This is a genomic window from Peptoniphilus ovalis (assembly GCF_018919265.1).
Classification (GTDB): Bacteria; Bacillota; Clostridia; order Tissierellales; family Peptoniphilaceae; genus Peptoniphilus_A; species Peptoniphilus_A ovalis.
Window position 1 is genome coordinate 1 of the sequence record NZ_JAHLQO010000007.1, and the last position, 42,994, is coordinate 42,994.

At 30.9% G+C, this 42,994-nt stretch carries 43 protein-coding genes, 1 other RNA gene and 1 other annotated feature; of the genes, 36 read left to right on the forward strand and 8 right to left on the reverse strand.

The features are described 5' to 3' along the window. The 3 genes from KQI68_RS09915 to KQI68_RS09925 all read left to right on the forward strand — a co-directional run. Positions 1-626 (forward strand): IS30 family transposase (locus KQI68_RS09915; RefSeq protein WP_216549969.1); only part of this gene is annotated, 626 nt, incomplete at its 5' end. A gap of 426 nt (positions 627-1,052) precedes the next feature. Then, positions 1,053-1,358, forward strand: a complete 306-nt coding sequence (locus tag KQI68_RS09920) for a type II toxin-antitoxin system RelB/DinJ family antitoxin (RefSeq protein ID WP_216549970.1) — start codon at positions 1,053-1,055, stop codon at positions 1,356-1,358. Then, on the forward strand, positions 1,345-1,653 hold the full coding sequence (locus KQI68_RS09925; RefSeq protein ID WP_216549971.1) for a type II toxin-antitoxin system RelE/ParE family toxin: 309 nt from the start codon (positions 1,345-1,347) through the stop codon (positions 1,651-1,653). Before KQI68_RS09920 ends, KQI68_RS09925 begins: the two co-directional genes overlap by 14 nt. Before the next feature lie 217 nt (positions 1,654-1,870). On the opposite strand, the gene KQI68_RS09930 is transcribed toward KQI68_RS09925, so the two are convergent. Beyond that, positions 1,871-2,467 carry a TlpA family protein disulfide reductase gene (locus tag KQI68_RS09930; protein ID WP_216549972.1) on the reverse strand — a complete coding sequence of 199 codons (597 nt, stop codon included), beginning with the start codon at positions 2,465-2,467 and terminating at the stop codon, positions 1,871-1,873. A gap of 154 nt (positions 2,468-2,621) precedes the next feature. Here KQI68_RS09930 and KQI68_RS09935 point away from each other — a divergent pair, with 154 nt between their 5' ends. Together KQI68_RS09935 and KQI68_RS09940 are read left to right on the forward strand one after the other, a co-directional pair. Beyond that, positions 2,622-3,563, forward strand: coding sequence for a nucleoside hydrolase (locus KQI68_RS09935; RefSeq protein WP_216549973.1), 942 nt, complete (start codon positions 2,622-2,624; stop codon positions 3,561-3,563). Continuing rightward, the gene (locus KQI68_RS09940) at positions 3,560-4,105 is read left to right on the forward strand and encodes an ECF transporter S component (protein WP_216549974.1); all 546 of its coding nucleotides are present in this window, start codon (positions 3,560-3,562) and stop codon (positions 4,103-4,105) included. Before KQI68_RS09935 ends, KQI68_RS09940 begins: the two co-directional genes overlap by 4 nt. 10 nt (positions 4,106-4,115) lie before the next feature. On the opposite strand, the gene KQI68_RS09945 is transcribed toward KQI68_RS09940, so the two are convergent. Next, complete coding sequence (locus KQI68_RS09945) at positions 4,116-4,763, reverse strand: hypothetical protein (protein WP_216549975.1); 648 nt, start codon at positions 4,761-4,763, stop codon at positions 4,116-4,118. A 351-nt stretch (positions 4,764-5,114) separates the two neighbouring features. On the opposite strand from KQI68_RS09945, the gene KQI68_RS09950 reads away from it, so the two are divergent. From KQI68_RS09950 to gloA, 10 genes are all read left to right on the forward strand, one after another. Further along, positions 5,115-5,435, forward strand: coding sequence for a hypothetical protein (locus KQI68_RS09950; protein ID WP_216549976.1), 321 nt, complete (start codon positions 5,115-5,117; stop codon positions 5,433-5,435). Next, positions 5,422-7,362: a V-type ATP synthase subunit I gene (locus KQI68_RS09955; protein ID WP_216549977.1), complete on the forward strand. Its 1,941-nt coding sequence runs from the start codon at positions 5,422-5,424 to the stop codon at positions 7,360-7,362. Before KQI68_RS09950 ends, KQI68_RS09955 begins: the two co-directional genes overlap by 14 nt. 12 nt (positions 7,363-7,374) lie before the next feature. Continuing rightward, positions 7,375-7,845, forward strand: coding sequence for a V-type ATP synthase subunit K (locus tag KQI68_RS09960; RefSeq protein ID WP_216549978.1), 471 nt, complete (start codon positions 7,375-7,377; stop codon positions 7,843-7,845). An 8-nt stretch (positions 7,846-7,853) separates the two neighbouring features. After that, a complete protein-coding gene (locus KQI68_RS09965) occupies positions 7,854-8,402 on the forward strand; it encodes a V-type ATP synthase subunit E (protein WP_216549979.1) in 549 nt (182 codons plus the stop codon). A 12-nt stretch (positions 8,403-8,414) separates the two neighbouring features. Next, on the forward strand, positions 8,415-9,407 hold the full coding sequence (locus tag KQI68_RS09970) for a V-type ATP synthase subunit C (RefSeq protein WP_216549980.1): 993 nt from the start codon (positions 8,415-8,417) through the stop codon (positions 9,405-9,407). Beyond that, positions 9,400-9,714 (forward strand): V-type ATP synthase subunit F, encoded by a 315-nt coding sequence (locus tag KQI68_RS09975; RefSeq protein ID WP_216549981.1) that lies wholly within the window; start codon positions 9,400-9,402, stop codon positions 9,712-9,714. The genes KQI68_RS09970 and KQI68_RS09975 overlap by 8 nt, the downstream gene beginning before the upstream one ends. 18 nt (positions 9,715-9,732) lie before the next feature. Further along, complete coding sequence (locus tag KQI68_RS09980) at positions 9,733-11,502, forward strand: V-type ATP synthase subunit A (protein ID WP_216549982.1); 1,770 nt, start codon at positions 9,733-9,735, stop codon at positions 11,500-11,502. Further along, a complete protein-coding gene (locus tag KQI68_RS09985) occupies positions 11,495-12,910 on the forward strand; it encodes a V-type ATP synthase subunit B (protein WP_216550011.1) in 1,416 nt (471 codons plus the stop codon). Before KQI68_RS09980 ends, KQI68_RS09985 begins: the two co-directional genes overlap by 8 nt. 1 nt (position 12,911) lies before the next feature. Continuing rightward, positions 12,912-13,595: a V-type ATP synthase subunit D gene (locus KQI68_RS09990; RefSeq protein ID WP_216549983.1), complete on the forward strand. Its 684-nt coding sequence runs from the start codon at positions 12,912-12,914 to the stop codon at positions 13,593-13,595. Between the two features lie 189 nt (positions 13,596-13,784). After that, positions 13,785-14,159 carry a lactoylglutathione lyase gene (gene gloA, locus KQI68_RS09995; RefSeq protein ID WP_216549984.1) on the forward strand — a complete coding sequence of 125 codons (375 nt, stop codon included), beginning with the start codon at positions 13,785-13,787 and terminating at the stop codon, positions 14,157-14,159. 262 nt (positions 14,160-14,421) lie between these two features. Here the strand turns inward: gloA and KQI68_RS10000 are convergent, their stop codons facing one another. Further along, a complete protein-coding gene (locus tag KQI68_RS10000) occupies positions 14,422-14,802 on the reverse strand; it encodes a hotdog family protein (protein ID WP_216549985.1) in 381 nt (126 codons plus the stop codon). Between the two features lie 68 nt (positions 14,803-14,870). Here KQI68_RS10000 and KQI68_RS10385 point away from each other — a divergent pair, with 68 nt between their 5' ends. Further along, the gene (locus tag KQI68_RS10385; protein ID WP_216549986.1) at positions 14,871-15,389 is read left to right on the forward strand and encodes a DUF3783 domain-containing protein; all 519 of its coding nucleotides are present in this window, start codon (positions 14,871-14,873) and stop codon (positions 15,387-15,389) included. A 189-nt stretch (positions 15,390-15,578) separates the two neighbouring features. Here the strand turns inward: KQI68_RS10385 and KQI68_RS10010 are convergent, their stop codons facing one another. From KQI68_RS10010 to wrbA, 3 genes are all read right to left on the reverse strand, one after another. Further along, on the reverse strand, positions 15,579-15,803 hold the full coding sequence (locus KQI68_RS10010; protein ID WP_216549987.1) for a helix-turn-helix domain-containing protein: 225 nt from the start codon (positions 15,801-15,803) through the stop codon (positions 15,579-15,581). A 269-nt stretch (positions 15,804-16,072) separates the two neighbouring features. Then, a complete protein-coding gene (gene carB / locus KQI68_RS10015; protein WP_216549988.1) occupies positions 16,073-19,276 on the reverse strand; it encodes a carbamoyl-phosphate synthase large subunit in 3,204 nt (1,067 codons plus the stop codon). 213 nt (positions 19,277-19,489) lie between these two features. After that, positions 19,490-20,080, reverse strand: a complete 591-nt coding sequence (wrbA, locus tag KQI68_RS10020; RefSeq protein WP_216549989.1) for an NAD(P)H:quinone oxidoreductase — start codon at positions 20,078-20,080, stop codon at positions 19,490-19,492. 145 nt (positions 20,081-20,225) lie between these two features. On the opposite strand from wrbA, the gene KQI68_RS10025 reads away from it, so the two are divergent. The 6 genes from KQI68_RS10025 to KQI68_RS10050 all read left to right on the forward strand — a co-directional run bounded on the left by KQI68_RS10025 (position 20,226) and on the right by KQI68_RS10050 (position 25,763). Continuing rightward, on the forward strand, positions 20,226-21,362 hold the full coding sequence (locus tag KQI68_RS10025; protein ID WP_216549990.1) for a glycosyltransferase family 4 protein: 1,137 nt from the start codon (positions 20,226-20,228) through the stop codon (positions 21,360-21,362). Next, the gene (locus KQI68_RS10030) at positions 21,349-21,831 is read left to right on the forward strand and encodes a DUF4330 family protein (RefSeq protein ID WP_216549991.1); all 483 of its coding nucleotides are present in this window, start codon (positions 21,349-21,351) and stop codon (positions 21,829-21,831) included. The genes KQI68_RS10025 and KQI68_RS10030 overlap by 14 nt, the downstream gene beginning before the upstream one ends. Before the next feature lie 7 nt (positions 21,832-21,838). Further along, positions 21,839-22,381 (forward strand): hypothetical protein, encoded by a 543-nt coding sequence (locus KQI68_RS10035; RefSeq protein ID WP_216549992.1) that lies wholly within the window; start codon positions 21,839-21,841, stop codon positions 22,379-22,381. Then, positions 22,372-23,709, forward strand: coding sequence for an O-antigen ligase family protein (locus tag KQI68_RS10040; RefSeq protein WP_216549993.1), 1,338 nt, complete (start codon positions 22,372-22,374; stop codon positions 23,707-23,709). Before KQI68_RS10035 ends, KQI68_RS10040 begins: the two co-directional genes overlap by 10 nt. Before the next feature lie 4 nt (positions 23,710-23,713). Then, the gene (csaB, locus tag KQI68_RS10045) at positions 23,714-24,808 is read left to right on the forward strand and encodes a polysaccharide pyruvyl transferase CsaB (RefSeq protein ID WP_216549994.1); all 1,095 of its coding nucleotides are present in this window, start codon (positions 23,714-23,716) and stop codon (positions 24,806-24,808) included. A 93-nt stretch (positions 24,809-24,901) separates the two neighbouring features. Then, positions 24,902-25,133 (forward strand) — a binding site (T-box leader). Between the two features lie 72 nt (positions 25,134-25,205). Then, positions 25,206-25,763, forward strand: a complete 558-nt coding sequence (locus KQI68_RS10050; protein WP_216549995.1) for a tryptophan transporter — start codon at positions 25,206-25,208, stop codon at positions 25,761-25,763. 39 nt (positions 25,764-25,802) lie between these two features. Here the strand turns inward: KQI68_RS10050 and KQI68_RS10055 are convergent, their stop codons facing one another. Further along, positions 25,803-26,375 (reverse strand): xanthine phosphoribosyltransferase, encoded by a 573-nt coding sequence (locus KQI68_RS10055; protein WP_216549996.1) that lies wholly within the window; start codon positions 26,373-26,375, stop codon positions 25,803-25,805. A 106-nt stretch (positions 26,376-26,481) separates the two neighbouring features. Here KQI68_RS10055 and KQI68_RS10060 point away from each other — a divergent pair, with 106 nt between their 5' ends. The 7 genes from KQI68_RS10060 to hydF all read left to right on the forward strand — a co-directional run bounded on the left by KQI68_RS10060 (position 26,482) and on the right by hydF (position 36,830). Beyond that, on the forward strand, positions 26,482-27,084 hold the full coding sequence (locus KQI68_RS10060) for a hypothetical protein (RefSeq protein ID WP_216549997.1): 603 nt from the start codon (positions 26,482-26,484) through the stop codon (positions 27,082-27,084). After that, positions 27,066-29,267: a DUF3160 domain-containing protein gene (locus tag KQI68_RS10065; RefSeq protein WP_216549998.1), complete on the forward strand. Its 2,202-nt coding sequence runs from the start codon at positions 27,066-27,068 to the stop codon at positions 29,265-29,267. The genes KQI68_RS10060 and KQI68_RS10065 overlap by 19 nt, the downstream gene beginning before the upstream one ends. Positions 29,268-29,378: 111 nt before the next feature. Then, positions 29,379-32,804 carry a pyruvate carboxylase gene (locus tag KQI68_RS10070; protein WP_216549999.1) on the forward strand — a complete coding sequence of 1,142 codons (3,426 nt, stop codon included), beginning with the start codon at positions 29,379-29,381 and terminating at the stop codon, positions 32,802-32,804. Between the two features lie 10 nt (positions 32,805-32,814). Next, complete coding sequence (locus tag KQI68_RS10075) at positions 32,815-33,099, forward strand: PspC domain-containing protein (protein WP_216550000.1); 285 nt, start codon at positions 32,815-32,817, stop codon at positions 33,097-33,099. 86 nt (positions 33,100-33,185) lie between these two features. After that, positions 33,186-34,241, forward strand: a complete 1,056-nt coding sequence (gene hydE, locus KQI68_RS10080) for a [FeFe] hydrogenase H-cluster radical SAM maturase HydE (RefSeq protein WP_216550001.1) — start codon at positions 33,186-33,188, stop codon at positions 34,239-34,241. Continuing rightward, a complete protein-coding gene (hydG, locus tag KQI68_RS10085) occupies positions 34,234-35,655 on the forward strand; it encodes a [FeFe] hydrogenase H-cluster radical SAM maturase HydG (RefSeq protein WP_216550002.1) in 1,422 nt (473 codons plus the stop codon). Before hydE ends, hydG begins: the two co-directional genes overlap by 8 nt. After that, on the forward strand, positions 35,655-36,830 hold the full coding sequence (gene hydF, locus KQI68_RS10090; RefSeq protein ID WP_216550003.1) for a [FeFe] hydrogenase H-cluster maturation GTPase HydF: 1,176 nt from the start codon (positions 35,655-35,657) through the stop codon (positions 36,828-36,830). Before hydG ends, hydF begins: the two co-directional genes overlap by 1 nt. Before the next feature lie 122 nt (positions 36,831-36,952). Here hydF and KQI68_RS10095 read toward each other — a convergent pair whose 3' ends face one another. Then, on the reverse strand, positions 36,953-37,756 hold the full coding sequence (locus KQI68_RS10095; RefSeq protein WP_216550004.1) for an NAD(+)/NADH kinase: 804 nt from the start codon (positions 37,754-37,756) through the stop codon (positions 36,953-36,955). 74 nt (positions 37,757-37,830) lie between these two features. Between KQI68_RS10095 and KQI68_RS10100 the strand changes: the two genes are divergently transcribed. From KQI68_RS10100 to KQI68_RS10130, 7 genes are all read left to right on the forward strand, one after another. Beyond that, complete coding sequence (locus KQI68_RS10100; RefSeq protein WP_216550005.1) at positions 37,831-38,721, forward strand: RluA family pseudouridine synthase; 891 nt, start codon at positions 37,831-37,833, stop codon at positions 38,719-38,721. A 29-nt stretch (positions 38,722-38,750) separates the two neighbouring features. Then, a non-coding RNA gene (gene ssrS, locus KQI68_RS10105) (6S RNA) lies at positions 38,751-38,936 on the forward strand. A gap of 94 nt (positions 38,937-39,030) precedes the next feature. After that, complete coding sequence (locus tag KQI68_RS10110) at positions 39,031-39,585, forward strand: YtxH domain-containing protein (protein WP_216550006.1); 555 nt, start codon at positions 39,031-39,033, stop codon at positions 39,583-39,585. Between the two features lie 24 nt (positions 39,586-39,609). Beyond that, on the forward strand, positions 39,610-40,104 hold the full coding sequence (locus KQI68_RS10115; protein WP_216550007.1) for a hypothetical protein: 495 nt from the start codon (positions 39,610-39,612) through the stop codon (positions 40,102-40,104). A gap of 86 nt (positions 40,105-40,190) precedes the next feature. Continuing rightward, on the forward strand, positions 40,191-41,111 hold the full coding sequence (locus tag KQI68_RS10120; protein ID WP_216550008.1) for a diacylglycerol/lipid kinase family protein: 921 nt from the start codon (positions 40,191-40,193) through the stop codon (positions 41,109-41,111). Continuing rightward, entirely contained in the window at positions 41,095-42,108 is a 1,014-nt protein-coding gene (locus KQI68_RS10125; protein ID WP_216550009.1) for a LacI family DNA-binding transcriptional regulator, read from the forward strand. Before KQI68_RS10120 ends, KQI68_RS10125 begins: the two co-directional genes overlap by 17 nt. Next, positions 42,101-42,649 carry a LuxR C-terminal-related transcriptional regulator gene (locus KQI68_RS10130; RefSeq protein ID WP_216550010.1) on the forward strand — a complete coding sequence of 183 codons (549 nt, stop codon included), beginning with the start codon at positions 42,101-42,103 and terminating at the stop codon, positions 42,647-42,649. Before KQI68_RS10125 ends, KQI68_RS10130 begins: the two co-directional genes overlap by 8 nt. The last annotated feature ends 345 nt before the right edge of the window (positions 42,650-42,994 follow it).

Sequence of the window (42,994 nt, forward strand, 5' to 3'; positions counted from 1 at the left end):
TTAAAACTATATATAATTGGCTTTATTCTGGTATTATAAATTTTAATATTACAAAGCTTAGAAGAAAAGCTAAGTCAAGGAAAGTAAAAGAAACAAGAGGAAGATTTAATATTGGAACTCCAATAAGAAAAAGACCTAAGCTGATAAAGAAAAGAGAAGAATTTGGTCATTGGGAATTAGATACGGTTGTATCATCGAGAGGTAAAAGTAAAGGTTGTTTAGCTACTTTTGTTGAAATGAAATCTAGGTTTTATATAGCAATACCTATGAAAGATAGAAGCAAGGATTCAATGTTAGAAGCAATTAAGAAATTGATATATCCACTCCCAAAACAAGCCTTAAAAAGCTTCACATCTGATAGAGGGAAAGAATTTGCCTGCTATAAAGACATAGAAAACATGGGGATAGAATTCTATTTTGCAGATCCATACTCAGCTTGGCAAAGAGGAACTAATGAGAACTCAAATGGACTTTTAAGAGAATACTATCCAAAGAAAACAGATTTAGCAAAAATATCAGTTAATGAACTAATTAAAAATTTAATGGAGCTTAATAGTAGACCTAGGAAGTGTTTAAATTATCAAACTCCATTTGATGTATTTATGCACGAACTTAGTTTGCTCTAAGTGTCGCATTATTATTTGCAATTCATCATTTTAAAAAAATTTTTAGAATCAAAGATAACGAAGTATTGGATTAATAGAGACAAAAAGTGAAGACATTGGAAATAAAAAAGATTAATCCTATATTGGATGAGTAGGTAGGTAAAGGGCTGCCCTTTAGGGCTGTCCTTTACTATGGAATAGAGAGGGTTTTGAGGCAGATGCAGACAGCCCCAGAGGGACAGCCTGCTAAGGTTGGAATTAAGAAGAGTTTAGGTTTAGATAAAAATAATTGATTTTCAAAAAGTGTTACTCTGGTGGTAGCACTTTTTTATATGATAATTTGTAAAGAATATATCCTTGTTCAATAATTATAAAACAAGGTTTTTATAAATTTGTATTGACATTGTTACCACAAAAATATAATATTAAAAGAAAAAGGAGCTTATTATGTCTAAAACATGTAATTTGAATATTAGAATGAATCCTGAAATAAAAGAGAAGGCCGAGAGTATTTTAAATAATTTAGGTCTTACATCTTCTAATGCAATAGATTTATATTACAGGCAAATTATTTTGAATAATGGTCTTCCCTTTGAAATAAAGTTTCCAAAGAAAAGATTATTTGATATTTCTGATGTTTCAGAAGATGATTTAAAAGAAATGCTCGAATTGGGATTACAAGATTTTGAAAATGGGAAATTTAAATCTTTTGAGGATGCTTTTTTGGAAATAGATAACTATGGAAAGTTATAATATTTTATTATCAGACCTAGCAATACAAGATATTATTGATATTAAAACTTATATTAGCATTGAATTAGGCGAACTTGAAGTTTCTGAAGGTATAGTGCAATCAATTTATGATTCAATATACAACTTAAGTTATATGCCTGAAAGATTTAGAAAATATGATGGAATTAAGGAAAAGAATATTAAAATTTGCCCTGTAAAAAAATATCTTATATTTTATGAGGTTGATAATATTGTAAAAAATATTAATGTTATTAGAGTTCTATATTCTTCAAGAAATTTTAAAAATCTTCTTTGAATTTTTTAAAGAATTAACTAATCAAGGTTATGTTCAACAATCTTCGTAAAATACTAAAAGATATAGAAATGATAGTTTTAAAAATGTATTTTCTTAATAATTATTACAAAGATAAATACGCACGTTCATCAGACGTAAAACAGACGTAAAAATTTGCGTTTGTTTTTACGTCTGTTTTTTCTGATTATAATTTTTGAATAAATAGTAAGTGATATTTTTATTTCAATAGCTCGTCAATTGTTGCTGCTACTCTATCGTATTCATAAGCTCCAAGGTATCCTCCCACGACATTTCCTTTATCGTCTACAAATATTGTTGTAGGGAAGGCTGTTATTTTACTCATATCTTCTTCCATTGTTGGGTTTGGCATTATATTTACATATTCAACGCCTGCATCTTTCATTATTGCAAGGGCTTCTTCGACATTTGTTGTCATATTTGCATTTGTATCTGCCACTATTCCCAAGATGTTTATTTTATCTCCATAATTTTCATATAATTTTTGTAAATCAGGTAGTTCTTTTTTACAAGGTCCGCAATATGTTGCCCATATATTAATCATTGTGTAGGGTTTATTGTAGACATCTTCTGATTTTACGATTTCTCCAGTTTTTATATCTATTGTTTGAAAATTAAATGTTTCAAATGGTCTTTCAATTAAATCAATTGTATTTGCTTTATTTGTAACATTTGTTGATTCTTGTGAATTTTTAGTTGTATTTGTTCCAGCAATTTCTGTTGGTTCTTTTTTACTACAAGCAAATAAAGTCATGGAAATCATAAGTATACTCATTATTTTAGTAAATTTTTTCATTTGTATCACTCCATTCTATTTTTATTATATCATTCTTTGCTAAAATTTTATTCACTAACTTGAGGGATTTCTAAAATTAGGTTATAATAGAAAGCACTTGTTCGGGAACTCCAAGTATAAAAAACTATGTTCTCCAAAGAATTGGAGGTTAAAAATGAAAAAAATTATTATTGATGCGGATCCCGGAATTGATGATTCTATTGCTATTATGCTTGCGAGCATGGCAAAGGAATATAAAATTCTCGGGATTTCTTTAGTTTCTGGAAATGTTGATGTTAATAAAGGATACATCAATGTTTGCAGACTTTCAAAATTCTTGGGAAGAGGTTTTGATATTCATCTTGGCAAAATTAATCCTCTTAAAAAGGAATTAATTAATGCAGAGGACACTCATGGCACCGATGGTCTCGGCGAAACTTTTTTAGATTATGAAAAGAAAAATTATGCTGAAGATGCCGAAGATTTTCTAATTAGAGAGGCAAAAAAAGGCGGTCTTACAATTTTTGCATTGGGACCACTAACTAATATTGCTAGGGCATTAGAGAAAGATAAAGAAGCTTTTAAAGACACTAGAATTATTGTCATGGGTGGAAATTACAAAAGTTATGGCAATATGAGCCCGGTTTCTGAATTCAATTTTTATGTGGATCCAGATGCTGCAGATTATGTAATTAAAAATGCAAATATCGAAATCATTCCACTTGATGTTACACGCAAATTCGTGCTAACTCCAAATATTTTATCTTATATTAAAAGACTTAATAAGAACAGAGGAGATTTCCTCGAAAAGATAACAAATTTCTACATGGATTTTCATTGGGAATATGAAAAAATTATTGGTTCTGTAATTAACGACCCGCTCGTTGTGCTTGCAGAACTTCGAGAAGATTTATTTACTAAAAATTCCTATCACGCATCTGTTATTACTGATGGTGATGCAAGGGGAATGCTAATGGTAGATGGAATGGATTTTCTAAAGCAAGATAAAAACATTATTCTCTATGAAGATTTAAAAATACTCGAAGTTTGGACTGAATTTATAGAAATTTTCACTGGTGAAAAAGTAGATAAGGAAATTTTGGAGATATTAATATGAAAATTAACACAAAAACTTTAACTATGCTTGCACTTTGCGTTGCAATTAACATGGCGGGATCAATGATTGGAGTACTTGTAAAGATTCCAGTTTATCTTGATTCCATAGGAACTATAATGGCAGGTTTTACATTTGGACCAATTTTTGGTCTGCTAACAGGTGTGATTACTGCATTTGTAAACACAATAGGAGACCCTGTTGCACTTTACTTTATGCCGACACAACTTATAGTTGGATTTACTGCAGGATACTTTACATTTTTAAAGAAAGACGATGTGAAGTCAAAATTTTATTTGACTCCTGTAATGTCAATTCCTGCTGCAATATCATCAGCACTTATAGCAACGTATCTTTTTGGCACAGTTACAACTGCAGGATCAAGCTACATAGTTCAGGCAATTAGAGCCGTAGTAGACTTTCCAGACTTTTTAGTTGTACTTGTAATTCAAATAATTACAGACTATGCAGATAAGCTTATTTCAATACTTTTAGTGTCAAAAGTTTACAATATGAATGCATTTCAAAATTTGATAAAGAATTAAAAAATTCCCTTCAGCAAGATACTGAAGGGATTATTTTATTTACTGGGAAACTTTCAGTTATTTCTTTTAACTTTTCTAAATCTTTTTCATCCTTTATAAAATATGTCATGTCATTGTACTTAAAAATAGAAGAATAAAAAACTTTATCTCCTCTTGTTTCCTTAATAATAGAAACAGTTGTATCTACAATATTATAAGTTTCTATTAATTCACTTCCGCCTAGAATTGCTACAGAATATGGATCTTGTGCGGGGTTATCTATCCAAGAAATAATTAAATGAAGTATTCCATCTCTTGATAAGGATTCAACACCATAATAATATGGATTTGTATCTTTGAAGAAAACATTTATAGTTGAATTAAATCCGTCAGTAGAATAAATATAATCGTAATTAATGTCATCAAAATATGGTGAATTAAGAAATTCGAGTTTTAAATCATTTTTAAGTTCTTCATAAGTATCATAAATTTTTGAAACTTTTTCGCTATGGTTTTCATTAGTTACAAAAGAAATAGATGATATATCGGTGCTTATTGGTTTAGTGTTATAAAATTCATCTAAATCAACTTTCATCAAATCATTTTTTAAATCCTTATTATTAGAGCAACTTGTAATAAATAGTAAGATAATAGGGATTACAAATAATCTTTTTTTCATAATTACCTCCAATATCACTTGAACTTCTAATAATAATAATAATAATAATAATAATAATATAATGCTTTATAAAAGTAAATAGATATAAAAGAATTAAATCGAAAGGTTGAGGATTTTTCTTTTAGTTATAGAAAGTTCTAAATTTTATATTTTTATAAAGGTTTAGGAGTAAATTTTTACGATTTTTTTACATTTCTTTGTTTTTCTTTCATAAATAATTTATTTTTTTAATTAAATTCAGCTTTAACAGGGTATAGTTATATTAAATGTTAAAAATTTTGTAAATGATTTTTAACAGTTCTTATTTAGTGATATAATATAAGAAAATGATTTCACAGTGGGGGTGATTTAGTGTCAGTTGATGCAGTTAAAATAGTAACAGATTCTGAAAAAGAGGCTAAAAAGATAATTGAAGATGCAAAGTTAAAAGCAAAAGAAATTATCGAAAAAGCCAAAGAAGAAGCTGATTTGTCATATAAAAAGACAATTGATGATGCTGAAACTAAAAAGACTCTTCTATTAGATAAGGCTAAAGAAGAGGGTGAAAGATTAGGCGAGCCTATAATAGGTGATGCTGAAAATTTTGTGAAAGAGATTTCACAGAAATCAGATGACAAAGATATAGTCAAATTAGTCGTAGAGAGGATTGTGAATAATTATGGCAATAGTTAATATGAGTAAATTTAACCTCTTTACCTTTGATAATGATAGAAAGAAAATTCTTGATAGATTTCAAAAATTTGAGTATGTGCACATTGTTGAGAGCAAAAGTGAAGATGAAGATTTAAATGAGATAAAATCTTCTGATGAACTGGTCCATATTGATTCGGTTATAAAAAGAGCAAAAGATGATATTGAACTTCTTGAAGCTTTTGAGGAGAAAAAAAGCTCTTTACAATCTTTAAAAGAGGGAAATGAAAATTTAACTCTTGAAGAATTAAGAGAAAGGGCTCTTGATTTTAACTTTGAAAAAATAGATGGTGAAATTAAAGCTATATTAGAGAAAAAAGAAAAGCTCAAGAACAAAATTCAAAATATAGATGCTAAAATTCAAGAATTAAATCCTTGGAAGTCACTTGATTCTCCAATTTCAGATTTAGATAACTTAGAATTTGTACTGACTAGAACTGGAATGATACCAAATAGGTATGCTCCAGATTTTGAAAAGGCTCTAGATGAGTTTGATTTGACATATGAAGAAAAATTATCACAAGACAAAAATTATTCTTACTACTTAGTAGTTTATGACGACTCATTGGAAAATGATGTTGATGAAATTTTTAAAACTTCAGGCTTTACTCCAATAAATATAAAAACTAAAAATGTGGTTTCTGATGAGATTGATTCACTTAAATCTCAGAAAGAAAAAATTATAAGTGAAATAAAAGCTACAGAAGAAAGTTTAAAAGATTATGTAAAGTACACTCAAGGTTTTAAAGTAACTCACGATTATTATTCCAATGAAAAGATTAAAATCTTAAGTCAAGATAAATTTTTAAAGACAAATTCTGTCGATTTAATCGAAGGATATGTTCCTTTTGACAGAATTAAAGATTTTGAAAATGAAATTGAAAAAGTTGTCGGAGATAATTACTACATTCAGGTCAAGGAAGCTGACAGGGATTCGCCAGAAGTTCCAATAATGCTTAAAAATAATTCCTTTGTAAGACCTTTTGAAATGATGACAGAAATGTATGCAATGCCAAAGTACAATGAAATTGACCCAACTCCATTCTTTGCACCATTTTATTTCATATTTGCAGGAATTATGGTTGGCGACTTTGGTTATGGATTATTAGTATTTTTAGGAACACTAATAGCCCTTAAGAGTTTTAACTTATCAGATAGCAAGAAAAGATTTATTAAATTTTTCAATTATTTATCCATTTCAACAATGATTTTTGGTTTGATATTTGGTTCTTTCTTTGGAGGAGCAATTGAAATTCCGGGAATTATCGATCCAGCAGAAGATTCTACAATTCTTGTAATGATTTCACTAATAATCGGTGGAATTCACATCTTCTTTGCACTTGGAATCAAAGCATACATGGATATAAGAGATGGAAAGCCAAAGGATGCACTTTTTGATGTAGGATTTTGGTATATGGCTTTAATTGGAATTATTGGATTACTTCTTCAAATGGCAATAGATAGTCTATCTCCATTTAAAAATATATTTCTTGGAGTAATGATAATTGGAATGATTGGAATTGTCTTAACTGGCGGTAGAGATGAAAAATCAACAGCTGGTAAAATAGGTTGGGGAATTTATTCTCTTTATGGAATTACATCATATCTTGGTGATTTCGTTTCTTATCTAAGACTTATGGCACTTGTATTATCAGGTTCATTTTTAGGTCTTGCCATAAATATTATTTCTGGAATGCTTTTTGGCTCAGGAATTTTTGGAAAAGTTGGAGCAATTATAATTTTTGTTGTATTCCAATTATTTAACGCATTTTTATCATATCTATCAGCCTATGTTCACACAGCAAGGCTAACTTATGTAGAGATGTTTAACAAATTCTACGAAGGTGGAGGAGTACCTTTTAGAAAGATGATAGAAGAATCAGATTATTTTAACATAGAAAATAATTAGTAGGAGGTTTATATGTTTAGCGAATTAATATCACAATATTTAGGTTTAATACTTGGAGCCACAGGCATATTTTTAGCAGTTGCATTATCAGGCTCAGGTTCAGCAAAGGGAGTAGGTATGGCAGGTGAAGCTGCAGCAGGAGTAATTATTGATGAACCAGATAAGTTTGGTAAATCACTTGTACTTCAACTTCTACCAGGTACACAAGGTCTTTATGGATTCGTAATAGGACTATTTATATTATTTAGATTAACTCCAGATATGGCAGTTAATTCAGGATTTATGTATCTTGCAAGTGGTGCAACAATTGGTCTTGCAGGCATGATTTCTGCAATCGCACAAGGTAAAGTTGCCGTTGCAGGTATTAATATTTTAGCAAAAAATGAAGAACAACAAGTTAAGGGTATTATCTTTGCAGTAATGGTTGAGCTTTATGCAATCCTTGCCTTTGCAATTTCATTCTTTATTCTATTTAGAGCATAGGTGATACTATGAAGGGTTTAGAAAATATAATTGATAAAATAAAAGGAGAGGCAAAGGAAGAAGCTGAAAAAATAATAAATAAGGCAGAAGAAGAGAAAAGAGAAATTTTAGAAAATTCTAATGCTAAGGCAAAAGCAGAAGCAGAAAGAATTATAAATAGAGCAGAAGTAGATAGCGAAGGTATATTAAAAAGAGCAAAGTCTTCAAAAGAACTTCAAGCAAGAGATAAAATCTTAAAAGCTAAGCAAGATATAATTGATGTGGTTTTAAAGAAAGTTTTAGAAGAACTTAAAAACTTATCCAATGAAGATTTCATAAATTATGTAAAAAATAGCATCAAGGGAATTGATATAAGTAAAGATGCAGTGCTTAAAGTTCCTGCAAGATACAAAGATGCTATAGAAAAAGCAAATTTAGGCTTTAAAATTTCTGATGAAAATGTAGATGAGGGATTTACTTTAAATTATAAAAACCTTCAATACAATGGAGATTTTAAATCAATTTTAAGTTCTAAAAGAGAAGATTTAGAATTATTTTTAGCAGAAAAGCTCTTTTAAAAGGAGGTTATTATGGATAGAAGTAAATTTATCCAAAGTTCAGCAAGAGTCAGAGTTCTTGAAAAGAAACTTCTATCAAAGGAAGTTTTTAATAGACTTGCAGAAGCTGAAACTTTGGAAGATGCACTAAGGTCTCTATCTGATACAGTTTACAATGAATATATAAATAAACTTGAATCTCCTACAGAATACGAAAAAATTTTGACAGCAGAAATTGAAAGATTTTACAAAGAAATATATGAAATTTCGCCTTCTGATTTGCCCGTAGATTTAGTGACTTTGAAGTATTTTTTCCACAATTTGAGAGTTGTCTTAAAGGAAGATGTGTTAAATAGTGATTTAAGTCATCTTATTATGAATATAAAAGACTTTGATCTTAAAAAATACAGAGAGGGATATTCAGATTCAACTATTACTCATGGGTATTTTGGAATTTTAGACCAGGCAGCAAAACTATATGAAGAAGAAAAGAATCCACCAATAATAGACATATATCTTGACAATAAATATCTTGAAGAGTTATCAATCATAGCAAATGAAACAGATTCTGACTTATTTAAAGGATATGTAAAGGATTTAATTGACTTTACAAATATTAGAACTCTTTTAAGAGCTAAAAATCAGGAAAGAGATCACGATTTTCTTGAAAGAATAATAATTGATGGAGGAAATATTTCTGTTTCAACTTTTTTGGAATTATTTACTATAGAAATTAATCCCGACATGAAAGTCTTCAAGAAGCTAAATATTTATAAATATATTAGAGAAGGACTTGAGAGATATAAAAAAGTTGGACGAGTTTCTGACTTTGAAAGGGATTTAGATAATTATTTCTTAGATTTAATAGAAGATGTAAAGTACATGACCTATGGTCCTGAAGTTATTTTTGCATATTGTCTGAGAAAAGAAATGGAAATTAAAAACTTAAGAATAATTTTTGTTTCTAAATTAAATGGACTTGACAGCGAATTTATAAGAGGAAAGTTGCGTGGTAATTATGTATAAAATTGCAGTTATAGGAGATAAGGACTCCATACTTTCCTTTAAAGCAATAGGAATAGATGTGTATATAGCCTATGAAGGAAAAGAAGCGAGAAAAATTGTAGACAGTCTTGCAAAAGATGATTATGGAGTAATTTATATTACAGAACAATTGGCAGCAAAAATACCAAAAACAATTGACAGATACCAAGATAAATTAATACCAGCAATTATAGTTATTCCATCTAATAAGGGAACTCTTGGTATTGGAATGAAGAATTTAAATAAAAATGTAGAAAAAGCTATTGGAGCGAATATATTAGGTGACTAAAAAGAAGGAGGGGCTTTTTTGAAATCAGGAAAAATAATAAAAGTATCCGGGCCACTTGTTGTAGCCAGCGGCATGGAAGATGCCAATGTCTATGACGTTGTGGAGGTTTCTAAAGACAAGCTCATTGGAGAGGTTATAGAAATGAGGGGCGATGAAGCTTCCATCCAAGTATATGAAGAAACTACAGGCATTGGTCCTGGAGATGATGTGTATACTACTGGTGCTCCACTTTCTGTTGAACTTGGACCAGGCATGATTGAAAAAATGTTTGATGGAATTCAAAGACCTCTTGTTGGTTTACAAGAAAAGGCAGGAGATTTTCTAGTTAGAGGAGTTACTGTAAATCCTCTAGATAGAGAAAAAAAGTGGGAATTTAAAAAAGTTGCAAATGTAGGAGATGAACTACAACCAGGAGATATCCTTGGTACAGTTGAAGAAACTCCAGTTGTGACTCATAAAATTATGGTCCCAAATGGTGTTAAGGGAAAGCTTAAAGATATTAAAGAAGGAAGCTTTACTGTTGTAGACACTATTGCAATTATAGAAACAAAAGATGGCGACAAAGAACTTAACATGATACAAAAGTGGCCAGTAAGACGTGGTAGACCTTATAAGAAAAAGGTCGACCCTAAGGAACCACTTGTTACTGGACAAAGAGTTATAGATACATTCTTCCCAATTACTAAGGGTGGAACTGCTGCGATACCAGGACCTTTTGGTTCAGGTAAGACAGTTGTTCAACATCAACTTGCTAAATGGGCAGATGCACAAATTGTAGTTTATGTAGGTTGTGGCGAACGTGGTAACGAGATGACAGATGTACTTATGGAGTTTCCTGAACTTATCGACCCAAATACAAATGAGTCAATAATGAAGAGAACTGTATTAATTGCAAATACATCAAATATGCCAGTTGCTGCTCGTGAAGCTTCAATTTATACTGGAATTACAATTTCTGAATACTTTAGAGACATGGGATATTCTGTAGCTATGATGGCGGACTCTACTTCTCGTTGGGCTGAGGCACTTCGTGAAATGAGTGGACGTCTTGAAGAAATGCCAGGGGATGAAGGTTATCCTGCATATTTATCTTCTAGAATTGCAGAATTCTATGAAAGAGCAGGTCGTGTAATGGTAAATGGAACTGAAGAAAGAGAAGGAGCACTTTCAGTAATAGGTGCAGTTTCTCCTCCAGGTGGAGATATTTCTGAGCCAGTTACTCAAAATACACTACGTATTGTAAAAATTTTCTGGAAACTTGACTACGATTTATCTTATCAACGTCACTTCCCAGCAATTAACTGGATAGATTCCTATTCTCTATACCAAACAAAAATTGATAAATATCTAGATGAAAATGTAAATGAAGAATTTTCTAAACATAGAAAAAGAGCAATGGCACTTTTACAAGAAGAACAAGGACTTCTTGAAGTTGTAAGACTTGTTGGTAGAGATACTCTATCAGATGAAGATCAACTTAAAATTGACATCACAAAGTCAATAAGAGAGGACTTCTTGCAACAAAATGCCTTCCACGATGTCGACACTTATTGTCCACTTGAAAAGCAATATAAAATGCTAGATACAATTCTTTATTTCTACGATAAATCTCTTGAAGCTCTTGAAGCTGGAGTTTATTTTTCAGAAATTGAAGAAATGGATGTAAAAGAAGACATTGCAAGAATGAAATACATTGACAATGAAAGTCTAGAAAAGATAGATGCTATTAAAGAAAAAATTGATGGCGAACTTAAAAAATTAGAAGAGGTCGGTGATGAAGATGCTTAAAGAATATAAATCTGTAACAGAAGTTGTTGGACCTCTACTTGCAGTTGAAGGAGTTGAAGGAGCTACCTATGAGGAGCTTGTAGATATTGAACTTCAAACTGGAGAAAGAAGACGTGGACGTGTAATTGAAATTGATGGCAACAAGGCCATGGTTCAAATTTTTGAAGGCTCTAGTGGAATTAATTTAGTTGATACCACTGTAAGATTTTTGGGAAAGCCACTTGAACTTGGAGTTTCTCCTGATATGATTGGAAGAGTTTTCGATGGACTTGGAGAGCCAATTGATGGCGGTCCAAAGATTATTCCGAAAGAAAAAATCGATATAAATGGTACAGCAATAAATCCAGTATCAAGAGATTATCCATCTGAATTTATTCAAACAGGAGTTTCTGTAATTGATGGGCTTAATACTCTAGTAAGAGGTCAAAAGCTTCCTATTTTCTCGGCAGCAGGACTTCCTCACAATGAACTTGCAGCGCAAATTGCAAGACAAGCCACTGTACTTTCAGGAGGAGACTTCGCTGTAGTATTTGCTGCAATGGGAATTACTTTCGAAGAAGCTCAATACTTCATTGATGACTTAACTGAAACTGGAGCAATCGACAGGGCAGTTTTATTTATGAATCTTGCAGATGACCCTGCAATCGAAAGACTTGCAACTCCAAAAATGGCTCTAACTGCAGCTGAATACTTGGCATTTGAAATGGGCATGCATGTTCTTGTACTATTAACAGATATGACAAATTATGCTGAAGCATTAAGAGAAGTATCGGCAGCAAGAAAGGAAGTACCAGGTAGACGTGGTTATCCTGGATATCTATATACTGATCTTGCAGGAATTTATGAAAGGGCAGGAAGAATAAAAGGTAGAGAAGGATCAATTACTCAAATTCCAATTCTAACAATGCCTGAAGGGGACATCACTCACCCAATCCCCGATCTTACTGGATATATCACAGAAGGACAAATTATCCTATCAACTGAACTATATAAACAAGGTCTCGAACCACCAATTAATGCAATTCCTTCACTTTCAAGACTTAAAGATAAGGGTATAGGCGAAGGAAAAACTCGTGAAGACCATGCAGATACAATGAATCAAATTTATGCAGCTTATACAGCAGGTAAGGAAGCAAAAGAACTTTCTGCTATCTTAGGTGAAACAGCACTTTCAAAATCTGACAAGGCCTTTGCAGAATTTGCAGATAGATTTGAAAAGGAATATGTATCACAGGGTTTTAAAACTAATAGAACAATTGAAGATACATTAAATTTAGGTTGGGAACTACTTTCAATTATCCCAAGAACTGAACTTAAGAGAATTGACGATGAGTTAATAGATAAATATTTGGGAGATAATAAAAAGGAAGTAGAGGAAGAATCTGAAGACCTTGGAAACGAGGAATAATATGGCAGTTTTAAATGTTAATCCAACGAGAATGAATTTATCTCTACTAAAGGATAAGCTTGAAACTTCAACTCGTGGTCACAAACTTTTAAAAGACAAGCAAGATGAACTTATGAGGCAGTTCATTAATCTTATTAAAGAAAATAAAAAACTAAGACTAGAAGTTGAAGAAAAGTTACAAGAGTCCTTTAAGTCGTTTTTAATGGCATCTGCAACAATGAGTCCACAAGTTTTGGAAGAGGCAATATCACTTCCAACAATGAATACAATGGTGGATATTAAAAAGAAAAATATCATGTCAGTAGATGTTCCAGAGATGGAATTTAAGACTGAAAGAACAACAGACAATGCGTCAAATTATCCTTATGGATATGCAACAACGAATTCTGATTTGGATCTTGCAATTGACGAACTAACAGAAGTTATGGAAGAGCTTTTGACTTTAACTCAAAAAGAAAAAGCATCGCAACTTCTTGCAGATGAAATAGAAAAGACTAGAAGAAGAGTAAACGCCTTGGAATACAAAACTATACCTGATTTAAAAGATACTGTAAAATATATTCGCTCAAAGCTTGATGAAAGTGAAAGGGCAAATATTACAAGACTTATGAAGGTAAAGGATATAATTTCCAAGGATGAAATGAAAATGGAAAAAAGTGATAGAATTAATAAGGAATTAGTATAATATTTAAAAAGTAATCATATTATGATAGTGCTTGGAACAAACCCACTATAGCGACCAGCAAATTTCGCTTTTATAGTGGGTTTTATTTTGCAAAAAGTTTTTATCAGCTTTAGTGGATTTGTTTGTTGAGTATTAAAATGAACTTAATGGTATAAATATAATGAAGGTAAAATAAATAGGAGGGGTTAGATGAAATTTTTACACACAATGATTAGAGTTAAAGATTTGGAAAAATCTGAAGAATTTTATAGAGAACTTGGATTTAAAGAAAGCAGAAGAAAAGATTTCCCAGAAGATAAGTTTACACTAGTTTATTTAAAATTAGATGAAAGTGAATATGAACTTGAATTAACTTATAATTATGACAGAGAAGAAGATTATGAGCTTGGAAATGGATATGGCCATATTGCAATTTCTCACAAAGACATTGAAAAGTTTAGAGATGAATTAAAATCTAAAGGATATGAAGTTACAAATCTTTCAGGACTTTCTGATGGATCAGCAAGTTACTTTTTCGTAGTAGATCCAGATGGATATAAAATTGAAATAATTGAAGAAAAATAAGAAACTTCAGGTTTATGCCTGAAGTGAGCCTGTATACAAACCCACTATAACGCTCACCGGATTTCGCTTTCGACTAATTCTAATTCTCTATTCGCTGAAAAACGCAAACTCGCTGTCGCTCAAACAGTGCGTTTTTCGGACGCTTGTTTTCGAATTGAATTAGTACAGAAAGCTCAATATGGTTTGCTTTTTATAGTGGGTTTTATTTTGTCAACACGATGACCTCAGATTTATGCCTGAAGTCTTTTTTCTTAAATTTAATTTATAAATCTAAAAGAATTCCAAAAAGTTTTGCCTTAAGTACTGTCTTATTATTTTCTTCAAAAACTTCTGAAGAAATATCAATAAAGTTTTTTCCATTTTTATCATAGACTTTATCTACAATATTTTCGCAAATTAATTTTCTACCTGTATAAGCTTTATTTACAAAATCAAATTCCATTCTATAGACTAAAATATCATAATCTCCACCAATTTTATTTGTAAGAGATGCAGTCATAAGTCCTTGAAGCAGATATTCACCTTTATCATTTGGAACTTCATGATGTTTGCCCCAAAAGCTTGAAAGTTCTGCAAATTCATTTAAATCTTTTTCCGTGAAAGTTCTTTCGTAAACTATTTTATCGCCAGTATTTAATCTCATAACATCACCTAATTATTTATACCCAATAATTTACTAAAAAATGGGTATTATAATAGAGAGGTGTTAATGTGAAGAAAATATTATTATACGGACTAGGCAGTGAGAAAAATAAAATTACCCAAGCAGTTGCAGGGGAATTTGATATAGAATTATATATTATAGAAGATAAAAATTTAGATAAAAAAGTTTTAGAATTATTTGGTGAAGACAATAAAAACTTAGAAACTTCTGAAAAAGATGAAAAATTAATGGTTTTCTCAAATATGGATAGAAATCTTTTAAAGGACTTTTTAATTGCTCTAAAGAATAAGGGAGTAACTGTTGAGCACAAATGCGTGCTAACAGACACTAATAAGGACTGGAAGTTTTCATATTTAATGGAACATATCAAAGACGAGCATAGAATTGTTGGAAAGTTTAGAGAGCTTGGAAGTTATGTAAAGCTTGCAATGGATAAGCTTGGAGAATCTGAAGACGCTGAGCTTAAAGATATTGTCGACAGAGCACTTTTAAATAAAAATGAACTCAATGAAGAAAGACTTGATAATTCTATTCTAGAACTTAAGAAAAAATTAGGTTTAAATTAATTTAAAATTATTTGAAATTATTAAGAAGAAATGTTTAAATAACAGATTTATTGGTATAAATATATAGAAGATTGGTATATTAATTAATATAACAGAAATCTCGGCTATCCTTAGTCGGGGTTTACATAGATAAGTAACTAAGCAGGTTTAGAACCTGCTTTTTTTGTTTTGAAAAATGGGACAGTCCCCTCACAAACTTGACAGGGACAGTCCCAGATCTCTAAATTCTTCTGTATATGTCGGGTTTTCTTTATATTCTTTTAATCCTTCTTCTCCTAGATATCTGTAATGATTGTACCATGCTTTTACTGATGTTCTACTTACTTTATATTTTTTTGCAAGGTGTCTGTCTCCATATCCTTCTTCTTTTTCTTTTACTATTTTTAGTTTTAATTCATAGCTATATTTTTTCATTTGAACCTCCTATTCCGTGTCCGGATTTTGGGGTTCACATCAGAGATTGGGGGACTATCCCTGACTATTCAAAAAAGGGACCGTCCCTATTCTTTTTAAATTTATTAAATTCATAAAGAAATTTTTTATGAAGAATTTCAAATTTTCTTAATTCCTTAAATAAGAGATTAGTGAGATTTGGGGACTGCTGTGTGCCCTATGGGTATCCCTGACCAAATAAAAAGGGGACTGTCCCCATTTTATAAGAGACAGCCCCTAAAATTCTATTATTAAATTTCAGATAATTCATAAATATCCATATTTTCTTCATGGAATTTCTTATTCTTAACATCTACTCTTGCACCTAATGTGTCAAGACTTGTTACAATATCAATTCCAAATTCAATTGCCATTCTTCTTATTTTAAATCCATCTCTATTGGAATCCCCACCCTTAGTAGGAGTGTTAATTACTATATCTACTTCTCCGTTTCTTATAACATCTAGTATATTTGGTCTTGGATCATTAATTTTTCCAACTTCTCTTGCATCTATTCCATTTTCTTTTAGAAGTTTTGCAGTTCCATGAGTTGCTATAAATTTATAGCCCATTGTATTCATTGTCTTTGCAATTTCTAGAAATTCTTTCTTATCATTGTCATTAACTGTTGCAAGAACTGTTGAGACTTCATCTTCAATTGCAGATCCTGCTGCTAAAAAGCCTTTGAAAAGTGCTTCTTCAATATTTTTGCCAACTCCTAAAACTTCTCCAGTTGATTTCATTTCAGGTCCAAGAGAAATTTCAACTCTGTTTAGTTTAGACATTGAGAACACTGGAACTTTAACTGCAATAAGTTTTGGTTCTTTGTATATTCCTGTGCCATAAGAAAGATTTTCAAGTTTTTCTCCAAGCATTACCTTAGTGGCAATATCAATTATTGGCACTCCTGAAACCTTAGAAATATAAGGTACTGTTCTTGAAGCACGAGGGTTAACTTCTATTATATAAAGGTCATTTTGATATTCGATAAATTGAATATTTATCATTCCTTTGACATGAAGAGCCTTTGCGATTTTCTTAGTGTAGTCTAAAATTTTATCCTTGATTTCATCTGAGATGTGAAGACTTGGATAAATTGTAATTGAGTCGCCAGAGTGAACTCCTGCCCTTTCAAGATGTTCCATAATTCCAGGGATTAAAATATTTTCTCCATCAGAAATTGCATCAACTTCAATTTCACGGCCTACTAAATATTTGTCAATTAGCACAGGATTTTCGCTGTCTCTTTCGAAGGCAGAAGTTAAATAATTTGTAAGTCTCTTTTCATCATAAGTTATTTCCATACCTTGTCCGCCAAGTACATATGAAGGTCTTACAAGTACTGGATATCCAAGATTATTTGCAACTTCTAGACCTTCTTCAACTGTATAAACTCCATGTCCCTTAGGTCTATTGATTTTTAATTCTTCAAGCAAGTTGTCAAATTTTTCTCTATCTTCAGCTCTGTCAATATCTTCGTAGTCAGTTCCCAGGATGTTTACGCCTCTGTTGTGAAGGTATTTTGCAAGTTTAATTGCAGTTTGACCACCAAAGGCAAGGATAACTCCTTCAGGTTTTTCGATTTCAATAATAGTATTAACTTCTTCTTCTGTAAGTGGTTCGAAGTAAAGTTTATCAGAAGTGTCGAAGTCAGTTGAAACTGTTTCTGGATTGTTGTTTATTGTAATTGTTTCAATTCCCATTTTAATAAGAGCCTTAATTGAGTGAACGCTGCAGTAGTCGAACTCAATACCTTGACCAATTCTTATAGGACCTGATCCGATTACTAAAATTTTTCTGTTTTCAGAAATTTTATTTTCATCTGATTTTTCATAAGTTGAGTAATAATATGCTCCATTTTTTCTAAATGGGGAAGTATCAACCTTTCTAAAGTTAGGATAGATTTTATTTTTTTCTCTAAATTTAATGATTTCTTCCACAGTTACTCCGAAGGTATCTGCTATGAATTTATCAGAGAAGCCCATTTTCTTTAATTTTTCAAGTTCAGATGCTTCAAGAGTATTTAAATCAAGAGTCTTTAGATTTTCTTCTTCTCTTACAATATTTTCTATTTTTTCAAGGAAATATAAATCAATTCCAGTGATATCATGAATTACATCGATTGAAATGCCACGTCTTATAATTTCTGCAACATCAAAAAGTCTTTCATCATCTGGAAATTCAATTCTCTTTTTAAGTTCATCAGTTGTTCTTTGTTCAGAGAATTTTGACTCTAATGAGAATTTTGAAATTTCTAGAGATCTAATTCCCTTAAGAAGTGCTTCTTCAAAACTTGATCCAATTGACATTACTTCTCCAGTTGCCATCATTTTTGTGCCAAGTTTTCTATTTGCAAATTTAAATTTGTCAAAAGGCCATTTTGGAATTTTACAAACTACATAGTCACAATTTGGTTCGTAGTTTTCGATTGTTTCGCCAGTTGTTTCATTTTCGATTTCTGAAAGATTGTAGCCAAGTGCAATTTTTGTTGCAATTCTTGCTATTGGATAACCTGTTGCCTTAGATGCTAGTGCAGATGAACGTGAAACCCTTGGATTTATTTCAATTACTGCGTATTCTAAAGTTTTAGGATTTAATGCAAGTTGAACATTACATGCACCTTTTACTCCAACATTTTCTACTATATTAAGAGATGCTTTTTTAAGTTTTTCTAAAACTTCTGCTGAAAGACTTTGACATGGTGCAACTACAATTGAGTCACCTGTGTGAACTCCAACTGGATCCACATTTTCCATATCGCAGACAATAATTTTATTCCCAGCAGAGTCTCTAATTACTTCAAACTCTATTTCAAGCCATCCCTTTATAGATTTTTCAAGAAGACATTCGTTAACAGGACTTAACGCTAGACCATGAGATAGGACTTCTCTTAGTTCTTCTTCATCGTAAGCAAATCCACCGCCAGTTCCTCCCAATGTATAAGCAGGTCTAACTACAAGTGGATAGCCAATTTTCTTTGCAAGCTTAAGACCTTCATCAAGAGTTGTAGCAATTTCTGATGCAACAATTGGCTCGCCAATTTCTTTCATAGTGTTTCTAAAGACATCTCTGTCTTCGCCCTTTATAATTGCATCAATGTAAGTTCCTATAACTTTGATTCCGTATTCTTTAAGAATGCCTCTCTTGTCAAGTTCTAGAGTCATATTAAGACCAGTTTGACCACCCATTCCTGCAATAAGTGAGTCTGGTTTTTCTTTTTTAATTATTTTTTCTATAAAAGAAATTGTAATTGGTTCGATGTAAATTTTGTCTGCAACTTCTTTATCTGTCATAATTGTGGCAGGGTTTGAGTTGATTAAAACAGTTTTAACTCCGTGTGACTTTAGTGTTTCACAAGCTTGAGTACCTGAGTAATCAAATTCTGCTGCTTGGCCAATTACAATAGGGCCTGAACCTATAACTAATGTTTTTTTAATTTCCATATCTCTTGGCATTTTCTATCTCCTTTTCAACTCTTAATGACTAATTCTTTTAAAAATGGGCAAAAAAATTTTGTCATTATTAAAAATGGGCAAAAAAAATTATATTAAATTTGCTCAAAAAAAAATCATGTGCAAGGACATGATTTTTCATTCAGTCCTTGGACTGATTTTTCTCTATATTTTTATCTTTTATATTAAAACACTTTTTTTAATAAAATGCAAGAATTATTTATTAAATTTATCAGAAACTTCTACAAGTCTTCTTGCTTGGAATCTAACAGCACCTTCAAGATCATTTGCAAGTCCTTCTCTTGTTGCAGTTCCACTTGTACCATAAGGGTTTCCGCCTGCAGCATAAACAGAATCATCATTGTATCCTGGAGTTACGATAATTGCTCCCCAGTGCATTGCAGTTGTATAAAGTGCACGAACTGTTTGTTCTTGTCCACCATTGTTATTTTGTGCTGATGTCATTGCAGAGAATAATTTGTCTTGAAGTTTGCCTTTTGCCCAAAGTCCACCTTGCCCGTCCAGGAAGAATTTCATTTGTGCAGGAACATTACCAAATCTTGTTGGAGCACTTACTAAAATTGCATCTGCCCAAACTAAATCTTCAGAAGTTGCAACTTCGATGTCTTTAGAATCTTCAAGATATTTTTTCCATGCTGGATTGTCTTCTGCACCAGCAGTATCAAGTAGTTCTTCAACTTTTCTAATTCTAACTTCTGCCTTATCTTTTACTTCGTCAGCTGCCCAATTAACCATTTGGAAGTTATGTCCTGTCATTGAATAATATAATATTAATAATTTTGTCATGTAATCTCCTTTCAAAATTCATTTTATTAACTCTCTTTATTAGTTTACCCCAATAATATCAAGATAAATCAATAATCAAATTAATTTAAATCTATTCAAATTATTTTGAATTTATTGTATACTTTAAATGATAAGGAGGAGAGTTATGATTAAAGTTCTCCATTTAATTAGTGGCGGCGATACAGGTGGTGCAAAGACCCATATCTTTACGCTGATGAAAGGTTTAAAAAATAAAGTTGATGCAAAAATTGTATGCTTTATTAAAGACACCTTCTATGACGAGGCTAAGGAAAGAGGCCTTAATATAGAAGTGTTTTATCAAGAGAAAAGATGGGACCTTTCAGTCGTTTCTAAGTTAAGTGACGAAATAAATAATAATAATTATGATATAGTTCATGCACATGGAGCACGAGCTAATTTTATTTGTATGTTTTTGAAAAGTAAAATTAATGTGCCCATGATTACAACTATTCATTCCGACTATATGCTTGATTTCAAAGATAATTTTTATAAGAATTTAATTTATACAACTCTTAACAAGAGAGCACTTAAAAAATTCGATTACTATATTTGTGTAAGTGATAATTTTAAAGAAATGCTTATGAAAAGAGGTTTTAAAGAGGATAGGATTCACGTACTTTATAATGGAATTGACACAGAAGAGGAAGTTAATTACATTCCTAAGACCACTTTTTTAGAGAAGTATAAAATTAATTTCAATGGAGAGTTATTAGTTGGAATTGCTGCAAGACTTGATAAAGTGAAAAATCACGAGACATTTATTAAAGCTTGCAAAAAGACACTTGATGTAAATCCAGATATATTATTTTTAATAGCAGGCGAAGGCGATGAAAATAAGAAGCTACAAGAAATGACAAAGTCTTATGAAATCGAAGATAAAATTTATTTCTTAGGTTTTATAAAGGACAAGTACAGCTTTTTTAATGCGATAGATATTAATGTACTTACAAGTATTTCGGAGTCTTTTCCATATGTAATTATGGAAGCGGCACTACTTAAGGTGCCTACAATTTCTACTAGAACTGGTGGAATTCCTGAAATTATAAAAGATGATGAAACTGGATATTTGTTTGAAGTTTATGATTATGAAAAATTGTCTGAATATATTCTAAAACTATATAATGACAGAGAGCTTCTTGCAGAATTAGGCGAAAATATAAGAGATTTAGTAAAAAATGACTATTCTCATGAGTCTATGGGAAATAGACAATATGAAATTTATAAAGAAATTTTAGATGGAGGAAAAAATGAAAATAATTGACAAAAGAGGAAGACTCTTTGGACTTATTAATGTTATAGACTTAGTTGTAATTCTTCTTGTTCTTGCACTTGTTGTAGTTGGTGTAAAGAGATTTGGAACTAAGGCAGCAGTGGGAGATGTGAGCACTAAACAAGGAGTTGTAACTGCAGAGATTACTGATATTAGAGAGGCGACTGTTAAAAATATCAAAGTTGGAGATCCAATTTATGATTATGACAAAGGAACTTATCTTGGAGAGATAGCTAATGTAGAGGTTGGTCCTCACACTGATGAAGTTGAATACCAAGGAAAAGTTGTTAGAGCTGAAGTTCCTGATAAATTTAGAGCAGAAATTAAAATCAAAGCTGATATAAAAGATACAAAAGATTTTTATCAAATAGGTACTGAACAAGTTAGAGTTGGTAGTCAAATCAGAATTAAAAATAAAAATATTACAACATTTATGACAATTTTAGGCATAGAAATTTAGGTGAATTATGGTTAATTCAGTAACTTTAAGGTTTTTTATTAAAGCACATGATTTATCCTTAGAACTTTATGAAGATAGTTTTACAAAGAAAATCTTTGATGCAATAAAAAGACCAATTACTATTGCTATAGAAAATTCTAAAGTACATGAATTTTTAAATAATGAAAAGCCAATTTTTAAAGGCTCTTTTATTTATAAGATATACAGTAAATTATTTAAATTAATTGAAAAATTAATGGGTTTTCTAAGGAAAGTATTAGTTCCTCAAATCGATAAATCAATATTATTATCTCAAACTTTTAATTCTTTAGATAATTTTGATGAAGTAATGGGAATAATTTCAAATATTATTTTTTATTGTGGACTTGTAACTACAATTATTTCTCTAATTGTTAGAGAAAGTTTTGTTATTCCACTATTTATAATGATTTTTGGACTAATTGCTTCTATTTTTAAGGGCTATTATTTAAAAATTATAAAGGATTCAAAGGTTTTAGAATTTTTCCTTAGCTTTTTTGATTTAGACAAGGGTGGTGAAGAATGGTGGTAAAATCTAGAAAGATAAATTTTGTATTTTTATCAACAATTCTTGTAGCCTTAGTTTATTATTTTTTAGGAACTAAATTTTTTATAGCTGCACTTGCAGGTATTTGTGGACTACTACTGGTTTTATATGATATAAAAATCGGGCTTTATGCAGCAGCCTTTTTATATCCGTTTCTTCCTGATGCACTTGGGTTAATAATGATTTTATCAATGGGATTTTTCTTACTATTAAAATCAATGCTTTTTGGAGAAAAATTTAGTGTAACAGAACTTACAGTTCCCATTGCAATTTTTGCATTTATTGCAATTTTTTCAACATTTACATCAGTAAAGCCCATGGGATCATTAAGAGACTTAGCACTTAATGCAGCTGGGATGAGTTTTGTATTTGCTCTTACAAATTCAATAAAGACAAAAAGAGAATTAAATGGATTTATTTCAGTGTTTATGTTGTCAGCTCTTTTAGTTGCACTTCTAGGAATTATTCAATATTTCACAGGAGTACAAATGAGACCTGAATGGCTTGATACTGAAAATAACACTGATATTGCAGTTAGAGTTTATTCTGTATTTTTCAATCCAAATATATTGGCAGAGTACTTAGTTCTTTTAACTCCAATTGCAGTTGGAATGACTTGGTATACAAAAAGTCTTAGAAAGAAATTTTTATTTGCAGCTTCAACGGGACTATTATTACTATGCATACTTATGACTCTTTCAAGAGGTGGATGGGTAGGAATTGCCTTTGCAGCACTAAGCTTTGTGTTACTTGTTGACAAAAGACTTTTACTTTTAGGAATACCAATAGGAATTGGTGGACTTGCATTTTTACCTCAAAAGGTTATCGATAGACTAGTATCCATTGGATCAACTGTTGACTCATCAAATTTATATAGAATAAAAATTTGGGACATCACAATGGATGTAATTAGAGATAATTTTATAGCAGGTGTTGGATTTGGTTATGTTCCTTTCAAAGATACTTTTGAAAGATATATTAGAACTATGCCAATATATCACGCTCACAACACTTATCTTGAAATAACTGCAGAAATTGGGATAGTTGGATTTATATTTTTTATGTTGCTTCTTCTTGCAACTTTAAAATATGCCTATGTACATCTAGTTAAATCTGAAGATAAGTATTTTAAATATTTGGGAGCAGGATTATTTTCAAGTATTATTGGAATTATGGGTCATGGACTTGTAGAGCATTTCTTATACATTCCAAGAATTATATTTACATTTTGGATAATTATAGGAATAATTTTTACAGCGATTAGAATTGAAAAAAACGAAAAATTAGATAAAGAAAGTTTAGAGACAGAGTGATTTTATGAATAAAATAGTTGTATCAGGTTACTTTGGATTTGATAATTCGGGTGATGATGCTATATTAAAGGCAATGGTTGCTGATTTTAAAAAACTGAATATGGATTTGGAAATTATAGCACTGTCTAAAAATCCTGAGAAAACTAAGAGAGTTTATAAAATTGATGCTGTAGACAGATTTTCTATAAGCGAAGTTTTTAATACCTTTAGAGACTCTGACTTATTTATATCTGGAGGTGGATCGCTTCTTCAAGATATTACTTCCACAAGATCTATTTTGTACTATCTTTCCGTGATACTTATGGCTAAATTTTTGAGAAAAAAAGTCTATGTTTACGCCAATGGAATTGGACCAATTGACAAGAAATTAAACAGGATGATTACTAGATTTGTGCTAAATAAAGTTGATTACATTACTCTTCGAGATGAACTTTCTAGAAGATTTGTTAAAAATCTAGGCGTAAAAAATGAAAATATCGAAGTAACAGCAGATCCTGTTTTTTCTCTTGATGCAGCAGGCGATGATAGAATAGATGAGATACTTGAAATAGAAGAAATCGAGCTTTCAGAAAATACAATAGGTTTTTGTCTAAGAGATTATAAAAATGACGAGGGATTAAAGAAAAAATTTGCAGAAGAAATTGATAATTTAATCGATGCAGGTCACGATGTACTTCTCGTTCCATTTCACATGCCAAGGGACAATGTATATTCAGATGAGATTTTAAAATACACAAAGAATAAGGACAAACTAAAAATTATAAAAAACAATTATTCAGCAGAAGAATTAATGGGAATCTTTAAAAGATTAAAACTTCTATGTGCAATGAGACTCCATTCATTAATCTATGCAGCTAATGTTTCACTTCCAATGGTTGGAATAATATACGATCCAAAAGTTGAAGCTATGATAAAAGAATTGGGAGTCATCGAATATATTGACATTAGAAATTTCAAAGTACAAGACTTAAATGAAAAAGTTGAAAGTGCACTTAATAATCTTGAAGATAGAAGACAGACACTTATAAAAAATACAAACAAAATGAAGAGTAAATCTAAGAGAAATATAGAGATAGCTATAGAGCTTTTAGAAAAATAAATGCTATGGTTTTGCCATAGTATTTTTAAAATTAATTAAAAATTTTTAATTTTACTATTGACAGTTAATTTTTTTAAAGTATAATAGTTTATAAATAAAACATTGATTAGAAAGTAGTAGCTTAATTGATAATTTATAGAGAGCCAATGTTTGGTGGAAATTGGTAATTTATTTTAAGTGAATGGGTCTATGAGTGCGAGGCGAATTATAGTAGCTAAGACGGATTTCTCCCGTTATCGAGATAGGATATGTTAGTATCTGAAAAGAGATGCAAGATTTTTCTTGCAATAAGGATGGCACCGCAAATAATCCATTTGCTCCTTAATTGGAGTAAATGGATTTTTTTATTCCTTGATACTATATATCCTTTAAAAATATTTTAAAGGAGACGAGAAAAATGAGTGAGAAAGTAAGAGTTTATGGTGACAGAAGTTCACAGAGAAAAGAAAGCACAAGGGTAATGGTTATTTCAGCAATACTTTTGGCAGTGGGGGCAATTACCCACACAGTTTTTAGTGGGCCAGATTTTTTACTGGCATGTATGTTTGTTGCAATTGCAATTTCTAATAACAAGAAAGAAGTTTTTGCAATTACAGTGGCAGCAGGACTTTTAACAGGTTTTACGCAAGTTAATCCTGTGGGCACAGTGGCATCCTTATTTGACAAATTGATTTCAGGATTTTTCTTCTTGTTTATAATCAATATGTTTGGAGAAAAATATAAGAATAATTTGATTTATTTTGCAGCTGCAGTTGTTTTATCAACTATTCTTTCAGGCTATATTTATTTTGCATCTTATTACTTCATAGGAAAATTAGTTGGACTTCCTCCTACAATGAAAATAATGCAAAGAGGAATTTTAATTCCAGTTTTAACTTTAGTTATGCCAACTGCATGTGCAAATGGATTTATTGCAACAATTATTAACAGAGCTTATAAGTTAACAAGATTTTAATAAGAAAAGGCACGATTACAATTATATCGTGCCTTAATTTTATCTAAATTTAATTTTTCCATCTTCTATGGAGTCAATTATAGCAAGTGATAGAAGATCGTAACCCATATCTCTGATAATTTTTCCACCATCTTGGAATCCCTTTTCTATTGCAACAGATATTCCAGATATTTCTGCACCAGCTTGTTTTGACACATCTATTAGTCCCTTTAAAGCATTTCCTTCAGCTAAGAAATCATCTATTATAAGTAGATTATCTTCAGGAGATAGAAATCTTTTTGATACAGTAATATTGTAATTTTTCTTGGTAGTATAGGATTCAACTTTTGATTCATACACATCGCTTCCAATGTTTAATGTCTTTTGCTTTTTACAAAATACAACTTTTGCATTGTTAAAATGCTTTGATGCTACTGTTGCAAGTGCAATTCCGCTTGCCTCAATTGTAAGAATTTTATTTATCTTTTTATCTTTAAAATACACTGCCATTTCTTCAGCAAGTTTGTCTAAAAATTCTATATCTAATTGATGATTTAAAAAAGAATCCACTTTCACAATATTTCCATCGAGAATTCTTCCATCTTTTACAATTCTTTCTTCTAATAAATTCATCTCACACCCCTAATAGAACTATTTTAATTGAAATGTAAAGAGTATTCAAGTTTAATTTAAGCCCTCGAATCTATTAATTAATAAGCTAAAGTGATATAATCAAATTATGAAGTTAATTATTTTTATTCTACTATTTTTAACTGCTTGCAGTCCTTCTAAGCAAAAATTAATAGACAGTGATTTTAAAGGCGAAAAAAGTGCAATTATTTATTCTGTTGGAAATGAATATAGTCTTGAAATTAAAAATGAAAACAAAGAATTTCAGATTGATGTAAGCGATTTGAAACCTTGGAAAGTTGAGTTTTGTAATGTTGATGGACATAAAAATGTTATAGCAATAGGAGTTTATAAGAAAACACCACTACATAAAGAAGAAACTAAGAGGGTTTTCTTCTACAATATTGATTATAAAAGTGAGGCTCTAAGACCTAAGCTTAGAATTTCAAGACTATATAATCCCATGGTAAATTTTACAATGAAAGATATTGATAAGGATGGTCTTGATGAAATAATTGCAGTTGAGAAAAACATTGATAGTAAATATTTAATGGGAGGTTATGATTTTACAAACTTTGCCTTTGAGAGAAATTATTCAAGTAAGACTTATGACGAAGAAATAAAGCTAGTAGATGATTATGTAATGATTAATGACAAAAAGTATTTATTAAAAATTAAAGGAGATGAAATACTATGCGTGGAAAAAGATTAATAGCAGTGGGTCTTATGTCTCTTGCACTTCTAACTGCGTGCAATAATGGTTCAAAAAGTGCTGCAGTCGAGAAACCAAAAGTTGAAGTAGAGGACACTGCATTTCTTGATGAAATGGAGACTAAGACAAATTTCATAGAGTTTAAAAAGAGCGAATTTACTCCAAGTGTTACAAAGTACGAAATTAAATCAGATTTATCCAATATCGAAAATATTTCTAAATTTGGAAATTTTACAGAAAATCAAAAAAACAAATTAGTTGAAAATGCCTTTGTAATTACTAAACCTAAAAATTCTGACAACTATTATCTGCCAGAAGGTGAATGGGAGTATGAATACGATCAAATTCATCAAATTTATGAAGAAAATGTGTACACTGAAATAGCAAATTTTATAACTACAGATTCAATGACTCATATTTTCCACATATTCTACGATGGATTTTTGAGAAATTTAGAAACTAATGAGCTCTATCCAAAATCAATTGATTTTAATAAAAAATTATTAGAAGGAAATATTAATATTTATAATAATTTAACTGATGAGAAATTAAAAGAAGCTCAACTTAAAAATATTGCAATGATAGCAACTGATTTACATTTATTGGGAGAAGAATATTCAATTCCTGAAGAAGCTAAAGAATTAGTAAATAGTGAAATTGCCAGTGCAGAGTCTCAAGAAGTGGGACATTCTGTTATCGCAGATAAAGAAGTTGACTTTTCACAACTTACACCACGCGGACATTACACAAGAAGTGAAGAACTTGAAAAATATTTCAAGGGTACAATGTATTATGGACAAATTGGTCTTTTCCCACTTGAAAATGGAGTTAACGAAGAAAAAATTCTTCAAGGACTTCTATTAACTCACAGTATTTATAAAAATCCAGAACTTTTAAAGACTTGGGAAGATATTGTAGAGCCAATTGACTTCTTAGTAGAGAATGCAGATGATTTGTCTATCAGAGAATATGCTAGATTTCTATACGGAGTTTATGGTAAAGAATTTGATGTAAATGAATTAAATGATTCAAAGAAAATAAAAGCAGTAGCAGCTTTAATAGAAGAGCTTCCAAATCCACAAATTGCTGGATTTATGGGAAAATCTTTTAGACTTATGCCACAAAGAGCAGTAATAGATAATGTATTGATGCAAAATGTAGTAGATATTGCAGCAGATAACAAGCCTTCTGAAAGACCAATTTATTCTGGACTTGATTTAATGACTGCTCTAGGTAGTATTAAGGCAAGAGAAATCACAAAGGAAGATCCATATAATTCACATTGGAAGGACTATCCAAAGAGAACTGAAGAAAACATAAAGACAGTTGAAAACTTTAGCGAAAAAGATTGGCAAAAAAATCTATACCGAGGATGGCTGTGGATGCTACAGTCTTACACTCAAGACTTTGGCGAGGGTTATCCAATGTTTATGCAAAATGATGCTTGGAAGCGAAAAGATTTAGTTTCAGCTCTTGGCTCATATGCAGAGCTTAAGCACGACACAGTTCTTTATGGTAAGGCAGTTATGGCAGAAATGGGCGGCGGAGGAGAAATTGAAATTCCGAAATCCTATGTTGAGCCCAATGTTGAACTTTACAATAAACTTTCATGGCTTCTTGAATTTACAAAAGTCAATTTAAAAGACAGAGAAATGCTCTCAACAGAATATGAAAATAAATTAGATAATTTCAAAGAACTTGTAGATTTTCTAGCAACAATTTCTGTTAAAGAACTTGAAAACTCTAAAATTACTGAAGAAGAGTTTACAAGACTTTACACAATTGGTGGCGAAATGGAAGCTCTAATGGTTGATTTTGTTGAATCAGATAGTGAGTTTGAAGTTTCAAATTGGTTTGAAATACAAAATGCAACTGATAGAAGAATGCCAGTAGTTGTAGATTTAATGAGAGTTGTTGAAAACACTACAGGAATTCCTGCTGGAAAATTATCTCATATTGGTACAGGAAGACCTATGGAAATATATGCAGTTTATCCTCATGAAGGTAAGCTCTACATGGGTAAGGGTGCAACTTTCTCTTATTTTGAATTTTTAAACGATGAAAGACTTACAGATGAGAAATGGCAAGAAATGGTGTATAACGAAAAAACAGATTATCCAACTTGGTATAAAGATTTAATTACTGAAGAAAAAGAAAAATTAGAATTTTCTTATGAATATTAAAACTTGGCTCATTATCTGAGTCATTTTTTATTGTGACAAACTTTTAAAATATGCTACACTTTATCACGTTTTTGATATATAATATTTAGAAAAATATAAGGGAGGACAAATATGAAGAAGTTCAAGCGTATTTTAGTTGCAAATCGTGGAGAAATTGCTATTAGAATATTTAGAGCAGCTAGAGAATTAGGGATTCGCTCAGTTGCAATTTATTCTGAAGAAGACAGTTTATCTCTATTTAGAACTAAGGCAGATGAGTCCTATTTAATTGGTAAGGACAAATCTCCATTAGATGCATATTTGGATATTGATGAGATTATAAATCTTGCAAAAAATAAAGGGGTAGATGCAATTCACCCAGGTTATGGATTTTTATCTGAAAATCCTGAGTTTGCGAGAAAGTGTGAAGAAGAAGGAATCACATTTATAGGACCAGAAGCGAGAGTTATGGAAAAACTAGGGGATAAAATAACTTCCAAAATTGTCGCAAAAGAGGCAGGGGTGCCTACTATTCCTGGAATTGAAAAACCTATAAGAAGTGAAGAAGAAGCAAAAGAATTTGCAAAAAGCTGTGGCTATCCAGTTATGATAAAAGCTGCTGCAGGTGGTGGCGGCCGTGGAATGAGAATTGCTGAAAGTGAAGATGAACTTTTAGATAAATTTCAATCAGCAAAAAATGAAGCTAAAAAAGCCTTTGGCGACGACTCAATGTTTATTGAAAAATATCTTCACAAGCCAAAACATATTGAGGTGCAAATATTAGGGGATAATTATGGGAATATTGTGCACCTTTATGAAAGAGATTGCTCAATTCAAAGACGTCATCAAAAGGTAATTGAATATACACCGGCATTTTCTCTACCAGTAGAATTAAGAGAAGAAATTTGCCAAGATGCACTAAAAATTGCAAATTCAATTGGATATTCTAATGCAGGGACTGTTGAATTTTTAGTTGACTCAAAGGGAGATCACTTCTTCATAGAAGTCAATCCAAGAATTCAAGTTGAACACACTGTTACAGAAATGTGTACAGATATAGATATTGTTCAGGCACAAATTTTAATTGCCATGGGACACGAACTTTCAAGCGAAGAAATTGGAATTAAATCACAAGATGACATAGTGCACAATGGATTTTCCATTCAATGTCGTGTGACAACAGAAGATCCTTTAAATAACTTCATGCCTGATACTGGAACTATTAACCTTTATCGTTCATCCTCAGGATTTGGAGTAAGACTTGATGGTGGCAATGGATTTACAGGAGCGGTTATTTCTCCTTATTACGATTCTCTACTTGTCAAGGTAATTACTCAAGCAAGAACTTGGAAAGATACAATTAGAAAGACTGTGCGTTCACTTTCTGAGCTTAAAATTGGCGGAGTAAAGACTAATATTGGATTTTTATTAAATGTTTTAAATACTGAAGAATTTAAAAAGGGAACTTGCGACACAGGTTTTATTGAAGAACATAAGGAATTATTTGAAATTCAAAGTTCAAAGGACAAAGAACTTAGACTTATGAGAATAATCGGAGAAAAAGTTGTAAATGACAGCAAGACTTTAAATAAAAACTTTGATGTCCCTCAAGTTCCAAAATTTGAGAAGAGAGATTTCAAAGGATTTAAGCAAATCTTCGAAGAGTTTGGTGCAGATGGATTAAAAGATTATATCTTAAATGAAAAGAAACTACTTTTAACTGACACAACTATGCGTGATGCGCATCAATCTCTTATGGCAACAAGAATGAGGACAATCGACCTTGTAAAAATTGCAGAAGCATTAAACTATAACATGGGTGAGCTTTTCTCAGTTGAAATGTGGGGAGGAGCAACTTTTGATGTTGCCTACAGATTCCTGCACGAAGATCCATGGGAAAGACTTGAAATTCTAAGAGAAAAAATGCCTAATATGCTTCTTCAAATGCTAGTGCGTGGTAACAATACTGTTGGATATAAAAATTATCCAGACAATGTTGTTGTGAAATTTATAAAAGAATCAGCGGAAAGAGGTGTTGATTTATTTAGAATTTTCGACTCGCTTAACTGGTTACCTGGAATGCAACTTTCAATAGAAGAAGTTATAAAAAATGGAAAAATTGCAGAAGCTACAATGTGCTATACAGGAGATGTGCTTGATGAATACAGAGACAAATATTCACTTGAATATTATGTAAACTTTGCAAAGGAACTTGAAAAGACTGGAGCTCATATTCTTGGCATTAAAGATATGAGTGGACTTTTAAAACCTTATGCAGCTAAAAAATTAATCAAAGCTCTAAAAAATGAAATTTCAATTCCAATTCACTTGCACACTCATGACACTACAGGAAATGGTGTAGCTACAATCCTACAAGCAACAGAAGCAGGAGTTGACATTGCAGATACTGCAGTAAACTCAATGAGTGGACTAACATCTCAACCTGCACTTAACTCAGTTGTTGCAGCACTTAAAAATACAGATAGAGACACTGGAATTGACCTAGATAAAGCAGAAGACATTTCAAAATACTGGGCAGCAGTTAGACCAGTTTACGAAAACTTTGAATCAGATTTAAAATCAGGAACTACAGAAATTTACAAATATGAAATTCCTGGAGGACAATATTCAAACTTAAAACCACAAGTTGAAAGCTTTGGACTTAGACATAAATTTAAAGAAGTTAAGGAAATGTACAAAGAAGTAAATGAAATGGTTGGAGATATTGTAAAAGTTACACCATCATCAAAAATGGTTGGAGACTTTGCAATCTTTATGGTTCAAAATGAACTTACTCCTGAAAATATTTTAGAAAAAGGCAAAAACTTAGACTATCCAGATTCTGTGATGACTTATTTCAAAGGCATGATGGGCCAACCTTATGGTGGATTCCCAGAAGATTTACAAAAGATGATTTTAAAATCAGAACAAGCAATCACAGTAAGACCTGGAGAACTTCTTCCTGATGAAGACTTTGACAAAATTAAAGAACATCTAAGAGAAATAGGTGTAGAAGATGACGATAAAAATGCAGTATCTTACGCACTTTATCCAAAAGTATTTGACAATTATGTAAATTACATCAAAGAAAATGGAGAGGTAACAAGAATTGGTTCAGATATTTTCTTCCACGGATTAATGGAAGGCGAAAGTGCAGAAATTTCCATTGAAGAAGGGAAAACTTTAATAGTAACTCTAATTGAAGTTGGAAAACTTCTAGAAAATGGAACAAGAAATCTAACTTTTGAAATAAATGGATCAAGAAGAACAATTAATATTAAAGATGAAACTGTTAAGGACAGCGGAAAATTTGAAAGCGAAAAAATTTATGCTGATCCAAATAATGAAAAGGAAATTGGATCTTCTATACCTGGCAAAATTGTGAAAATTCTTGTAAAAGATGGTGACAAAGTCCAAAAAGGTGATAAACTATTTATAGCAGAAGCTATGAAAATGGAAGCTAATATCGTGGCAAATGTAGATGGAACAATTAAAACTATATTAGTTAGAGAAAATGACATGGTGGAAAGTGGTGAGCTTTTAGCTATTTTAGAGTAAAGGAGAGCTTATGAAAAAACTTTACAGATCAAGAGAAGATAAAATGTTGGCTGGAGTTTGTGGAGGAATTGCAGAATATTTTAATATTGATTCCACAATAGTTAGAATTTTATTTGTATTAATTTCAATAGGTGGCGGATTTGGAATACTTGCTTATGTTGCACTTGCAATTATAATGCCAGAAAGACCTTATGGAAGAATTGACGAGCCAAGAAAAAATGCCGACGACTTTGAAAGAGAGTATAGAGAATATACAGAAACTAGAAAAGATAAAAACGAAGAAGATTTCTATTAAGAAAGTGCCCTTTGGGGTACTTTTTTAATTTATATAAACTTGATAAATAATATAAAAAGAATATAATAGTTTACGGGTAAGAAAATATGAATGATGTTATTAATCTTTGTGAAAAATTTTACAATCAAAAAGTGATTTCTTTGGAAGAATTTAAATTTCTATTTAATTTAAAAGATGCCAAAGATTTACACGAGTATGCTAGAAAATTATCTCTTAAGAATTTTGGAAATAAAATATACATAAGAGGTTTAATTGAAATAAGCACTTATTGCAAAAATAATTGTTATTATTGTGGCCTTAGAAATGCAAATGAAAATGTAAATAGGGTAAGGCTGACAAAGGAAGAAATTATAAGTAGAGTTCAATATGCTAAAAGTTTTAATATTAATACCATAGTTCTTCAGGGTGGAGAAGATGATTTTTATGATATCGACTATCTTGAAGAAATTATAAAAGGTATTAAAGAAGTTCATAAGGATACAGCCCTGACTCTATCTCTTGGAGAAAGATCTGTTGATGATTTAGAAAGACTTAAAAATATTGGAGCAGATAGATATCTACTGCGTCATGAAACAAATTCTAAAATTCATTATGAAAAGCTACACCCTAAGAGCATGAGTTTTGATAATAGAATCTCAACAATTTTTAAATTAAAGGAAATGGGATTTCAAACAGGCTGTGGAATGATGATAGGTTCTCCATTCCAAACTATTGAAAATTTATATGAAGATTTAAATTTAATTTTAAAGTTAAAACCTCAAATGGTCGGGATAGGTCCTTTTATTCCAAACAAAGATACTCCCTTTAGAGATTATCCTGCAGGTAAATTAGAAGATGTATTAAAAATACTTTCAATTGTAAGAATTGCAAATGAAAAGATTCTTCTCCCTGCAACAACGGCCCTAGGAAGCATCCATAAAACTGGCAGAGAACTTGGAATACTTGCAGGTGCAAATGTATTAATGCCTAATTTAGGCGAGGAAAAGATTAGAAAGAATTACACTTTATACAATAATAAAATAGGAACTCAGATTGAAAATTCTGATGACTATATTGGTTTATCAGATAAGTTAAAAAAGATTGGTTATGAAATTTCCACATCAAGAGGAGATTACAATAGAAAGAAGGAAAAGGATGTATAGACCAGAATCTAAAATTGCAGAAGAGTTTATTAATCATGAGGAGATATTAGATACTCTAAAGTTTGCAAATGAGAATAAGAACAATAAATCTCTTTTACTCAAAACTTTAGAAAAAGCTAAAAAAGAAAAGGGTCTTAATCACAGAGAGGCTGCTCTTTTACTTTTATCAGAAGATGACGAAATCAAAGAAGAATACAAAAAACTAGCTAAAAAAATAAAGGAAGATCATTATGGAAATAGAATTGTTTTATTTGCTCCACTTTATCTTTCAAACTATTGTGTAAATGGATGTGTTTACTGTCCATATCACTATAAGAATAAAAATATTAGAAGAAAAAAGTTATCACAACAAGAAATCAAAGAAGAAGTTATAGCATTACAAGATATGGGACATAAGAGACTTGCAATTGAGCTTGGAGAAGATCCAATTAATAATCCTATTGAATATGTAATTGAATCTTTAAAAACCATTTACTCTATAAAACATGAAAATGGTCAAATCAGAAGAGTAAATGTAAATATTGCAGCCACAACTGTAGAAAATTATAAAAAATTAAAAGATGCTGAGATTGGAACTTATATATTGTTCCAAGAAACTTACAATAAAAAATCCTATGAGGAACTTCATCCAACAGGACCAAAGCATGATTATAATTATCACACTGAAGCAATGGATAGAGCAATGGAAGCAGGCATTGATGATGTGGGCATAGGTGTATTATTTGGCCTTGAAACTTATAAATATGAATTAGTTGGACTTTTAATGCATGCTGAACACCTAGAAGCAAGATTTGGAGTAGGACCTCATACAATTTCTGTTCCAAGAATCCAACCAGCTGATGATATAGACCCTAATGATTTTAAAAATTCTTTAGCAGATGATATATTTGAAGATATAATAGCATTAATTAGAGTTTCAGTTCCTTATACAGGAATGATTATTTCAACAAGAGAATCTCAAAAGGTTAGAGAAAAGGCATTGGAACTAGGAGTGAGTCAAATTTCCGGCGGATCAAGAACTTCTGTAGGTGGTTATGTTAGGGAAGAAAAAATAGAAGAAAACTCTGCTCAATTTGATGTTGCAGACCACAGAACATTGCAAGAAGTTGTGGATTGGCTAATGGAACTTGGATATATCCCAAGTTTTTGTACAGCTTGCTATAGAGCTGGCAGAACTGGAGATAGATTCATGCACTTCTGCAAGTCAGGCCAAATATTAAATTATTGTCAGCCAAACGCTTTAATGACTTTAAAGGAATATATGCTCGACTATGGCGATGATAAAACAAATAAACTTGGAGATAAATTAATAAGAGACGAACTTAAAAAAATACCTAAGGATAGAGTTCGCCAAGCTGCAACAAAATACATTGACGAAATGCAAAAAGAAGGAAAGAGAGACTTTAGATTTTAATGGAACTCAACAAGACAAATTCAGGAAGCAGAATACACATTGGCTTTTTTGGAAAAGTAAATGCTGGCAAATCTTCCCTAATAAATGCCTTTGCTGGGCGAGATATTTCTATAGTTTCTGAGATTGAAGGAACTACAACTGACCCAGTTTATAAATCAATGGAGATAAAATCTTTAGGACCATGTCTTTTAATGGATACTCCAGGAATTACTGACAACACTGAACTTGGAGAAGTTCGTTTAAAGAGGACTAGAGAAGTCATGGCAAAGACTGATATTGCAGTAATAGTAATATCAGATACGAATTTAAATGAGGAAAAGAAATTAATTGATGATTTAAAAGATACACCTAAAATTATTGCAATTAATAAGATTGATAATTTAAATTCTACTGAAATAGTTAAAATAAAAAATGAATTTAATAATCTCCCGATAGTTGAAGTTTCAGCTAGAGAAAATATTGGAATTGATTTACTTTTAAGAGAATTATTGAAGTTTAGTCCTAAAATAGAAGAGAGACTTTTCGATGGGCTTGTGGAAGAAAAGGACTTAGTTCTTTTAGTTATTCCACAAGATATTGCAGCACCTAAAAATAGATTGATTCTTCCACAAGTTCAATCTATAAGAGAACTTTTAGATAGAGACTGTATTGTAATGATGGTAAAACTTGAAGAATTAGAAGATGCTTTAAATGTAATGAGTAAAAACCCAGATTTAATAGTTGCCGACTCATCTGTATTTCAAGAAGTGTTTGAAAAGAAACCAAAAGATACAGCTCTAACTTCATTTTCCGTTTTATTTGCAAAATTAAAGGGAGATATTAATTCTTATGTTGAAGGGACTAAAGCTTTTTCTAAATTAAAGGATAATTCTAAAATATTAATCGCTGAATGTTGTACTCATGCACCGGCGGAAGAAGATATTGGAAGAATAAAAATACCAAATTTAATTAGAAATAAACTAAATAAAAACATTAAAGTAGATGTATTAAGTGGATCCGCTTTTCCAGAAAATATTGAAGAATATGACCTTATTATACAATGCGGCGGATGCATGCTTAACTCTACTAATATTAGAAATAGAATAAAAACAGCTAATGGTAAAAATATTCCTATTACGAATTATGGAATAACAATAGCTTACTTTAAGAACATACTTGATAAAATAAAATACTAAAAAAACCACTGATTGATTCAGTGATTATTTTGTAGACAAACCCACTATAACGCTCACCAATTTTGATTTTATAGTGGGTTTTATTTTGTTAAATTTAGGTACTGATTTATTCAGTGTTTTTATTATAAAAACTTATCCTTTAAATTATCCCAATATGAATTATTTGAAAAAGATAATTTTTTAATCACTTTATTTGAAAGCCTAACATTAACTCTGTGGAGATTATTAAAGAAGTATTCTGATCCATCTACTAGAAGTAGGTTTGAATCTTTATATCTTTTTTCAATCACTAGAGAAATTGTATGAGAGCCTGGCACTACAACTGACTTAGTTAGTGATCTATAAGCTGATGAACTCACAGGAGATATAGGAGTCATCTGAAGTACGTGAATACTTGGGTAAATTATAGCACCACCTGATGACATATTGTAAGCAGTTGAACCCGAAGGTGTGCAAACTAAAATTCCATCGCCTGAAAATTTCTCCACATGATTTCTATCAATAAACACATTCATGTGAATTGTCTTTGAATGAGCAGCCTTTAGCACAACTTCATTTATTGAATACATTTTATAAGTTTTATTTTTAGTATAAATGTCCGATCTTATTAACTTAATATCATTTATCTTATAATTTTCGTTTTTATAATCTAATACAAATTTTTCAATTTCATCTGGCTTAATTTCTTGATAAAATCCAAGATGGCCAGTGTTAATTCCGACAAAGGGCATTTCTGGAAAATCATTTTTGTGAACTGCTTTTATAAAAGATCCGTCTCCGCCTATACATATTGTAAGCTTTGCATTTTTATTAAATCCATTAAAAGGTTCAAAACCATTATTAGAAAGCTCCTTATGTAGAGTTGAAGCAGTTTTTTTCGATTCAAAGTTTGCATTAGAAAGTATATTAATTATTGGTCTAGACAAGGTACACCCCCTTGATTTTTTTTATTATTGCTTATATTATAAACGAATAAATAGTTGTTGACTAGGGGTGTTAAATGTATAGGTTAAATTCCCGAGACTTTATAAATTTTAAAGCAGATAGAGAAATTAAAATTAATGATTACCTAAGAGAAAGAGGACTATCTTCAAGATTTATTACAAAATCAATTAAGCTAGGAAATATTTATCTAAATAGTAGAAAAATTAGAAAGAATAAGAAATTAAAATTAGGAGATATTATTTCTGTAAGGTTTGAAGATGAAAATCCAAATGGAAAAGTTCAACTTATGGATTTAGATATTCTCTACGAAGATGATGATATTATCGCAGTTAATAAGCCAAAGAATATGGTGACTCACACTGCAAAAGATGACTCCCACGGGACTCTTTTAAATTACATGCTTGGATATTTTGATAAGAATAATATTAAAAGAAAAGTTAGATTTGTAAATAGACTTGATAGAGATACATCAGGTATTGTCTTAGTTGCAAAAAATTCTTATGCACAAGATAAATTATCAAGTCAGTTCAAAGATGAAATGGTTAAAAAATACATTGCTATTTGTAAAGGACATTTTGAAGAGAAAAGTGGAGTTATAGATGCACCAATTGCAACTTCAGAGGATGGAATAAGAAGAGAAGTAAATTATGCAATAGGAAAGCATTCAAAAACTTCTTATGAAATAATTGATGAATATAAAGATATGAGTTTACTTCTTTTGACTTTACACACTGGTCGCACTCACCAAATTAGAGTGCACCTATCTCACTTGGGTCATCCAATTATTGGAGATGAATTGTATTTTGAGAAATCAGATTTAATCCATGGACAAGCCCTTCACTCATATTATATAAAGTTAAAAAAAGTTAGATGCGATGAATTCGTTGAAATTAAGGCAAAAGCTCCAAGTGACTTCAACTTTTATAAAAGTGCTTTTCTTGATTAATATATAGAGTTGTTGTATAATATTTACAGTAAGTTCTGCGATGTTCGATTTTTGCTCTAGTTAATTCAACCGACAAAGAACACACGGGAAGCTGTGTATATGCATGGGATGGCAAGCCCCCATTGAGGGGAAGTCAGAAGATGCAATCAAGTTTTTACCCACCATGAATAATGGGCGGGTGTGAATTAATAGAGTTACGGCATTGTGGACTTATTTTTTTGTAAAATTATTTTTTACAAAGGTGATTAAATATTTGCCCAAAGGGTAAATAATACATAAGTTTAATAAATAAATTTAAGGAGAATTATTATGGGACTATTTGATTATTTAGAAGAAAAACGCAACGAAGCTGTTAGAAGAAGAAGACTTAGAGAAGCTTCTAAAATTTTCACAGGAGTAGCTCTTGGAGCACTTGGTGGAATTTTATTTGCACCACAAGAAGGTAAAAAAACTCGTGAAGAAATTGCAGATAAATCTAAATATGCTGCTAACCAAGCTATAAACGCTGCTAATGATGCTAAGGACACTATCCAATTTAAAGCATATCAAGCTGGCGAACAAGCTAAGAAAACTTACGAAGATCTTAGAGAAAGAGCTGCTGTAAGAAAGCTTGAATTCGACGAAGATGTTGAAGTAGCTAAGGCTAAAGCTAAAGCTATTGGCGAAGTTGTAAAAGCTGGAGCAGAAGATATTAAAGAAGATGTAGAAAATACTACTGACGAAGTTAAATCTACAGCAACAAATGTTAAAGACGACCTTAAAAAAGGTGCAAAAGATATCAAAGATGAAGCAAAAAAATCATCTGAAAATGTAAAAGAAACAGTAGAAGAAACTAAAAAGGACGTAGAAAAACACACAAAATAAGTGGAATAGATAGGAGGTAAATAAATGATGAATCAGGCATTTACTGTGGGAGATCTATTGAGTTTTCTACTTTATATAGTTGCCATTGCTGCACTTGTAGCACTTTTCTTAGTGTTACTTAATGTTTTTAAAATTTTAAAGAATGTAAATGAAATAATTGAAAGAAACCAAGGTGAACTTGATCACACTATTAAGACAGTTCCTACAATCATGGACAATGCAAAGGACATTTCAACAAATGTAAACTTAATTTCTAATGATGCTACTAAACTTGTACAAGGTGTAAAACCTGAAGTTGAAAGGTTAATGGGAACAGTTGGATCTGTATCTGATACAGTTAACGGTCTTACTAGACAAGTTGATGATGCAAGTTACAGAGTTTCAAACACAGTTGCAAATATTTCAGATGTAATTTCTGATACTGCTAAGACTATTTCACTTAGCTCAAATAATGCAATTGACTACTTTTATATATTTAAAGAGTTGACAAAAACTCTTAGAGAAGTATTTTTTAAATAAGAATTTAGGCGAAGTTTGAATAACTTCGTCTTTTTTTATTTACTAAAGTAAATTCTGTAGTATAATAAAATTAGTTGGAGGAAAACATGAAAAGAGTAAAAATTATTACTAATCCAAATTCGGGAAGAGAAGCAGCTCTATCGAAAATACTACAGCTAATCAAACTTATGAGTAAAGACCAATATAAAATCGAACTTTTATTTACTCATAAAGAAGGCGACGGAATAAAATTTGCAAAAGAATATAGTGGTGAGGATTTTATAATTTGCTCTGGTGGAGATGGAACTGTAAATGAAGTTGTTAATGGAATATATCAATCAGGAGTTGATACTCCTCTTGCCATTTTACAAAGTGGTACTGTTAACGATTTCGCGAACTCACAAAATCTACCATCCACTCCTGCGAGATTTTATAAGATGATTAAAAATTTTAATACCAAAAAAATTGACCTTGGCATGGCAGGCGATAGAGTTTTTATTAATGTTGCAGCAGGAGGATTTTTGACTGAAATTGCCTATACAGTTCCTGCTGAAAAAAAGCAAACTCTTGGCAATATGGCATACTATATTGAAGGTGCCAAGGAATTAATCGAAAAGAACTTTTTTAAAGAACAGGATCCAATTGATTTAAAAATATCTTGTGATGAACTGGAAAGTCAAGAACAATCACTTATATTTTTAATAGCTAATTCTACATCTGTTGGTGGATTTAAAAAAATGGCTCCCTTCGCAGATGTATCAGATGGATTTTTAGATGTCGTAATATTTAAACAAATGAAGTTTTATGACATACCTGAGCTTATAGCAAATTTAGTTAATGGCAGACATGTGGATCACGACAAGGTAATTTACTTAAAAACAAAAGAAATAACCCTAGGATGTGATCAAAATGTAGTTATTGATGTAGATGGAGAGAGAACTTCAGAACTTCCAATGACATTTAAGGTCCTTGAGAAAAAACTTACAATAATTGTACCAGAAGGAGGAAGACATGGCATCAACTATTAAAGATGTAGCAAAAATGGCAGATGTTTCTATTTCAACAGTTTCAAGAGTAATTAATGACTCCAAACCTGTTAGTCCAGAAGCAAGAAGAAGAGTACTTCATGCAATTGAAGTGCTAGATTACAAACCAAATGAAGTAGCAAGATCTCTTGTCACTAAAAAATCCAATCTAATTGGGGTTATAGTAGAGGACATTGGATCAAACTTTATTGCTCAAATTCTTAGAGGAGTTGAAGAAGTTGGTAGAATGTATAAATATGACATACTTTTGAGTAGCTCCTATGGTGAAATAGAATCTGAGGTTAAATTTGCAAATTTACTTTCACAAAAACAAGTTGAAGGTATAATTGTAATTTCAAATTTACACAATCCAAAACTTGAATATAAATTAGAAGAAAGCAAGATTCCTTATGTAATTATTTCTAATTTCTATGATAATGAAAAATTTGACATAAATATTGATTACGAAAAAGCAAGTTATGAAATGGTGTCTTACTTAATGTCAAAGGGACATAAAAATATAGCTTCACTTGCAATTAGAAAAGATATAGATAGAACTTATGAAAAAGATAAAGTTGAAGGATACAATAGAGCCATGAAAGAACATGGTCTTGAAATAACTAATCTTTATTCAGAAGGACTCACAGAAGAAGCTATTTTAAATGAAAAAGAAAATATTCTAAGAACAATTAAGGATAAAAATATCACAGCAATATTTACATCCTTTGATAGCTTGGCAATTCACTTAATGAACCTATTACTAGATAATGGAATTAGAACACCTGATGATATCTCAATCACAGGATTTGGTGGATCACAAATATCTAATATTTACAGGCCAAAACTTACAACAGTTAAAATTCCATACTACGATATAGGAGCAGTATCTGTAAGTAAAATTTTAAAGAAAATAAAAAAAGAAGAAGGAGTATTCTCAGAAAGTGTACTTCTTCCAGCGCAAATTCTTGAAAGAGAAAGTGTAAAGGATATTAATGACTAATATAGCGATTCAAACAGATAGCCATATAATTAAAGTAGGACTTAAAGAAATATTAAAAGACTATGAAGTATTTGACTACAATAAATTAGAAAACCTACAAGAAATAGATTTATTGTTATTTGAAAAAGAAGAGCTAGCAAAAGAAAAAGTAAGAAAAATTAGATTATTAAAAAATAGAATAATTCCACTTAATAATGATTATTCAATTATTCGATTAGATACATCTGAAGATTCTATTTTAGAAGCGATAGATAAAACACTTAGAAATCACATATATATAGAAGAAAAATTGAAAGAGCTAAAACAAAACAGGATTAAAAAATACACTGTATTAAAAGAACTTTCAAGAAGAGAGAAGTATCTAATAGAAGAAATTATTAGAGGTAAGTCTAATAAAGAAATATCCCAGACAATATATATAAGTGAAAAAACTGTGAAGAATAATCTCACTAAGCTTTATAAGAAACTTGAAGTTAAAGGTAGAGATGATCTAAGGATTAACTATTATGATCTAATAATTTATAGTGAAGAAAATAATTGAAAATTTTACTTGACATGTAATAAATAAAATAGTAATATATAACAGCTGTCGAAAACAGCTGTTATTTTTTTTAAAAATAAAATAAAAAAACAGTTGACAAGAATAAGTACAGATGATAAACTATAATAGTTGTCTCGAAAGACAGCATGACTTCTGTAAAGTCGGTGTAAATACAAAATAAAAATTCTAAAAATTTTGTAAAAAACACTTGACAAAGTAAAATTACGAAGTTATAATAAATAAGCTACTTCGTTGAGGTAGCAAGAAACATGATAATTAAATAGTGTGAAGATATAAAATCGATATAATCGATAACAATCGTGATAAAATCACAAAGCAAACCAG

What these genes read in the sequence shown, in the direction of transcription:
- KQI68_RS10035 (WP_216549992.1), top strand. Translation starts at nt 21,839, where the DNA reads ATGGTTAATTCAGTAACTTTAAGGTTTTTTATTAAAGCACATGATTTA.
- KQI68_RS10130 (WP_216550010.1), top strand. Translation starts at nt 42,101, where the DNA reads ATGACTAATATAGCGATTCAAACAGATAGCCATATAATTAAAGTAGGA.
- KQI68_RS10115 (WP_216550007.1), top strand. Translation starts at nt 39,610, where the DNA reads ATGATGAATCAGGCATTTACTGTGGGAGATCTATTGAGTTTTCTACTT.
- KQI68_RS09920 (WP_216549970.1), top strand. Translation starts at nt 1,053, where the DNA reads ATGTCTAAAACATGTAATTTGAATATTAGAATGAATCCTGAAATAAAA.
- KQI68_RS10065 (WP_216549998.1), top strand. Translation starts at nt 27,066, where the DNA reads ATGCGTGGAAAAAGATTAATAGCAGTGGGTCTTATGTCTCTTGCACTT.
- KQI68_RS10075 (WP_216550000.1), top strand. Translation starts at nt 32,815, where the DNA reads ATGAAAAAACTTTACAGATCAAGAGAAGATAAAATGTTGGCTGGAGTT.
- KQI68_RS10060 (WP_216549997.1), top strand. Translation starts at nt 26,482, where the DNA reads ATGAAGTTAATTATTTTTATTCTACTATTTTTAACTGCTTGCAGTCCT.
- KQI68_RS09960 (WP_216549978.1), top strand. Translation starts at nt 7,375, where the DNA reads ATGTTTAGCGAATTAATATCACAATATTTAGGTTTAATACTTGGAGCC.
- KQI68_RS10070 (WP_216549999.1), top strand. Translation starts at nt 29,379, where the DNA reads ATGAAGAAGTTCAAGCGTATTTTAGTTGCAAATCGTGGAGAAATTGCT.
- csaB (WP_216549994.1), top strand. Translation starts at nt 23,714, where the DNA reads ATGAATAAAATAGTTGTATCAGGTTACTTTGGATTTGATAATTCGGGT.
- KQI68_RS09945 (WP_216549975.1), bottom strand. Translation starts at nt 4,763, where the DNA reads ATGAAAAAAAGATTATTTGTAATCCCTATTATCTTACTATTTATTACA.
- KQI68_RS10120 (WP_216550008.1), top strand. Translation starts at nt 40,191, where the DNA reads ATGAAAAGAGTAAAAATTATTACTAATCCAAATTCGGGAAGAGAAGCA.
- KQI68_RS09935 (WP_216549973.1), top strand. Translation starts at nt 2,622, where the DNA reads ATGAAAAAAATTATTATTGATGCGGATCCCGGAATTGATGATTCTATT.
- KQI68_RS09955 (WP_216549977.1), top strand. Translation starts at nt 5,422, where the DNA reads ATGGCAATAGTTAATATGAGTAAATTTAACCTCTTTACCTTTGATAAT.
- KQI68_RS10030 (WP_216549991.1), top strand. Translation starts at nt 21,349, where the DNA reads ATGAAAATAATTGACAAAAGAGGAAGACTCTTTGGACTTATTAATGTT.
- hydE (WP_216550001.1), top strand. Translation starts at nt 33,186, where the DNA reads ATGAATGATGTTATTAATCTTTGTGAAAAATTTTACAATCAAAAAGTG.
- KQI68_RS10110 (WP_216550006.1), top strand. Translation starts at nt 39,031, where the DNA reads ATGGGACTATTTGATTATTTAGAAGAAAAACGCAACGAAGCTGTTAGA.
- KQI68_RS10010 (WP_216549987.1), bottom strand. Translation starts at nt 15,803, where the DNA reads ATGAAAAAATATAGCTATGAATTAAAACTAAAAATAGTAAAAGAAAAA.
- KQI68_RS10050 (WP_216549995.1), top strand. Translation starts at nt 25,206, where the DNA reads ATGAGTGAGAAAGTAAGAGTTTATGGTGACAGAAGTTCACAGAGAAAA.
- gloA (WP_216549984.1), top strand. Translation starts at nt 13,785, where the DNA reads ATGAAATTTTTACACACAATGATTAGAGTTAAAGATTTGGAAAAATCT.
- KQI68_RS09965 (WP_216549979.1), top strand. Translation starts at nt 7,854, where the DNA reads ATGAAGGGTTTAGAAAATATAATTGATAAAATAAAAGGAGAGGCAAAG.
- KQI68_RS10125 (WP_216550009.1), top strand. Translation starts at nt 41,095, where the DNA reads ATGGCATCAACTATTAAAGATGTAGCAAAAATGGCAGATGTTTCTATT.
- KQI68_RS09975 (WP_216549981.1), top strand. Translation starts at nt 9,400, where the DNA reads ATGTATAAAATTGCAGTTATAGGAGATAAGGACTCCATACTTTCCTTT.
- hydF (WP_216550003.1), top strand. Translation starts at nt 35,655, where the DNA reads ATGGAACTCAACAAGACAAATTCAGGAAGCAGAATACACATTGGCTTT.
- carB (WP_216549988.1), bottom strand. Translation starts at nt 19,276, where the DNA reads ATGCCAAGAGATATGGAAATTAAAAAAACATTAGTTATAGGTTCAGGC.
- KQI68_RS09925 (WP_216549971.1), top strand. Translation starts at nt 1,345, where the DNA reads ATGGAAAGTTATAATATTTTATTATCAGACCTAGCAATACAAGATATT.
- wrbA (WP_216549989.1), bottom strand. Translation starts at nt 20,080, where the DNA reads ATGACAAAATTATTAATATTATATTATTCAATGACAGGACATAACTTC.
- KQI68_RS09985 (WP_216550011.1), top strand. Translation starts at nt 11,495, where the DNA reads ATGCTTAAAGAATATAAATCTGTAACAGAAGTTGTTGGACCTCTACTT.
- KQI68_RS10055 (WP_216549996.1), bottom strand. Translation starts at nt 26,375, where the DNA reads ATGAATTTATTAGAAGAAAGAATTGTAAAAGATGGAAGAATTCTCGAT.
- KQI68_RS10000 (WP_216549985.1), bottom strand. Translation starts at nt 14,802, where the DNA reads ATGAGATTAAATACTGGCGATAAAATAGTTTACGAAAGAACTTTCACG.
- KQI68_RS09990 (WP_216549983.1), top strand. Translation starts at nt 12,912, where the DNA reads ATGGCAGTTTTAAATGTTAATCCAACGAGAATGAATTTATCTCTACTA.
- hydG (WP_216550002.1), top strand. Translation starts at nt 34,234, where the DNA reads ATGTATAGACCAGAATCTAAAATTGCAGAAGAGTTTATTAATCATGAG.
- KQI68_RS10040 (WP_216549993.1), top strand. Translation starts at nt 22,372, where the DNA reads ATGGTGGTAAAATCTAGAAAGATAAATTTTGTATTTTTATCAACAATT.
- KQI68_RS10100 (WP_216550005.1), top strand. Translation starts at nt 37,831, where the DNA reads ATGTATAGGTTAAATTCCCGAGACTTTATAAATTTTAAAGCAGATAGA.
- KQI68_RS09930 (WP_216549972.1), bottom strand. Translation starts at nt 2,467, where the DNA reads ATGAAAAAATTTACTAAAATAATGAGTATACTTATGATTTCCATGACT.
- KQI68_RS09970 (WP_216549980.1), top strand. Translation starts at nt 8,415, where the DNA reads ATGGATAGAAGTAAATTTATCCAAAGTTCAGCAAGAGTCAGAGTTCTT.
- KQI68_RS10025 (WP_216549990.1), top strand. Translation starts at nt 20,226, where the DNA reads ATGATTAAAGTTCTCCATTTAATTAGTGGCGGCGATACAGGTGGTGCA.
- KQI68_RS09940 (WP_216549974.1), top strand. Translation starts at nt 3,560, where the DNA reads ATGAAAATTAACACAAAAACTTTAACTATGCTTGCACTTTGCGTTGCA.